The following is a 57,671-nucleotide window of genomic DNA, read 5'->3' on the forward strand; positions in this document are numbered from 1 at the left end:
GTACGACACCACCGCGCCCCAGGCGCCACACCCCCGGCGCTACACCGCCACGAACACCGCCGTCAACAACACCACCCCCGACCCCCCCCCCCCCCCCCCCCCGCCCCCCCCCCCCCCCCCCCCCCCCCCCCCCCCCCCCCCCCCCCGCCCCCCCCCCCCCCCCCCCCCCCCCGCCCCCCCCCCCCCCCCCCCCGCCCCCCCCCCGGGCGGGCCCCCGCCCCCCCCCCCCCCCCCCCTCTGTCGCGTGTACGTCGGTCAGCTCTTGCGCCGGCCTATCAGGTGCGGCTTGGCCTCCAGGCCGTCCAGCCCGTGCCACGCCAGGTTCACCAGGTGCGCCGCCACCTCCGCCTTCTTCGGCCGCCGCACGTCCAGCCACCACTGGCCGGTCAGCGCGACCATCCCCACCAGCGCCTGCGCGTACAGCGGCGCCAGCTTCGGATCGAAGCCACGGCTCTTGAACTCCCGGCCCAGGATGTCCTCCACCTGGGTGGCGATGTCCGAGATGAGAGAGGCGAACGAGCCGGTGGACTGCGGGATCGGGGAGTCCCGCACGAGAATGCGGAACCCGTCCGTGTACTCCTCGATGTAGTCCAGCAGGGCGAACGCCGCCTGCTCGCACAGCTCCCGCGGATGACCGGCCGTGAGCGAACCCGTCACCATGTCCAGCAGCCGCCGCATCTCACGGTCGACCACCACCGCGTACAGCCCCTCCTTGCCGCCGAAGTGCTCGTACACCACCGGCTTGGACACCCCGGCCTTCGCCGCGATCTCCTCCACCGACGTGCCCTCGAAGCCCTTCGCCGCGAAGAGGGTGCGACCGATCTCCAGCAACTGCTGACGGCGCTCCGCACCGGTCATCCGGGTGCGACGCACTCGCCGCGGCTTCTCATTGCTCGGGGTGCTGCTGGAGTCGGTCGCCACGGCGTCCATCATGCCGCTTCGGCGGCCGCCTTCCGGCGCCGGGAGCCGTCCCCGCCCGTGTTCCGGCGTGAATCGATACGCGAGCGTGACGGCCAGCGCACGTCGTACGCCCAGCCGAGCATCTCGAACCAGCGGATGAACCGCGCCGAGGAGTCCAGCTGGCCCCGCATCACACCGTGCCGCGCCGACGTGGGATCGGCGTGGTGCAGGTTGTGCCACGACTCCCCGCAGGACAGCACCGCCAGCCACCACACGTTGCCGGACCGGTCACGCGACCTGAACGGCCGCTTGCCCACCGCGTGACAGATCGAGTTGATCGACCAGGTGACGTGGTGCAGCAGCGCCACCCGCACGAGCGAACCCCAGAAGAACCCGGTGAACGCGCCCCACCAGGACATCGTCACCAGCCCGCCGATCACCGCCGGCAGCGCCAGCGAGAGCACCGTCCACAGCACGAACTGCCGCGAGATCGCCCGCAGCGCGGGGTCCTTGACCAGATCCGGCGCGTACTTGTCCTGCGGCGTCTGCTCCTCGTCGAACATCCAGGCGATGTGCGCCCACCACAGGCCCTTCATCAGCGCCGGCAGCGTCTCTCCGAAACGCCACGGCGAATGCGGGTCGCCCTCCGCGTCCGAGAACTTGTGGTGCCTGCGGTGGTCCGCCACCCAGCGCACCAGCGGCCCCTCGACCGCCATCGACCCCATGACCGCCAGCGCGATCCTCAGGGGCCGCTTCGCCTTGAAGGAACCATGCGTGAAGTACCGGTGGAAACCGATGGTGATGCCGTGGCACCCGAGGTAGTAGAAGAAGACCAGCAGCCCCAGGTCCAGCCAGCTCACCCCCCAGCCCCAGGCCAGCGGCACCGCCGCCAGCAGGGCCAGGAACGGCACGACGATGAAGACCAGCAGCGCGACCTGCTCGACCGAACGCTTCTGCTCACCGCCCAGAGTGGCGGACGTCGTGGGGGAGACGTGGGGGGAGGGGGTGCCGGAGCCGTCGGGCGCCGGTGAAGGGTCTTCGATCACATCGGAGCTTGAGGTCATGCGCGTCCCCTGTGGGGTCGTGGGTCGAGATGAGGTGCCGGGCCCGAAGGACCGCACCACACTTCCTACGGTTCCGTAACCTACGGTGACGTAAGTATGGCAGTGCGGCACCCGGCGACAAGAGCCCGCCAGCCCGCGCGTCCCCACGGACACCTATCCTTGGATCGGTCGGACAGCGCGGTCCGCTCTGTTTTCTTCCCGGACGACAGACCCGTAAGCGGCCCCGCCGCCGGGTCCGACGGCCGAGTTCCCTCCCGGACGAGCTTCAACACTGCAAGGAGCCGCACCTGTGAGCAGTGCCGACGACCAGACGACAACCAGCCCCGAGCTGCGCGCCGACATCCGCCGACTGGGTGACCTCCTCGGTGAGACCCTCGTCCGGCAGGAGGGCCCCGAGCTCCTCGACCTGGTCGAAAAGGTCCGCCGCCTCACCCGCGAGGACGGCGAGACAGCCGCCGAACTGCTGCGCGGCACAGAACTGGAGACCGCGGCCAAGCTGGTCCGCGCCTTCTCCACCTACTTCCACCTCGCCAACGTCACCGAGCAGGTCCACCGCGGCCGCGAACTGCGCGCCAAGCGCGCCGCCGAGGGCGGCCTCCTCGCCCGCACCGCCGACCGCCTCAAGGACGCCGACCCCGAGCACGTCCGCGAGACGGTCCGCAACCTCAACGTCCGCCCCGTCTTCACGGCGCACCCCACCGAAGCCGCGCGCCGGTCGGTCCTCAACAAGCTCCGGCGCATCGCCGCGCTCCTGGAGACCCCCGTCATCGAGGCCGACCGCCGCCGCCACGACACCCGCCTCGCCGAGAACATCGACCTCGTCTGGCAGACCGACGAACTCCGCGTCGTCCGCCCCGAACCCGCCGACGAGGCCCGCAACGCCATCTACTACCTCGACGAACTCCACGCCGGAGCCGTCGGCGACGTCCTCGAGGACCTCACCGCCGAACTCGAACGCGTCGGCGTCACCGTCCCCGCCGCAACCCGCCCCCTCACCTTCGGCACCTGGATCGGCGGCGACCGCGACGGCAACCCCAACGTCACCCCCCAGGTCACCTGGGACGTCCTCATCCTCCAGCACGAACACGGCATCAACGATGCCCTGGAGATGATCGACGAACTCCGCGGCTTCCTCTCCAACTCCATCCGCTACACCGGAGCCACCGAGGAACTCCTCACCTCCCTCAAGGCCGACCTCGAGCGCCTGCCCGAGATCAGCCCCCGCTACAAGCGCCTCAACGCCGAGGAGCCCTACCGGCTCAAGGCCACCTGCATCCGGCAGAAGCTGGAGAACACCAAGCAGCGCCTCGCCAAGGGCACCCCGCACGAGCCCGGCCGCGACTACCTCGGCACCAGCGAGCTGATCGGCGACCTCACCCTCATCCAGACCTCCCTGCGCGAGTACCGCGGCGGCCTCATCGCCGACGGCCGCATGAACCGCACCATCCGCACCCTGGCCGCCTTCGGCCTCCAGCTCGCCACCATGGACGTCCGCGAACACGCCGACGCCCACCACCACGCCCTCGGCCAGCTCTTCGACCGGCTCGGCGAGGAGTCCTGGCGCTACTCCGACATGCCCCGCGACTACCGCGCCAAGCTCCTCGCCAAGGAACTCCGCTCCCGACGGCCCCTCGCCCCCACCCCGGCACCCGTCGACGCCGCCGGCGAGAAGACCCTCGGCGTCTTCCTCACCGTCAAGCGCGCCCTGGAGGTCTTCGGACCCGAGGTCATCGAGTCGTACATCATCTCCATGTGCCAGGGCGCCGACGACGTCTTCGCCGCCGCCGTCCTCGCCCGCGAGGCCGGCCTCATCGACCTGCACGCCGGCTGGGCCAAGATCGGCATCGTGCCCCTCCTGGAGACCACCGACGAACTCAAGGCCGCCGACACCATCCTCGAGGACATGCTCTCCGACCCGTCGTACCGCCGCCTGGTGGCACTGCGCGGAGACGTCCAGGAGGTCATGCTCGGCTACTCCGACTCCTCCAAGTTCGGCGGCATCACCACCAGCCAGTGGGAGATCCACCGCGCCCAGCGACGCCTGCGCGACGTCGCCCACCGCTACGGCGTCCGCCTGCGCCTCTTCCACGGCCGCGGCGGCACCGTCGGCCGCGGCGGCGGCCCCTCCCACGACGCCATCCTCGCCCAGCCCTGGGGCACCCTCGAAGGCGAGATCAAGGTCACCGAACAGGGCGAGGTCATCTCCGACAAGTACCTCATCCCCTCACTGGCCCGCGAGAACCTGGAACTGACGGTCGCCGCCACCCTCCAGGCCTCCGCCCTGCACACCGCGCCCCGCCAGTCCGACGAGGCACTCGCCCGCTGGGACGCCGCCATGGACGTCGTCAGCGACGCCGCCCACGCCGCCTACCGCGCCCTCGTCGAGGACCCCGACCTGCCGACGTACTTCCTCGCGTCGACGCCGGTGGACCAGCTCGCCGACCTGCACCTGGGCTCCCGGCCCTCCCGCCGCCCCGGCTCCGGCGTCTCGCTCGACGGCCTGCGCGCCATCCCCTGGGTCTTCGGCTGGACCCAGTCCCGCCAGATCGTCCCCGGCTGGTACGGCGTCGGCTCCGGCCTCAAGGCCCTGCGCGAGGCCGGCCTCGACACCGTCCTCGACGAGATGCACAGCCAGTGGCACTTCTTCCGCAACTTCATCTCCAACGTCGAGATGACCCTCGCCAAGACCGACCTGCGCATCGCCCAGCACTACGTCGACACCCTCGTCCCCGACGACCTGCGCCACGTCTTCGACACGATCAAGGCCGAACACGCCCTCACCGTCGCCGAAGTCCTCAAGATCACCGGCGAGAAGGAACTGCTCGACGCCACCCCCGTCCTCAAGCAGACCTTCGCCATCCGCGACGCCTACCTGGACCCCATCTCCTACCTCCAGGTCACCCTGCTCAAGCGCCAGCGTGACGCCGCGGCCGCCGGCCAGGAACCCGACCCCCTCCTCTCCCGCGCCCTCCTCCTCACCGTCAACGGCGTCGCCGCCGGCCTGCGCAACACCGGCTGACCCGCACCACCCCGCACACACGCGAAGGGCGCCCCCGGAAAGATCCGGAGGCGCCCTTCGCCCGTCGTACGACACCACCGCGCCCCAGGCGCCACACCCCCGGCGCTACACCGCCACGAACACCGCCGTCAACAACACCACCCCCGACCCCGCCAGCACCCACCCGAGCCGCCCCCGCCCCAGACCACCCGCCACCACCACCGACGCCAACAGCAACGCACCACCCATCGGCACCCACGCGTACAGCACCCCCGCAGGACCGGACCGCACCACCTCGTCACCACCGCCCGGCCTGATCACCACCGTGTACGTCCGCCCCACGCGCACCGCCACCGTCCGCTCGATCACCACCCGCGCCCGCGCCAACGACCCCGGCGACAACGGCGCGTACGGCCCCCAGCAACTGTCCCCCCCACAGCGCACCACCACGATCGTGCCCTGCTCCCGGCCCTTCGTCAGCATCACGTGCTGCGCCGTCCCCCAGGACCCCCACACCCCCGCCACCAGGATCAGCGCCGCCACCACCCACATCGCCGCCAGCCGCCCGAACCGCAACACGACGGCCGACGCCCGACGAGAGGAACCCCGGCTGACGGGACCCCGGCGCGCGGAACGCCGACGAGCAGGACGCCGGTGCGACGTGGCGACAGTGGCAGGCATGGCCGGGATCATTGGCCATGCCTCAACGGCCCGTCAACCTCGACGAGCGACACGTCGCGACTTGTCCACACCTGTCCACGCCCCCGCCCCCCGGCTCAGGAGTTGTACGTCCCCTGCGCCCGCTCCAGCCCCTCGATCACCAGACACTCCACCGCGTCCGCCGCCCGGTCCACGAACCAGTCCAGCTCCTTGCGCTCCGCCCCCGAGAAGTCCTTCAGCACGAAGTCCGCCACCTGCATCCGCCCCGGCGGCCGCCCGATCCCGAACCGCACCCGGTGATAGTCCGCCCCGAACGCCTTCGTCATCGACTTCAGACCGTTGTGCCCGTTGTCCCCGCCCCCCAGCTTCAGCCGCAACATCCCGTAATCGACGTCCAGCTCGTCATGAACCGCCACCACCTGCGCCACCGGCACCTTGTAGAACTCCCGCAAGGCGTTCACCGGACCGCCCGACAGATTCATGTACGACATCGGCTTCGCCAGCACCACCCGCCGGTTGGCCGGCCCCGGCGGACCGATCCGCCCCTCCACGACCTGCGCCTGCGCCCGCCCCGCCCGCTTGAACCTGCCCCCGATCCGCCCGGCCAGCAGATCGGCCACCATGAACCCCACGTTGTGCCGGTTCATCGCGTACTCCGGACCCGGATTGCCCAGCCCCACGATCAGCCAGGGCGCATTGGCGTCGGTCGTCACGTCCATGTCTCCTCGATACGCGCCAGCCGCTGCCCCCGAAGGGAACAGCGGCTGACGAACAAACGACGACGGTGAGGATCAGGCCTCCGCGGAAGCCTCTTCGCCCTCACCCTCACCCTCGGCCGGCTCCTCCGCCTGCGCGGCCAGCACCTGCAGCACGACGGTCTCACCGTCGACGCCCAGCTTCGTGCCCGACGGCAGCGGGATGTCCTTCGCCAGGATCGAGTCACCGGCCGCCAGACCCTCGACGGAGACCGTCACCGACTCCGGGATGTGCGTGGCCTCGGCCTCGACCGGCAGCGCGTTCAGAACGTGCTCCAGCAGGTTGCCACCCGGAGCCAGCTCACCCTCGGTGTGCACCGGGATCTCGACCGACACGGTCTCGCCACGCTGGACCAGCTGAAGGTCCACGTGCTCCAGGAAACCCTTGATCGGGTCACGCTGCACCGACTTCGGGATCGCCAGCTCGTTCGTCTTGCCGTCGATGTCCAGAGCGATCAGGACGTTCGGCGTACGCAGCGCGAGCAGCAGCTCGTGACCCGGCAGCGTCAGGTGGATCGGGTCCGAACCGTGGCCGTACAGCACACCGGGAACCTTGCTGTCACGACGGATACGGCGAGCCGCACCCTTGCCGAACTCGGTACGGGACTCAGCGGTGATCTTTACCTCGGACATGACACTCACTCCTCGTAGAAACAGCGACGGCGAAAAGGTCACCCGGCCACGAACGGCCTGCTACGAAGAGCGCGTCGATAACGGACCGCCGTACACACGCATCACACGCGTACGGCCTCCCTCGCCGAGCAACTCGCGCAGTCTACTCGGCGGGGGAGGCCGCAGAAAAATCGATCAACCCGGCAGAAGCGGGCCCACCGCCTACTGCTCGTCGAACAGGCTCGTCACCGAACCGTCCTCGAACACCTCACGCACCGCGTTCGCGATCGTCGGCGCGATCGACAGCACCGTGATCTTGTCCACTTCCAGCTCACCCGGCGTCGGCAACGTGTTCGTGAACACGAACTCACTCACCTTCGAGTTCTTCAACCGGTCCGCCGCCGGACCCGACAGCACACCGTGCGTCGCCGTCACGATGACGTCCTCCGCACCATGCGCGAACAACGCGTCCGCCGCCGCACAGATCGTGCCACCGGTGTCGATCATGTCGTCGACCAGGACACACACCCGGCCCTTGACCTCACCGACCACCTCGTGCACCGTCACCTGGTTCGCCACGTCCTTGTCACGCCGCTTGTGCACGATCGCCAACGGCGCACCCAGACGGTCGCACCAACGGTCCGCCACCCGGACCCGACCCGCGTCCGGCGACACCACCGTCAGCTTCGAACGGTCCACCTTGCTGCCCACGTAGTCCGCCAACAGCGGCAACGCGAACAGGTGATCCACCGGACCGTCGAAGAAACCCTGGATCTGATCCGTGTGCAGATCCACCGTGAGGATCCGGTCCGCACCCGCCGTCTTCATCAGATCCGCGATCAGCCGCGCCGAGATCGGCTCACGGCCACGGTGCTTCTTGTCCTGCCGCGCATAACCGTAGAACGGCACGATCACCGTGATCGAACGCGCCGACGCACGCTTCAACGCGTCGATCATGATCAACTGCTCCATGATCCACTTGTTGATCGGAGCCGTGTGGCTCTGGATCAGGAAGCAGTCCGCACCACGCGCCGACTCCTCGTAACGGACATAGATCTCACCATTGGCGAAGTCGAAGGCCTTCGTCGGGACGACCCCGACACCCAGCTGGTGGGCGACCTCCTCGGCAAGCTCGGGGTGGGCGCGGCCGGAGAAGAACATCATCTTCTTCTCGCCGGTCGTCTTGATCCCGGTCACAGCACTGTCTCCTCAGAGGTGTCTCAGCCGACTGTCCCAAAACCTCGCCGCTGGGCGCGACAGGGCCGTCTCAGCTGGTGGGGGTGCGGATGTGCACTTATCACGGTACGCCGTCCACGACGCACTCGTTTCCGGTCAGTTCTCGCCGTCGCCCTCCCGGGAAGCCGCCTCGGCAGCCTTCGCCGCCGCGCTCCCCGGACGCTTACGAGCCACCCAACCCTCGATATTCCGCTGCTGACCACGGGCCACGGCCAGCGAACCGGGCGGCACATCCTTCGTGATCACGGACCCGGCAGCGGTGTACGCGCCGTCCCCGACCGTGACAGGAGCCACAAACATGTTGTCCGAACCCGTCCTGCAATGCGACCCGACGACGGTGTGATGCTTGTCCCGCCCGTCGTAGTTCACGAACACACTGGCCGCACCGATGTTCGTGAACTCCCCGATCGTCGCATCCCCCACGTACGACAGATGCGGCACCTTCGTACCCTCGCCGATCACGGCGTTCTTCGTCTCCACGTACGTACCGATCTTCGACCTCACACCCAGCCGCGTACCCGGCCGCAGATACGCGTACGGCCCCACCGTCGCCTCCGGACCCACCTCCGCCCCGTCCGCCACCGTGTTGTCCACCCGCGCCCCCGCACCGACCACCGTGTCCTTCAGCCGGCAGTTCGGACCCACCTCCGCACCCTCACCCACACGCGTCGCACCCAACAACTGCGTCCCCGGCAACACCACCGCGTCCTGCCCGAACGTCACCGTCACATCCACCCACGTCGACGCCGGATCCACCACCGTCACCCCCGCCAGCATCGCCGCCGTCAGCAACCGGTCATTCAGAATCCGACGCGCCTCCGCCAACTGCACCCGGTTGTTGATCCCCGCGATCTCCCGATGATCACCGGCCACGGACGCACCCACACGGTGACCGGCCTCCCGCAGGATCCCCAGCACATCCGTCAAGTACTCCTCACCCTGACTGTTGTCCGTACGAACCTGCTTCAACGCCCCCGCCAACAACTGCCCGTCGAACGCGAACACACCCGAATTGATCTCCCGGACCGCCCGCTGCGCCTCCGACGCGTCCTTGTGCTCCACGATCCCCGTGACCGCACCCGACACCTCGTCCCGCACGATCCGCCCGTACCCGGTCGCGTCCGGCACCTCCGCCGTCAGCACCGTCACCGCGTTCCCGTCCGCGTGATGCGTGGCCGCCAGCTGCGCGAGCGTCGCACCGGTCAACAGCGGAGTGTCACCACAGACCACCACCACGGTCCCGTCCACCGCCCCACCGAGCTGCTCCAGACCCATCCGCACGGCGTGCCCGGTGCCGTTCTGCTCCTCCTGCACCGCGGTCCGTACGGCCGGGTCGATCGCGGCGAGATGAGCGGTGACCTTCTCGCGCGCGTGACCGACGACGACGACCAGGTTCTCGGGGTCCAGCTCACGGGAGGCGGCCAGTACGTGCCCCACGAGACTGCGGCCGCAGATCTCGTGCAGGACCTTCGGTACGGCCGACTTCATACGGGTGCCCTCACCCGCTGCGAGAACGACGACGGCTGCCGGGCGGATGGCGCTCACGGAGTTGCCCTTCGGCTGTGGAGAGGTGGGACATCCGAAGGATACCGGGGCGTTTCTTGGCGGACATGAGAGTGGGCCCTGACAGTGCTGTCAGGGCCCACAGGGGCTCCCGGGGAAGGAATCGAACCCTCATTCAAGAGACCAAAACTCTTTGTCCTACCATTAGACGACCCGGGATGGTTTGCTCGCTATGTCCGATTTTTTGGATCGGTAGCGAGTGCAGCCCCTACTATGCCGTACCACCAGCCTTCCACGCGACGATGCAGGTCGGCACTTTTGAGGACGGCGACTCGGAGGCAACCGTGGTAGGTGTCGCCGGTGTTGGTTCGGTTCGTCTTGGGGTTGTGCTTCTTGAGGCTCGTCTTCAGTAGGTCGCCGACATCGATGCCGAGCCGCTGCGCCCAGTAGGCCTCGGCTTCCGGAACGTCCGCCGACTCGTGAATGGCGACGGAGAACCGTCGGCGCTCCGGTTCCACGCCGAGCAGGTCGAGCCAGGACAGGAAAACCTGGACCATGTCGGGGTCGCTGTTCACGAAGATGACCCGACGGTTCGAGCCGGGCTTGGCCTTCGCCCCCTCGGACCAGTAGAGCCCGACACCCACGAGGAAGAGTTCGCGGGATGTCATCGGGCCGATCTCGGCGCACGCCTGGGCCGTCAACGCTTCCTGCGCCACAGTGCGGTTCTCGACCGCACGCTGTGCTCCGCGTCGTGCTGCGGAGGTGTCGGTGGAGCGTGGGCGTTCCGGCGAGGGCAGATCCCGCACCCACAGCGAGACCGAACTCTTGGAGCAGCCCAGCTCCGCCTGGATCTGGTTGTACGTCCAGCCCTGCTGCCGCAGCTCCCGCGCCTTCTCGCGCAGGTCGTCCTTCGCCCGGGGGCGTTTCGTCCACTCCGGAGGAGGTTCCCCTTCGACCAGTCGCTGGAGGGTCTCCTTGTTGTGAACCTGAAGCTCGTCCCGGATCTGCCGAAGACTGTAGCCCGCCCGTCGCAGCGCGACGGCTCGTTCCCGTAGGCCCTCGAAGTCCGCGTACTTGCCGAGTGAAGGTGTCATAGGCATACCGTCCGGCCGGAACGTGAGGTTCCGGGCTCGAACAGGGCTCATTCAGCAGTTCGAGGTATACCGGGGGGTTTCGATGCTGTTCGGTTGTGGGGTGTGGTGGGGAGGAGTCGGTGAAAGTCGCCGGAAAAGGCGGGGCGGGCGCCCGTAGGGTGGAGGTATGACCACGACGGGGGAAGAGCACGCCTCGGCTCGGGGAGGGCCTTGGTGGTGGAGCAGGCGCCGCAGTGCGGTGTTCGACTGGAGTCTTGCGGTGGTGTCCGCCGCGGAGTGCGCGGTGGAGGGGTATCCGTTCGCGCGGGACGCGGGTGTGCCGCCGGCGGCGGGGGTGGTGTTCGGGCTGCTCGCGGGGTCGGTGCTGCTGGTGCGGCGGAAGTGGCCGATCGCGGTGGTGCTGGTGGCGATCGCCATCACGCCGGCGCAGATGGGCTTCCTGATGGGGATCGTCGGGCTGTACACGCTGGCCGCGTCCGAGCTGCCGCGGCGGATCATCGCCTCGTTGGCGGGGATGCAGCTGGTGGGGACGTTGATCGTGACGTTCGTGCGGGTGGGGCAGAGCATGGACCAGGGGCGTCTGACGATCGGTGACTGGTTCATTCCGTTCGCCGCGATCACGACGTCGCTGGGGCTGACCGCTCCGCCGTTGCTGCTGGGGCTGTACGTGGGGGCGCGGCGGCGGTTGATGGAGAGTCTGCGGGAGCGGGCGGACAGTCTGGAGCGGGAGTTGCAGTTGCTGGCCGAGCGGGCCGAGGAGCGGGCGGAGTGGGCGCGGGGTGAGGAGCGGACGCGGATCGCGCGGGAGATGCACGACGTGGTGGCGCATCGGGTGAGTCTGATGGTGGTGCATGCGGCGGCGTTGCAGGCGGTGGCGCGGAAGGATCCGGAGAAGGCGGTGCGGAACGCGGCGCTGGTGGGGGACATGGGGCGGCAGGCGTTGACCGAGTTGCGGGAGATGCTCGGGGTGTTGCGCAGTGGTGAGGGTGCGGGGGCGCGGGGTGCGGTGGTGCCGTCGGCGGCGGTGGGGGTGGCCGCGGTGGCTGTCGCCCCGGGGGTGGTGGAGGAGGGGGAGGGGCCGTGTCTGTCGGAGTTGGACGAGTTGGTGGGGCAGTCGGCGGCTGCGGGGATGGTGGTGGATCTGTCGGTGGAGGGTGAGGTGCGGGGGTATGCGCGGGCGGTCGAGCAGACGGCGTACCGGGTGGTGCAGGAGGCGTTGACGAACGTGCACAAGCATGCGGCGGGTGCGAAGACGTATGTGCGGTTGGCGCATCGGGTGGCGGAGATCGCGATGCAGGTGGAGAACGAGCCGCCGCCGGAGGTGGGGTCGGCGTCGTCGGCGCGGTTGCCGTCGGGTGGCAACGGGTTGGTGGGGATGCGGGAGCGGGTGGTGGCGTTGGGTGGGGTGTTCGTGTCGGGGCCGACGGAGGCGGGGGGTTTTCGGGTGTCGGCGGTGATTCCGGCGGTGTAGGGGGTGTGGGGGTGAGGTGGGGGGTGGGGTCTGTGGGGGTCAGCCGGCGGTGAGGCGGACGGGTTCGATGCCGGAGACGAGGGTGCCGAGGGCCTGGTCGATGTCGGGGCCGAGGTACCAGTCGCCGGTGTGGTCGAGGGCGTAGACGCGGCCTTCGGCGTCGATGGCGAGGAGGGAGTGGCTGTCGGTCTCGGCGCCGAGGGGGCTGACGTCGGTGTCGAGGGCGCGGCCGAGGTCGGCGAGGGTGCGGGCGAGGTGGAGGCCGTGGAGGGGGTCGAGGTGGAGGGTGGCGGGGGCGATCTGGCGGCCGGGTCCGGTGGGGGTGATGTGGAGGCCGCCGAATTCGGCCCAGGCTTCGACGGCGGCGGGGAAGACGGCGTGGCGGTGGCCGGCGGGTGAGGTGTGTTCGCGCAGGGTGTCGGCCCAGATCTCGGCTTGTTTGATGTCCCAGCGTCCGGGTTGCCAGCCGGCGGCGCGCAGGGCGGCGTCGACGGGTACGGGGAAGCGCGATGGGGGTCCCCCCGGTCGAGCGGAGTCGAGGCTGGGGGAGGTGCGGTCGGGGTGCATCTGCCCTTCGTTCGTCGGGGTCATGGGGCGGCGTGGGGCCGTCGTGCGGTGGTTCGTGGGGGGTGGGGGTGTGGGGGTCAGCTGTTGTCGGTCGTGGGGTCGACGATGCGGACGCCGAAGTGGGCGCTGAGGGCGGTGCAGGCGCGGCAGGGGGTGGCGAAGCTGCCGTGGAGGGGGTCGCCGTCCTCGCGGATGCGTCGGGCGGTGAGTTTGGCCTGTTTGAGGGCTTTGCGGGCTTCGCCGTTGGTCATGGGTCTGCGGGCGGCGCGTTTGCTGCGGGTGGCGTCGGTGGTGGTGATGTGGCGGGAGATGAGGAGTGCTTCGGCGCAGCGGCCGGTGTAGCGGTCGCGGCGGTCGCTGGGGAGGGTGTCGAGGAACTCCTGGACGAGGGGGTGCAGGGTGGGGGGCTGGTCGCCGCGGGCGGCGGTGCTGGTGAGGGTGGCGCCGCGGACGGAGAGGGCGGCGGCGATGGTGGGGAGTATGCCGTCGCGGCGGTGGCGGAGGGCGGGTGTGTGGGGGGTTTCGTCGCTGCTCCAGCCGATGCGGGGGTCGCCGGAGCGGCTGGTGTGCGGTCCCGTTTGCGTGGCGTTCATGATCGTCTTTCCCCTCCGTGCATCCCCCCGGAAGTCATCAGAGTGCCAAACGGCGTGGCCGGTGTGGAAGCTGGGGCGGTGCGACACGCCCGGTTCGGGCTGGCTGTCACGGCGGGGTGACGGCTGGTCACGGAAGTGGAGGGCCGGTGACCGGTGCCGTCGTACCGCATAGGCTGTCGGCACCGCCTGGCGCGCGGTTGACGCGCGTGGGAGACCGTTGGAGACAGTCGGATACGGGGCGTGGTGGTCGGTCCGGGTGCGGATCCGGCCGCCGGGGTCCGTCCAGAGCGCCGCAGGGGGCAACCGCCATGACGACAGGTCGGCTCGGGCAGCGAGCCGCGCCGCCGAACGCGGCCTACGCCGGGCAGGTCGTGCATTTCCCGGATCCGGTCCGGGCCGCACGTCACCCGAGAGGGGTACGGGTGGACGAGCGTGGTTACCCCGATTTCTCGTCCTACGCGCGGGCGGCTGCGGAGATCGCGGATCCTCCGGAGGGTTTCGGTGTCGACGAGCTGCGGCTGACGGACTACGTGTCGGCGAACGCGGCGTTGTCGGCGTCGGGGCACGAGTTGTGGGACACGGTGGACAGTGTGGCGACGCCGCACGGCTGGACGTGGCACCACGTGGTGGGTTCGCGGCGGCTGGAGCTGGTTCCGGTGGAGGTGAAGGCGTTGCTGCGCCATCACGGTGGGATCGCGACGGCGGTGGTGGATCAGGCGAAGCGTGGGACGCGGCCGTTGCAGGAGACGCGTCCGGCGCATTTCGGGCTGTCGAAGTCGGGTGTGGCGGTGACGGAGCAGCAGGTGCAGGGGGTCGAGGAGGACCTGGGGTACCGGTTGCCGGGTGCGTACCGGACGTTCTTGAAGGCTGCGGGTGGTTGTGCTCCGGTGGGTGTGGCGCTGGACGCGGAGTTGGGGCTGTTGGTGGACCAGCCGTTCTTCACGGTGCGGGACGAGGCGGCCGTCAATGATCTGGTGTATGTGAACAAGTGTCTGCGTGATCATCTGACCAAGGACTATCTGGGTGTCGGGTTCGTGCAGGGTGGTCTGCTGGCCGTGAAGGTGAAGGGTGACCGGATCGGTTCGGTGTGGTTCTGCGCGTACGACGACGTGCGGGACGTGGATCCGGCGTGGTCGCCGGCGGAGCGGGTGGAGCGGTTGCTGCTGCCGTGCGGTGAGGACTTCGACGTCTTCCTGTCGCGGCTGGCGGGGCGGCCGCCGGAGTTGGAGACGGTGGCGAATCTGATGGTGGACGGTGGTTTCGCGCGGGTTGTTCCTGTTACCTCCGGTTCTTCCGTTCCGTCCGTCGGTGTGGGGGAGTGATCGGGCGATGGTGACGTTCGCGCAGGCGCAGGAGCGCGGTGAAGAGTGGGTCAACGGGGACGTTCCGGCGTATCAGCACCGTGAGGTGCGGGTGCGGGAGTTCGGGCTCGGGTTCGTGGTGTGGGCCGAGGACCGTGCGGAGGGGCCGCGTTCGGACGGGGGCGGGCAGCGGTTGGTGCTGGCCCGTGACAGCGGTGAGGTCACGTTGTGGCCGGCGCTGCCGGTGGGTGAGGTGATCCGCCGGTACGAGGAGGAGTACGGCCGTCCGGAGGGCGGGCCGGCGCCGGTGCCGCCGGCCGCGGCGCGGGTGGATCTGAACCAGACGTCGTTCCTGCTGTCGCCGCCGGAGTGGCTGCAGGAGGCGGCGGACCGGCTGGGGGCCGGGGAGGCGGCGGATGCCCCGCCTTCCGCGTCGTCCGCGTCGCCCCCGTCGTCCGCGTCTTCTCCGTCCGTGTCCGCTTCTGCTTCCTCTTCCTCTTCCTCCGTCTCCCCGGCTGCTTCCTCCTCGCCGGCATCCGCCGCTTCGGTGGGTCCGGCCGGTGACTTCGGTGATCCGTCGCTGCCCCGGACGCAGGCGGGGATCCCGACGCCGGCTCCCACACCTGCCGGGGCCACGCCCTGGACGGGCACGGACACCAACGGCGATGCCGGTGACGATCGTTCCGTGCCGCTGCCGGCGACGGTGTTCGCGCCGCCGCTGAGCGGTGCCGACGACGAGGCGCCGCCGCCGTCCGCCGCGTCGGACGCCAAGACGGCGCTGATCTCGGGTGGCAGCCGGATTCCGCCCACGGCGATTGCGCCGGCGCTTTCGGACGTGGACGGGCGGGGTGCGCCGGGCGGTGCTCCCACGCCGCCGCCCACCTCCACCCCCACGCCGCCGCCGGTGCCGGGTGGGCCGGGGACACCGCCTCCGCCTCCGCCGTCGGCCGGGCCGCAGGGGACGCCTGTGCCGGGTCCGTCGTCCTACGGCGGTCCGCAGGGGCCCGGTGTGCCGCAGCCGCCGGCGGGTCCGGGTGCCACGGGTGCTCCGGCCCGGCCGCTCGCGCCGAACGCCCGGGACATCGCCGATGCGGCGACCAGCAAGGCGGCTCCGCCGCCGCGCCGGCGTACCGGTGGAGCGCCGCCGCCTCCGCCGAGCGCGCCGGGCATGCCCGGCGCGCGGCCGGGTGCCACACCTCCGCCGTCCGCCGGTCCGGCCGGACCGGGCGCGTCGGCGGGCGGTTACGTGCCTACGCAGCTGGTGTCGGCGCTTGGTCCCGAGGGTCCGGCCGGGCAGGGGGCGCCGGGCGGCCCCGGTGCTCCGGGTGCCCCCGGTGCCCCTGGTGGGTCGAACCCGCCCGCCCCGCCGAACCCGCCCGGCGGTACGCCCCCGGATGGGGTGCACCAGGCCGCGACGATGCTTGCCGACCCGAGCCGGATGGGGCCGGGCGCGCCGCAGCCTCCGGGTGCTCCCCAGCCTCCGGGCGCCCACGGGTCCGCCGGTGGGGCTCAGGGTGCCGCGCACCGGGCCGCCACGATGCTGTCCGGGCCTCCGACGGGCGGTCCCGGTGCGCCTCCGCCGCCGCCCGCTCCCGGCGTGCCCGGTGTGCCGGGCGCCCCTGGGGCGGCTCCGGGTGCTCCGGGAACTGCTCCGGGCGTCCCGCGGCCGCCGATGCCGCCGCCCGGTGCGATGCCCCCCGGTGCGATGCCGCCCCCCGGTGCCGTGCCGCCGCCGGGTGTGCCCGGCGGCGGGCAGCCGCAGGCGTACGGCTATCCCCAGCAGGGGCAGCCGACCGTCGGGCCGGGTTACCAGGCCGTGCTGCGCTACCGGGCGCACGACGGGTCGGAGCGGCAGGTGATCCGGCGTTCGGCGCCGGGCACGCCGCATCCGGAGTGGCAGATCTTCCACGAGTTGCGGGCGATGAACGTGCCGCCGGACCAGGTGCTGGAGCTGCACACCGAGCTGGAGTCGTGTGAGCTGCCGGGGGCGTACTGCGCGCGGATGATCCGTGAGCAGTGGCCGCAGGCGCGGATCACGAGCATCGCGCCGTACGGCACGGACCATGCGAGCCGGCAGCAGGGGATGCGGCAGCTCCTGGCTCATCAGGGTGAGTTGCATCAGGTCGCCGACGGTCCGGCGCGTCCCGCCCCGGTGCGTGCGCCGTTGCCGCCGGTGCAGCCGGCGCCGCCGGTCCCGCCGGAGGCGATCGCGCAGGAGATGGGCGCGGTGTTCGGGCCGGGGGTGTTCCGGTTCGAGCAGGCCGCGGTGTCCCGGCAGGGTGTGCCGCCGATCGTGGCGCACACGCTGGTGGTGGCGGGGCTGCCGGTGGACCTGGGTCCGTTCTTCTGGGCGCAGGCCCAGCCGGGGCGGCCGGTGCCGACGCTGGCGGAGCTGGCGGCGGAGCGGGGGGTGCAGCCGGCGGCGGACGCGGGCTCGTACCTCGTCATGGGCAGCGACTTCGGCAAGGCGATCTGCGTGCAGTACGGCACGGCGCACATCGTCGCCGTGCCGGTGGAGGCGGGGCCGGGCGGGGCGCCCGTGCCGCCGCAGTTCGTGAACAGCGGGCTGCCGGAGTTCGCGCGCTGCCTCGCGCTGCTGGGGCGGATGTGGCGGCTGCGGTTCGGTCTGAACCAGGAGCAGGCGGGCCGCTGGACCGTCGATTTCCAGGCGCAGTTGGCCGCGCTGGACCCGGCGGCGCTGGGTTCGCCGGAGAGCTGGTGGTCGGTGCTGCTGGAGGAGATGTGGGACGGGCTGCTGTGAGGCGTACGCCCCGCTGACGCGACGCTGACGCGCGTGTGTGTGCGGGAGGGCCGGGCCCGGTCGTGTGACCGGGGCCGGCCCTTTCGCATGGGCGGTCGGCCGTGACCCGTGTGCGGAGTGTCGCGTTACGGGCCCTTACAGCCGATACCTCAGGATATGCGGTAAATCATCTATTCTGCGGCCGTCTGGTGGAGAGGGGTTCCAGGTGATCAGCGCTTCGATGGCACCACCCGGGTTCATGACCGTTCGCGGGCGCGGTTACCGGCCCGAACAGGTCGACGCGTACGCCGCCGCGCTCTCGGCCGACCGGGACGCCGCCTGGGAGCGGGCCGCCCGGCTGACCGTGCTGGCCAAGGACATGGAGGCCGAGGCCGTACGGCTGCGGGACGCCGTGAACGGGCTGGCGCCGCAGACGTACGACGCCCTCGGGGAGCGTGCGCGGCGCATCTTCCAGCTCGGACGGGAGGAGGCGGCGGCCGTGCGGGAACGTGCCCGGAGCGCGGCGCGGGAGCAGGTCGCGCGGGCCGAGGCGGACGCCCGGGCGGTGCGCGCGGCGGCGTGGGAGCGGGCCGGCGAGGTGCGTGCGGCGGCGGAGGAGCGCGCCCGGCAGGACCTGCTCGCGGCGCGCGCCGAGGCCCACGGGATCCGCGTCGGCGCCCGGCGCGAGGTGAGGGAGCACCGGGGCGAGGCCCTCGCGGTCCTGCGCGAGATGCGCCGGCGCACCGCCGCCCTGCTCGCCGACCGGGACAGGGACGAGGCCGAGCGGTGGGCCGCGGTCGAACGTGAGGAGGCCGACCGGGCCGCCGCGCTCGACGCGCACCACGCGCGGCTGGTGGCGCGCGCCGAGTCGGCGCTGTCCGCGGCGGAGCAGGACTTCGCCGACGCCGGGGAAGCCGCCCGCCGGAGCCAGGAGGAGGCACGCGCGCGTGCCGCCGAAGTCCTCGTCGAGGCACGCGCGTGTGCGGAGCGCATCGCCCGCGAGACGGAGCGGGTGCTGCGCGAGCACGGCGAGCGGTGGGACGACGTACAGGCGCAGATCGACTCCGTGCGCAGCAGCCTGAGCACCCTGACGGGGCACGCCGCGCAGTGAGCGCCCGCCGGGCCCCGGCCGTCCGTCGGCCGTCGCGCCCGGGTGCCGGCCCCCGGGGGTACGTCGGTTCCCCGCAGCCGGTGCGGGATCAGTCGCCCGGCTCGGCCAGCACCGGGAAACGGCGCGGGGCCAGGCACAGCAGCACCAGGAAGGCGAGCGCGGCGGCGCCCGCCGCGCCCAGGTACACCGCGTGCACGGCCTCCGCGACCGCGTGCCGGGTCGCCTCGGCGGCGGCGCCCGCGTCCAGGTCGCGCACGACGGAGTCCAGGTCGCCCGTGCCGCCCAGCCGGGCCGCCAGCACGCCGTTGGCGACCGCGCCGAGGACGGCCGCGCCGATCGTCTGCCCGCTCTGGCGGCAGAAGAGGACGGACGCGGTGGTGGTGCCGCGCTCCGACCAGCCGACCGTCGACTGCACGCCGACGATCAGCGGCAGCTGGAACAGGCCCAGGGCCGCGCCGAGCAGCAGCATCAGCAGCGCCGGCTGCCAGGCCGCACCCGGATACGGCAGCAGGGGGAACGCGAGCAGGATCAGCGTCGCCGCGCCGATGCCGAGGAGGGCGGTGTCGCGGAAGCCGATGCGCCGGTAGACGTGCTGGCTGAGGGCGGCCGACAGCGGCCAGCTCAGCGTCCACACCGACAGCACGAACCCGGCCGTCACCGGATCCAGGCCCAGCACCGCCTGGGCGTACGTCGGCAGGAACACCGTGGGCGCCACCATCAGCAGGCCCAGCGCGCCCAGCGCGAGGTTGACCGCGGCGATCGTACGGCGGCGCCACACCCAGCCGGGGATGATCGGCTCGGCGGCCCGGCGCTCGACGGCCACGACGAGGCCGGCCAGGGCGAGTCCCGCGGCGAACAGGGCGAACGACGGCGCCGACAGCCACGGCCAGGCCACCCCGCCCTGCACCAGCGCGGTCAGCAGCACCCCGCCGGTCGCGAAGACCGCCAGCGCGCCCGCCCAGTCGACCCGCGCGCGTGTTCCCGACGTCCGCTCCGGTTCGTGCAGGTGACGCACGATCAGCCACAACGCCACCGCCCCGACGGGCAGGTTGACGAGGAAGATCCACCGCCAGTCGGCGTACTCCGCCAGCAGTCCGCCCAGACCCGGTCCCGCGATCGCGGACACCGCCCACACCGTGGACAGCCTGGACTGGATCTTCGGGCGTTCCTTCAGCGGGTAGAGGTCGGCGGCGAGGGTCTGCACGGTGCCCTGCAGCGCGCCGCCACCCAGGCCCTGCACGACGCGGAACGCGATCAGCGCGCCCATGTTCCAGGCGAGCGCGCACAGCAGCGAGCCGAGCAGGAAGAGGGCCGCGCCGGCGACCAGTACGGGTTTGCGGCCGAAGGTGTCGGAGAGCTTGCCGTAGACGGGCAGGGTGACGGTGACGGCGAGGAGATAGCCGGAGAACAGCCAGGAGAAGACGGAGAACCCGCCGAGGTCGCCGACGATCTGCGGCACGGCGGTGGAGACGACGGTGGCGTCGAGCGCGGCCAGCGCCATGGAGAGCATCAGCGCGGCGACCACCGCTCCCCGCTTCCCGGTGGCCGTGCCCCGCCTCGCGGCTTCCCGTGTCGCGGGTCTGACGTCGCCCATCCCGTACCCCTCCCCTGCCCGTGCCGTGCCCCTTGCACCCATCAGGCCCGGACAGCCTCCCACTTGCCCCTGACCCGACGGGAGGGTGGAGCCTGACCGGGCCTGAGGGTGGACATGACCCCGAGGAGCACTCCGCCTCTCGGTGGACAGCCCCTAGGGGTATCTCCGTACTACGGCTCGGGGAGGGTTCGTACCGCCGGAGGACGAGAGAGGCCGGGGTGGCTCCTTAACCTGGCTTTACGCCGCTGGGGCGGACAACCCCACCGGCCGGAGGTGGGGTTAACCCCCCACGAAGACGGGTCCGAGCCCCAGCGCGCCGCACCCGGTCGCGCCGACAGACTCTTCGACGTAGGACCCAGGACGCAACACCGCACCACGCACCGACGCGGCACCACTCGCGCGTCCCGCTCGCTTCCTCACTTTCGACCTTTGGAGATTCACGTGACTTCGGCTGTGACCATTCCCAGGCACGGGGGCACTGGAGGGCGTACGGCCGTTGCCGCTCGGGCGCGGCAGGTCGTCAAGGCATACGGGTCCGGTGAGACCCGCGTCGTCGCCCTCGACCACGTCGACGTGGACATCGCCCGTGGCCGCTTCACCGCGATCATGGGCCCCTCGGGGTCCGGCAAATCCACCCTGATGCACTGCCTCGCCGGCCTGGACACCGTCACGTCCGGGCAGATCCACCTGGACGAGACCGAGATCACCGGGCTCAAGGACAAGAAGCTGACGCAACTGCGGCGGGACCGGATCGGGTTCATCTTCCAGGCGTTCAACCTGCTGCCCACGCTCAACGCGATCGAGAACATCACGCTGCCCATGGACATCGCCGGCCGCAAGCCCGACAAGGCCTGGCTGCAGCAGGTCGTCGAGACGGTCGGGCTGTCCGACCGGCTCAAACACCGGCCCACCCAGCTCTCCGGCGGCCAGCAGCAGCGCGTCGCCGTGGCCCGCGCCCTCGCCGCCCGCCCCGAGATCATCTTCGGCGACGAGCCGACCGGAAACCTCGACTCGCGGGCCGGCGCCGAGGTCCTGGGCTTCCTGCGCCGCTCCGTGGACGAACTCGGCCAGACCATCGTGATGGTCACCCACGACCCGGTCGCCGCCTCCTACGCCGACCGCGTCCTGTACCTCGCCGACGGCCGCATCGTCGACGAGATGCACCAGCCGACCGCCGAGCAGGTCCTGGACCGCATGAAGGACTTCGACGCCCGGGGGCGTACGTCATGACCGTGCTGAGAACCTCGATGCGCAACTTCTTCGCGCACAAGGGACGCATGGCCCTGTCGGCCGTGGCCGTCCTGCTGTCGGTGGCCTTCGTCTGCGGGACGCTGGTGTTCACCGACACCATGAACACCACCTTCGACAAGCTGTTCGCGGCCACCTCCTCCGACGTGACGGTCAGCGCGAAGGGCGCCTCCGACACCGGTGAGACCACCGCCAAGAACGGCAAGCCGCCGGTCATGCCCGCCGACGTGGTCGGCAAGGTCCGCGGGGCGGCCGGCGTGAAGTCGGCCGAGGGAACCGTCTTCTCCAGCGCCGTGACCGTCGTCGACGCCGACAAGGACAGCCTGTCGCCCACCAGCGGCGGCCCCACCATCGTCGGCAGCTGGAACGCCAACGAAGCCCGCACCATGAAGATCACCAAGGGTGCCGCGCCCGAGAACTCCGGCCAGATCATGGTCGACGCCGACACCGCCGACAAGCACCACCTGGAGCTCGGCGACGAGATCGGCGTCATCACCGCGGTCGGCACCCACACCGCGAAGGTCTCGGCCATCGCGTCCTTCACCGTCACCAACCCCGGCGCGGCGATCTTCTACCTGGACACCAGGACCGCGCAGGAGACCCTCGTCGGCGAGCCCGACGTCTTCACCGACGTCAACGTCACGGCCGCGGCCGGAGTGAGCGACGCGCAGCTGAAGAAGAACGTGGTGGCCGCGCTCGGCGGCGACTACAAGGTGCAGACCGCCAAGGAGACCGCGGACGCCAACCAGAAGGACGTCGGCGAGTTCCTGAACGTGATGAAGTACGCGATGCTCGGCTTCGCCGGGATCGCCTTCCTCGTCGGCATCTTCCTGATCATCAACACCTTCTCCATGCTGGTCGCCCAGCGCACCCGTGAGATCGGCCTGATGCGGGCCATCGGCTCCAGCCGCAGGCAGGTCAACCGCTCGGTCCTGGCCGAGGCGCTGCTGCTCGGCGTCGTCGGCTCCGTCCTCGGCGTCGGCGCGGGCGTCGGCATCGCCGTCGGCCTGATGAAGCTCATGGGCATGACCGGCATGAACCTGTCCACCGACGACCTCACGGTGGCCTGGACGACCCCGGTCGTCGGCCTGGTCCTCGGCGTCGTCGTCACCGTCCTCGCCGCCTACCTGCCCGCCCGCCGCGCCGGCAAGGTCTCCCCCATGGCCGCGCTGCGCGACGCCGGCGCCCCCACCGACGCCAAGGCCGGCGTCGTACGGGCCGTGCTCGGACTGCTGCTCACCGGCGGCGGCGTGGCCGGCCTGTACCTCGCCTCCGCCGCCGACAAGGCGAGCGAGGGCTCCCTGTGGCTCGGTCTGGGCGTCGTGCTGAGCCTGATCGGGTTCGTGGTGATCGGCCCGCTCCTCGCGGGCGGCCTGGTCCGGGTGCTCGGCGCGATCGTGCTGCGGGCCTTCGGCCCCGTCGGCCGCATGGCGGAGCGCAACGCCCTGCGCAACCCGCGCCGCACCGGCGCCACCGGCGCCGCCCTCATGATCGGGCTCGCCCTGGTCGCCTGCCTGTCGGTGGTCGGCTCCTCGATGGTCGCCTCGGCCACCGAACAGCTCGACAGCAGCGTCGGCACCGACTTCATCATCCAGAACGACAACGGCCAGCTGATCACCCCGCAGGCCGTGCAGGCCGTGAAGTCGGCGCCGGGCCTGGAGCGGGTCACCGAGTACAAACTCCTCGACGCCGACCTGACGACCCCCGACGGCAAGACGTCCAAGGGCGAGACCCTCAACGCCGCCGACCCCTCGTACGCGACGGACGTCTCCACCGAGACCGTGGCCGGCAAGCTCGCCGACGCCTACCGGCCCGACTCCATGTCCGTCTTCGAGGGCTTCGCCGAGGAGCACCACCTGACGATCGGCTCGAAGGTCGAGGTCGCCTTCCAGGACGGCACCACCGCCGCGCTCACCGTCCGCGCGATCACCAGCGACGAGGTCGTCATCGACAAGGGCGCCATGTACGCCTCCATCTCGACCGTCGCCAAGTACGTGCCGGCCGAGAAGATGCCGCTCGACCAGCTCGTCTTCGCCACGGCGAAGGAGGGGCAGCAGGACGCCGCCTACACCTCGCTCAAGACCGCGCTGCACGACTACCCGCAGTACACCGTCCGCGACCAGACCGACTACAAGGAAGCCCTCAAGGACCAGATCGGCCAGATGCTGAACCTGATCTACGGCCTCCTGGCACTCGCGATCATCGTGGCGGTCCTCGGTGTGGTGAACACGCTCGCCCTGTCCGTGGTGGAGCGCACCCGGGAGATCGGGCTCATGCGGGCGATCGGCCTCTCCCGCCGGCAGCTGCGCCGCATGATCCGCCTGGAGTCGGTCGTCATCGCCCTCTTCGGCGCGCTGCTCGGCCTCGGCCTGGGCATGGGCTGGGGAGCCACCGCCCAGCAGCTCCTCGCCCTGGAGGGCCTGACCGTCCTCGACATCCCCTGGCCGACGATCCTCGGCGTCTTCGTCGCCTCGGCCTTCGTGGGCCTGTTCGCCGCACTGATCCCGGCGTTCCGGGCGGGCCGGATGAACGTCCTGAACGCGATCGCCACGGACTGACCTCCGGTCGGGCAGGCCGGCGCCGAGGAGCCACGGGGGGCTCTTCGGCGCCGGCTTCGTCGTGCGCGACGTGCCGACTCGGCGAGCTGAAAACCGGCGGTGGGGCAACGCGGCCCGTCCGGCGCTCGAGGACGAGGCCGTCCAGGCCGGAGCTGGGGCCGGTGGCGCGGCGGGGCGGCGGGGCGGCAGCCTCCGGGGCCGGGACGGGAAGGGGCGGCGGGGGCGCAACGACCCGGTCCCGCCGCCACCGCCCCGCCGCCACCGCGCTTTGTCCACAGCCCCGGGCGGACCGCCCCGCCCCGTCGTACCCTGGACACCCCCGGCCCGTGACACGCGTCGGGCCCTTCGCGTTGCCCGCCCAGCCAGGACCACACGCCCCTGCCGACCCACCCGCACCGGACCACCCACCCCGACCCACCCGCACCGGACCACCCACCCCGCCCCACCCGCACCGGACCACCCACCCCGGACCACCCACTCAAGACCACCCACCTCGGACCCCCGGACGGAAAACCCCCTCCATGAGCCTGCACGGTCTGCTCGACGCCGTAGTGAAGGACCCCGCCCTCGCGGAAGCGGTCTCCGCCGCCGCCGACGGCAACCGCATGCACATCGACCTCGTCGGTCCCCCGGCAGCCCGCCCCTTCACGATCGCCGCCCTCGCCAGGGAGACCTCCCGCACGGTCCTCGCGGTCACGGCGACCGGCCGGGAGGCGGAGGACCTCGCCGCCGCCCTGCGCTCGCTCCTGCCCGCGGACGGTGTCGTGGAGTACCCCTCCTGGGAGACCCTCCCGCACGAGCGGCTCAGCCCGCGCAGCGACACCGTCGGCCGCCGCCTCGCCGTTCTGCGCCGCCTGGCCCACCCCCGCCCCGACGACCCCGAGACCGGTCCGGTCTCCGTCGTCGTGGCGCCCGTGCGCTCGGTGCTCCAGCCGCAGGTCAAGGGGCTCGGAGACCTGGAGCCGGTGGCCCTGAGGGGCGGTCAGAGCGCCGACCTGAACGAGATCGTGGAAGCCCTCGCCGCCGCCGCGTACGCGCGCGTGGAGCTGGTCGAGAAGCGCGGCGAGTTCGCCGTGCGCGGCGGCATCCTGGACGTCTTCCCGCCCACCGAGGAACACCCCCTGCGCGTCGAGTTCTGGGGCGACGACGTCGAGGAGATCCGCTACTTCAAGGTCGCCGACCAGCGCTCCCTCGAAGTCGCCGAACACGGCCTGTGGGCACCCCCCTGCCGCGAACTCCTCCTCACCGACGACGTCCGCGCGCGCGCGCGTGCCCTCGCCGAACAGCACCCCGAACTGGGCGAGCTGCTCGGCAGGATCGCGGAGGGCATCGCCGTCGAGGGCATGGAGTCCCTCGCGCCCGTCCTCGTCGACGACATGGAGCTGCTGCTCGACGTGCTGCCCAAGGGGTCTATGGCCGTCGTCTGCGACCCCGAGCGGGTCCGCACGCGCGCGGCGGACCTGGTGGCGACGAGCCAGGAGTTCCTCCAGGCGTCCTGGGCGGCCACCGCGGGCGGGGGCGAGGCCCCCATCGACGTCGGCGCGGCCTCCCTGTGGTCCATCGCCGACGTGCGGGACCGCGCGCGCGAGCTGGACATGATGTGGTGGTCCGTGTCCCCCTTCGCCGCCGGCCTGGAGCCGGAGGCGGACACCCTCAAACTCGGCATGCACGCCCCCGAGGCCTACCGCGGCGACACCGCGAGGGCCCTCGCCGACACCAAGGGCTGGCTCGCCGACGGCTGGCGCACGGTCTTCGTGACCGAGGCGCACGGCCCGGCGGCCCGCACCGTCGAGGTGCTGGGCGGTGAGGGCGTCGCGGCCCGCCTCGACGCGGACCTCGGCGAGATCTCCCCCTCGGTCGTGCACGTGGCGTGCGGCTGCATCGACCACGGCTTCGTGGACCCCGCGCTCGGACTCGCCGTACTGACCGAGACCGACCTGACCGGACAGAAGGCGGCCGGCAAGGACGGCGCCCGGATGCCCGCGCGCCGCCGCAAGACCATCGACCCGCTCACCCTGGAGGCGGGCGACCACATCGTCCACGAACAGCACGGCGTGGGCCGCTACATCGAGATGGTGCAGCGCACGGTCCAGGGCGCCACCCGCGAGTACCTGGTCGTGGAGTACGCCCCCGCCAAGCGCGGCCAGCCCGGCGACCGCCTCTACATCCCCACCGACCAGCTGGAGCAGATCACCAAGTACGTCGGCGGCGAGGCGCCCACCCTGCACCGCCTCGGCGGCGCCGACTGGACGAAGACGAAGGCGCGCGCGAAGAAGGCCGTCAAGGAGATCGCCGCCGACCTGATCAAGCTGTACAGCGCCCGCATGGCCGCACCCGGACACGCCTTCGGCGCGGACACCCCCTGGCAGCGCGAACTGGAGGACGCCTTCCCCTACGCGGAGACGCCCGACCAGCTCACCACCATCGCCGAGGTCAAGGACGACATGGAGAAGTCGGTCCCCATGGACCGCCTGATCTGCGGCGACGTCGGCTACGGCAAGACGGAGATCGCCGTCCGCGCCGCCTTCAAGGCCGTCCAGGACGGCAAGCAGGTCGCCGTCCTCGTGCCCACCACGCTGCTGGTGCAGCAGCACTTCGGCACCTTCAGCGAGCGGTACGCGCAGTTCCCGGTGAAGGTGCGGGCACTGTCCCGCTTCCAGTCCGACACGGAGGCCAAGGCGGTCCTGGAGGGCCTGCGCGAAGGCTCCGTCGACGTCGTCATCGGCACCCACCGCCTGTTCTCCTCGGAGACGAAGTTCAAGGACCTGGGCCTGGTCATCGTCGACGAGGAGCAGCGCTTCGGCGTCGAGCACAAGGAACAGCTGAAGAAGCTGCGGGCCAACGTCGACGTCCTGACGATGTCGGCCACGCCCATCCCGCGCACCCTGGAGATGGCGGTGACCGGCATCCGCGAGATGTCGACGATCACCACGCCCCCGGAGGAGCGCCACCCGGTCCTCACCTTCGTCGGCCCCTACGAGGAGAAGCAGATCGGCGCCGCCGTCCGCCGCGAACTGCTGCGCGAGGGCCAGGTCTTCTACATCCACAACCGGGTCGAGTCCATCGACCGGGCCGCGGCGAGGCTGCGCGAGATCGTGCCCGAGGCGCGGATCGCCACCGCCCACGGCCAGATGTCGGAGGCCGCGCTGGAGAAGGTCGTCGTCGACTTCTGGGAGAAGCGCTTCGACGTGCTCGTCTCCACCACCATCGTCGAGTCCGGCATCGACATCTCCAACGCCAACACCCTCATCGTCGAACGCGGCGACAACTTCGGCCTGTCCCAGCTGCACCAGCTGCGCGGCCGGGTGGGCCGCGGCCGCGAACGCGGTTACGCCTACTTCCTGTACCCGCCGGAGAAGCCGCTCACGGAGACGGCCCACGAGCGCCTCGCCACCATCGCCCAGCACACCGAGATGGGCGCGGGCATGTACGTGGCGATGAAGGACCTGGAGATCCGCGGCGCGGGCAACCTCCTCGGCGGCGAGCAGTCCGGGCACATCGCGGGCGTCGGCTTCGACCTGTACGTGCGGATGGTCGGCGAGGCGGTCGCGGACTACCGGCGGCAGCTGGAGACCGGCGAGATCGAGGAGGAGGCCCCTCTCGAGGTCAAGATCGAGCTGCCCGTCGACGCGCACGTCCCGCACGACTACGCCCCCGGCGAGCGGCTGCGCCTCCAGGCCTACCGGGCCATCGCCTCGGCCAACTCCGAGGACGACGTCAAGGCCGTGCGCGAGGAACTCGTCGACCGCTACGGCAAGCTGCCCGAGCCGGTGGAGAACCTGCTGCTGGTGGCCGGGCTGCGGATGCTCGCGCGGTCGTGCGGCGTCGGGGAGATCATGCTCCAGGGTACCAACATCCGGTTCGCGCCGGTGGAGCTGCGCGAGTCGCAGGAGCTGCGGCTGAAGCGGGTCTATCCGGGGACGGTCGTCAAGCCGGCCGCGCACCAGCTCCTCGTACCCCGCCCCAAGACCGCGAAGGTCGGCGGCAAGCCGCTGGTCGGGCGCGACCTGCTGGGCTGGGTGGGCGAGTTCCTGGTCACGGTGCTGGGGTAGTCACGGCGCCCGGGCGGCGGGCAGGCACCGCTGCGCGAGGTCCGGTCCCCGAGGTGCGGTGCCCGAGGTGCGGTGCCCGGTGTGCGGGCGCCGGGGCCCGCACACCGGCGCCCGAAGAACGAAGGGCGGCACAGGACCGTCCGCGGGAGGCTCGCTTCGCGGACGGCCCGCCCGGTCCGCCCCCGTGCGCCCCTGGCCTACGGTGTACACGGGTCCGGCGGGGGAAGACGCCCTGTGCGGGTGTCAGTGGTCCGGCAGGGGAGGGGCGCGTGCGGCGTCTGAGCGGCGGAGCGGCGACGGCCGCGGTACTGGTGTGCGTCATGAGCGGCTGCACCGACCAGGTTCCCGGCACCGGCACCACCGGGTCCGGACGCACGGAGGGCGGGGGAGCCGCCCTGGCGGCCGCCGAGTCGCTCACCGTGAAGGGGCGGGCGCCGCGCACCGGTTACGACCGGGACAGGTTCGGCCGCGCCTGGGCCGACACCGACTCCAACGACTGCGGAACCCGCGTTATCTCCATGCTTCGCGCCGTGGCGGGTCTGTTCTCGCAGCGTATGGAGGGTGTGGTCGGCTGTGCATGGTGAGAGGCACATGAGTCACAGGCTTCTGTGTACTTGCGGGAAGAGGGCCGTGCTCACGGTCGCCGTTGCCGCCGCGTTCGTTGTGGGCTGTGACGGCCTGGAGCCGGGCGGAAGCTCCACAGGGTCTGGAACGGACGCCGCTGCCGGGCGCGCGGTGAGCCCACTGAAGAATCCCGACGGGACGAAGCCAGGGCTCGCGGCGCTCACGTCGGAGGCGGACAAGGCCACCGCGCGCAAGCTCATCGAAGAACTCGCCACGAAGGGCCGCGGGCCGAAGACGGGCTACGACCGAGATGAGTACGGCTATGCGTGGATGGACACGGCGGACGGAGTACCGCTGGCGAGGAACGGTTGTGACACGCGGAACGACTTGCTGAAGCTCCACGGTCGGAACGTCCGGTTCCGAGTTGGTTCCGACTGCGTGGTCGTTTCGATGGACCTGTACGACCCGTACACCAATAAGGACATCGCCTGGAAGAAGGCGAAGGCGGCCGAAGTGCAGATCGACCATGTGGTCCCGCTGTCCTACAGCTGGCAGATGGGCGCCGCCCGATGGCCGGAGAGCAAGCGCAAGCAGCTGGCGAACGACGTGCTCAATCTGCTTCCTGTCGAAGGGCGCGCCAACTCGGCGAAGCGGGACTCGGGGCCCGCGGCCTGGCTGCCGCCGAACAAGAAGATCCGGTGCTCGTACGCGGTGCGGTTCGCGCAGGTCGCCGACAAGTACGAGCTCCCTGTGACGACGGCGGACAAGGCGATGATGCTGAAGCAGTGCGAAGGCTGATCGAGCTGCAGTGAACTGGGAAAATGCCATCGCTTCCGGATTGTGGGACACATACGCTGCCCACCGTGGCTGACCGCATACAGAAGATCGTGACGAAGTTGCCGGGCTTGAAGAGTGTCACCGACGTGTGGAAGACGGCTGACCGCAGGCTGGCGCTGGGGGACTCTGCCTTCCTCACGGACCTCGGTATCGCTCTCGCTGGGGCTTACGGCTCTGACGCCGGGCGGATATGGCAGTACCGGAGCGTCTTCGACCATCTGCTCCGGCTGCTGGCCACCACGCCCGGCCCCGGAAATGTCGCCGAGGCGCTGCGGCTGGTTTCCTCGACGGAGTCCGCCGGCAGGAAGCTGGACCGTTATGCGGCCTCTCTGCTGGCCTCCAGCCACCCGGTGGAGGAATTGGCCGTGGCGTTCACCGGGCACGCCTCGGAGGAACTGCGCGCCTGCCTCGTCCACGAACTGGTACTCAGGGGTGCCGACGTCACGAAAACTCCGGGGATCACAGGGTGGGCGACGTCGCCGCACTGGAGACACCACCCGCTGGGATGGCTGCCGCTGGCGCTGTCCGATGTGGAAGGGCGGCCGGATCTGCCGAGCTACAGCGCTCGCGGCAGCAGCCACGCTATGCCGTACGGCCCGTCGGCGAATCGCGAGATGCGGGCTGATGCCGGGGCGCATGTGCCGTCGGTCGAGGAAACGACGACCGAAGCGGCCACCAAGGGCATCGGCACCGCTGTGGCGAACTGGGTTGAGGAGTCGAACGGCCGGATCGAGGCACGAGTCTTCGACCTGGCAGCTCCTCTGGAGGTCGAGTCGGTACCGAGCACGCTGCTGGGACTGGGGTTGGAATGCCTGAAGGATGCGGGGAAGAAGACCAGCTTCTCGGTCGCGGCATGCCCGCCGGACCAGGCATGGCGGGTTCTTTTCGCGGCCGCGTCCACGGGAGGTGCCTATAACTCCGGCGCTCGCGGTGCTTACGGACGGCTGGCCGCGTGGCAGTCCCTGGCCGGCCTCTGCGGTACTGCCGAGGGCGCCCCCGTGGAGGAGGTCGAGGCAGGTGCACGGGAGTGCGCCTGGTACGGCTTCGGCGCCGACACCGAGTGGTTCGAGCGCGTGGCCTGGGACATCGGCCTGACCTCTGTCTCTCCAGGACGCCGACGACTGGCGGTGTTGGCCGCGACGGACACCGATTGAGCATGCCGGGGACCCGCTTCGGTGAAGTCCTGACCGTTGGGACGATGTGCCTTGTGGCTGTCCGGTTGACGGGTTGACGGGTTGAGAACCGGACAACCACAAGTGTGGCCATGCAGCGCGGGTTACGGGGCTGGAACGGACCGCATGGCGCGGCGGAGACTGGCTCGTGCGGCGGTGAGGTCGTCCTCCGCCTCACGCAGTTGGCTCTCCAGGGCAGCGATCTGGCCCCTGGCCTCTGACAACGCTTGCTCCAGCGCGGTATTTTGCTGCTCGATCTGCTGTACCCGCTCGAGCAGCTCGTGCTGGTTCACGCCCTCCAATTCGGCGCCCAGGGACAGCCTGACCCGGTTACGAAGCTGATCACGCTCCTTCTTGAGGTCCTTGATCTCTTCGCGGGCCAGTGCAAGGTCCGTCCGTAGTCCGGCCGGTGACACCTGAGGCGCCTCCGGAGCGTGGGAGTTCTGGCGCCCCTGCGTTCGCTGGGTGGTGATGCCGTCCTGAACGGCCTGATGGACCGGGGACTGGTTGTAGACGAACCACGTGGACACCGAGGCTTCCCGGGCTACTTGGGCGACGGTGATCCGTCGTCCCGAGCGGAGAAGGCCGTCCACTGCATCGAGCGCCCGCCTGGTCTTCTCCTCGCTGTCCTTGGCGCGGCTGGCGCGCAGGCGCTCGACCCGTGAGTTCCGGTCATTGCCGCCTGAAGCGGCGTGACTCTTCATTCGGGGCTCCGTGTCGTCAGTGCCTGCAAGGGGACGAAGGCCGCTGCGGAGCGGGCCTTGCGCAGCTCGCGCGAGGCGGATTCGACGACCGCGCGCTCCTCGGCGGGCAGCGCGTCGAGCTTCCGCCGCATCTCGTCGGCCGACTTCGAGTAGGCGCGGATCTGGTCGTCGAGATTGCGCACGACCCAGTCGGCGGCCTCCATCGCGAGGGCGGCCTCCTTGTCGGTTCGCAGGTCCGCGATCTGCTGTTCCAGTGCAGGCAGGTAGGAGGGATCGGGTCGGTAGAAGTCGCATCCGGCGCACTGAAAACGGATGCGGCAGTGCCCGCCGCCGGCCTTGACGTTGCTCGGCTCCGTGCAGCCGCCGTAGGGAACCCCGACGCTTTCCACCTCGTAGGCGAGGGGATCGCCGAATCCGCGGGCTGCTCCGTGCCGGTCGACGGCCAGTGCCGCGACCGTGCGCACGGCCTCCTGCTTTCGGCTGAGGGAGACCTTGTAATAGCCCATGGTCACGTCCAGTGAACGGTGGTCCATGAGTTCCCGCAGGACGTCGGGGCGGGTGCCCGCGTCCGCATGGCGCTGGGCGTACGCGTGGCGGAAGCCGTACGGGACGACCTGAGTGCGGTCGTAGGCGAGCGGGGCGCCGTCCTCGTCGAGCCGGTCGTCCACAAGGTCCGGGATCAGTTCGTCGACCCAGTTCCGGAAGATCCGGTTGCAGAAATGCGAAGTGTTCAGATGCCCGCGGCGCGGACGGTTGCGCTGTCCCGGCGAGGGAAACAGCCACTGGGCGCAGGCCGGTACGGCTGGCAGTGCATCGAGCTCTTTCTGCCAGGTTTCGATCAGCTGGGCGGTGCTCTCCGAGATGGGCAGCCGACGGCCGTGGCGTCGCCGCTTGTGGTTGTCGTAGATCAGCGTCGGTTTGCCGTCGACCCGCTCCAGGCAGTCGCGGTGCAGGCTGGTGACCTCGCCCGGACGTCGGCCGGTGTCCCGGAGGACCGCGTAGACCACCTGGTACATTCGCGCGAAGTCGACGGCCGTCCAGCCGCCGCTCGCGTACCCCGTGGAGGTGCCCAGCAGACCGAGGTGTATGTCGAGCTGGGCGATGACGTGCTCGGGGATCGCACGGCCGAGATCGTCCTCGGTCACTTCCACGGTGGCGATGCTGTGGAAGCGGGGGTTGAGCGCGAACCTGCCGGGCACGTGGTCCATCATCCCGGCCTGACGGGCGTATTCCAGGAACGTGCGCCAGTGGCGGAGCAGGGCTCTGCGGTGGCTGGTGGAGTAGTCGTGACCGTCCTCGGGACGCTTGGTGATCCGGAACAGGTCCACTACGGCATTCATGTCGGCCATGGCGAGGAGCCCCGGCTCATCCCCGTGGGGGCGGCTTGCCAGCGCGGAGGACGCGATGGTCGCCGCGTAGACGGTCTGCCGTAGGTCCATGACGTTGGGGCGTGCCGTGCGGCCGTACTCCTTGACCAGTTCCCGCAGCCAACGTTGCCGTACCGGACGGAAGTCGATGCCGCCGTGGACAGCGGCATACCTGCGGCCGCGCCCTGCCGTCAGCCCGATGAGGGCGCACTCCCATACGTCGCCCGAGGTCGGATCGATGCCCTCGAACTCGACGCGTACGCGCCGGACGTGCAGGAGCACACCGTTCAGGACGCCGGACGCCGCAGCAGGAAGCCCGGAGGAAAAGGAGGCGTCCAGGTCGAGGAGTGAGCCGAGTCCGGCGGGGAGGCCGGCCACAATGCGGCGTACCCGCTGAGGGACCAGGCTGATCCCGGCCTCGTCGCGCTGCTGGAGCCCGTACAGGAGCTCCTGGCGGACCGCGGGGCTCACGCTCGCGAGCGAAAACTGGGAGATGCCCGGCATTGCCCCGTTCGCGGAGGTGTTGGGGCGCCGGCGGGACGGGTCCGGGATGTGCGTGGCGTCGAAGTCCGCGGGATTGCCCAGAAGGTAGCGGGCTTTACGGCAGGCGTCGCAGCGGGATCCGTTGCTCGCCACATGGGTGCCACAGGCACCGACGGAGCATACGAACACGCTGGTCGTAGGGTTGCCGGGATCGGCGGTGAAGAGTGCCTGAGCGGGGTCCCACTCACCCGTGCGCCAGCTCGACGGCAGGCGTGCCGCGAGCCACGACGGCCACTCCGGGGTACCGGGGACGGAGGGAACGGCAGTGGGGCTAAGCAGCGCAATGGTCATCGCAGCAGCTCCGGCGCGAGACTTTCGACGGCTGCGCGGAGGTCCTCGTCCTGCGCGTGCAGGTACACGGCCGTGCTCGCCGAGGAGGCGTGCCCCAGGAGGGTCTGTACGACGTCCGGGGCGACCCCGTTGCGGATCCAGCGGGTGGCGGCCGTGTGCCGCATCATGTGCGGCCGGGCGGTCAGACCACAGCGCCTCCCGATCCGTTCCATCACTTGCTTGGCATTGGAGTACGAGAGCGGACGCCCCGCGTGGACGCCGACGAGGTTGAGGAAGACGTAGTCACAGTCGGCGGAGCCGACTACCTGTTCACGCTCGGCGAGATGATCGCGGTATCGGTGAACCACTTCCGGTGTGAGCGGAACCATGCGAGGCCGCCCGCCCTTGGCCCGCGCCCCGTTGACGTTGTCCTGCCGGGGCCTGACGTGCAGGTGCGCGCCGGCGGTTCGGCAGCCCAGGTGCGTGGAGTCGGGGAGCAGATGCATGTCCTCACGCCTCAGTCCAAGGGCTTCGCCGATGCGGAGGCCCGCTTCCACCAGGACGGTCAACAGCAACCGGTCACGCGCGGTGCGAGCGGCTTCGATGGCCTGCTCCGTCTGGACGCCAGTGAGCGTCTGTGGTGCCCGCTCGATCTCAGGCGCCTTCAGGACGCGGGCTTTGACCATCAGGTGCTGGCCGCCCTCACCGGGATCGAAGCCGGCCGGGGCGTGGGCGAGGAAACGCGGCTCGCTGAGACGCGCGGCGACTTCGTGATCCACGTGCCCCTGGACGGCGCAGAAGCGGAGGAACTCGCAGACCGCGGTGAGCGTGGCGTTGACCGTCTTGCCGGTCGGAGGCTGCCCGTACCGGGTCGGTGTCCGTTCGACGTGGAACTTGAACAGGCTCATGTCCCCGAGCCGGACGGTCTTCCAGTCGGTGCCCCGCTCCGCGCACCAGCTGAGGAAGCGACCGACTCTGGGGATGTACGCGCGCTGTGTCTGTGGCGATCGACCTGCTCCGCGCAGGTACAGGGAGAACTCACGGGCTTCGGGGTGGGGCGCGTACGTCTCCTCGTCGACCAGGAGCCAGGTGGTCTCGCCGGTGGTGGGCGAGACGGCCTTCTCCGTGCGTAACGTCATGGATCTGCTTCCTGTCTCCGTCGTCACTCATGTGTCTCATGGCATGACTGATAACGGTGAGGGACAGGAGTGGGTTACGGCTGTGCCTCATGTGCATCGCGATCGGGAGAGAGATGGAGATAACCCGCGACGACATCCTCAAACGGGACCTGGAGGACGTCCGGTTCACCGACGGCACCTGCAAGGTGTCCTACGGCGTGCTGGAGTCGGACCCGTACTCCGGCAAGCACGTCACCTACCGGCGCGGCAGCAGCAAGGTCGACATCGACCACGTCGTCGCCCTGTCCGACGCCTGGCAGAAGGGCGCCAAGTACTGGGACGCGAGCAAGCGCATCGCCCTCGCCAACGATCCCCTCAACCTGCTGGCCGTGGACGCGAGCACCAACCGTTCCAAGGGGGACGGCGACACGGCGACCTGGCTGCCGCCCAACAAGGCCTACCGGTGCCCGTACGTGGCGGCGCAGGTCGCGGTGAAGAAGAAGTACCAGCTGTGGGTCACCGCCGCCGAGAAGGCCGCGATGGAGAAGGTCCTTTCCGGCTGCCCCGGCCAGAAACTCCCCACGGGCGGCAACCCCACCAGGGCGCCGGAACGTTTCCACGCCGACTGAGCACGCCGCCCGGCGACCGGCTCACGGCCGCGAAAACCCGTACCGCGGCCGCCTCGCCGCCGCCTACCGTGCCCTCATGGAACCGAAGGTCTTCTCCCTCGCCGAGCGGCCCGAGATGCTGGGGCCGGTGTTCGGCATGCCCGACAGCTGGCCGGAGTTCGCCACCCAGGACCCGGTGGGCAACGCGCACTACGGGCGGATCCCCGTCGAACTGCCGGAGTACGTGCTGTTCGCCGAGGACGAGCGGGGCCAGGTCCTCGCACACGCCTTCAGCGTGCCGTTCGCCCTGCGTGCCGAGGGGCGCGGCGAGCTGCCCGCCCGCGGCTGGGACCAGGTGCTGGTGTGGGCCTTCTCCGACCTGCGCCGCGGGGTGCGTCCGGACACGGTCTGCGCGATCTCGGTCGTGGTCGCCCCGCACGCCCAGGGACGGGGCCTGTCCGGCCGCATGCTCCGCGCGATGCGCGACAACGCCCGCGCGCGGGGCTTCGCCGAGGTCGTCGCCCCGGTCCGCCCGAGCGCCAAACACCTCGAACCGCACACCCCCGTCGAGGAGTACGCCCGTCGGGTGCGCGACGACGGGCTGCCGTACGACCCGTGGCTGCGGGTGCACGTCCGGGCCGGGGCGAGCATCGAGCGGGTCGCGCCGGCGTCGATGACGGTGGCCGCCTCCCTCGCGGAGTGGCGCCGCTGGACGGGACTGCCCTTCGACACCCGGGGCGACGTCGAGGTGCCCGGCGCGCTGGTGCCGGTGCGCTGCGAGCCGGAGCGCGACCACGCGGTGTACGTCGAGCCCAACGTGTGGCTGCGGCACCCGCTCTGACCGGCGCCGCCGGGCCCGGCCGGGGACTACCGCCCGTACGGGTACCCCTGCTGGTAGGGGTGCCCCTGCGGCCCCGGCGTGCCGTACGCCGTCGCCGGCATCGTCGGGACCCGCCTGTCGAACATGGCGAACAGCAGCATGCAGGCCGCCGTCACCAGCGTCACCATGATGGCGAGGCCCATGAACCCGTCCCCGTCGGGGCTGTCGTCCGTCGCCATCCACGGCACGGTCACGCACTCGTACAGCGCGTACGCGCCGAAGGCCACCCAGTCCGAGGACCGCCCGCGGCGGATCGCCACGTACAGGAACGGCACCCACGCCAGCAGGCCGAAGGACAGCCACGCCAGCGCCACCCAGGCGATCCGCTGGAGCCAGCCCGCCTCGAGCCGCTTGTCCGTATCCGTCATCACTGTCGTCATGTCGCCCCCCTAGTGGCCAGGGAGCAAGATTAGGCCACGGCGGGCCCCGCCCGGACCTCCCCGTCTTTACCGTGACATGAGCGAATCTTGCCGCTGCGGGGGTCCTGTGTTTCCCGAGTGCGGGGGAGCCGCGGGGTACGGTGCGTTCGATTCAGGGGGCACACACCTGCGCACACGCGTACGCCGCGACCGGGCCGTACCCGCGCGGACGAAACGATGGGGTGGGGATGGCCGAGCACCGGCAGTCCAGAAGACGCAGGTACATCACGTGGGGGGCGGCCGGCGCCGCCGTCCTCGCCGGGGCCGGGATCGCCGCGCAGACGTCGATGGCGGCCACCGCCTGGCCGGCCCAGAAGACCTACACCGGCCGCGCCTTCGACACCTGCACCGCGCCCTCGCTGTCCGCGATGAAGGCCTGGAAGAGCGACGGCTTCTACGGCGCCGCCGCCGTGTACATCGGCGGCAAGAACCGCGGCTGCACCCAGGCCAACCTCACCGCGTCCTGGGTGAAGTCGGTCGACGCGGCCGGCTGGAAGCTCATCCCGCTCTACGTCGGCGCCCAGCCGCCCTGCCAGACCGGCACCAGCCCCGAGAAGATCAGCGCCGCCACCGCCGCCTCCCTCGGCGCCACCGACGCCGCGGACGCCGTGGCCAAGGCCGCCGCGCTCGGCATGAAGGCCGGCAGCCCCGTCTACCTGGACATGGAGTCGTACGACATCACGAACAAGGCGTGCAACGACGCCGTGCTCACGTACGTGCGCTCCTTCACCAAGACCCTGCGCGCCAAGACCTACCGGGCCGGCTACTACGGCTTCAGCAGCTCCAGCGCCAAGGCGATCGCCACCGCCACGGACAAGACGGACCTGCCGGGCAACCTCTGGTACGCGCTGTGGGACAAGCAGAACACCACCACCGCGGACTGGCCCTGGGGTGCGACGCAGTACACCGACCACAGCCGCGGCCACCAGTACATGGTCAACAGCAAGGAGACCCGCGGCGGTTACACGATCACCGTGGACCGCGACGCGTGGGACGCCCCGGTCGCCCTCGTGGGCTGACCCCCGTACGGGTGCGGGCGCGGCGGTGCCCGAAGTCCCGGTGAATCGTTGGTCCAATGGGTTGGCCCCAGCCGCCCCACTGCCTACCATCGATCACTGCAAGACTTTGTGCACCGCCGCACAATCTCCTCGGGAGGCTTCCTTGCACCGCCGTCGTCGCACCGCGTTCCTGCTGTCCGCCGTGATCGTCGTGGCGGGTCCCCTCCTCACGGCCTGCGGGAACGAGGCCCACCCCGGAGCGGCGGCCGTCGTCGGCGGCCAGCGGATCACCGTCTCGCAGCTGGAGAGCCGGGTGAACGAGGTGCGCGAGGCGCAGCGCGCCGCCGTCCCCGACGAGACCCAGTACGCCCAGGCCATCGCCCGCACCGGCAACCTCACCCGCGACACCCTGCACGGCATGGTCCTCGACCGGGTGCTGCACCGCGCCGCCGAGGACGCTGGCATCACCGTCAGCCGCAAGGAGGTCCAGGCGATGCGGGCCGGCCTGGAACAGCAGGCGGGCGGCTCCAAGGGCCTGCAGGCCACCTGGCTCCAGCAGTACGGCATCCCGCCACAGCGCCTCGACGAGAACCTCCGCCTCCAGCTGGAGGCCCAGAAACTCGCCACGGGCCTCGGCACCGACACCAGCCGGCCCGAGTTCTGGAACGCCCTGTCGAAGGCGTCGAAGGAACTCGACGTCGACCTCAACCCGCGCTACGGCGACTGGGACGTGCAGAAGGTCAGCCGCGTCGACGCGAGGACACCGTGGGTCCGCGACGTGACGACGGCGTCCCAGCCGCCGCAGACGGCCTGACCCTCCGGTGCGGCCGGGGGCCGTCGGCGGGTTGGGTTACGTTCGGGGAGTGAACGCAACGAGTCCCGAAGGCGCCCCGGCCCCCGGCCGCGTCGTCCTGCTCACCACCAGCCACCGGGTCGCCCCCGGCCTGCTGTCCTGGCCCGCCTGGCAGGCGCTGCGCGAGGCCGACCAGGTGATGTGCGCGGACGGCACCCATCCCCAGCTGCCGTACCTGCGCGAGGCCGGCATAGCGGTGGCGGAGACCGCCCCCACCGCCGAGGACCTCCTCGCGGCCTGCGCCGGCGGCCGCACGGTCGTCGTGGTGGCGACCGGCGAGGGGGAGCCCGCCCTGACGGACGGCCTGGCCCGCCTGGCCGGCTCCGGCCGCGTGACCATGCCCGACCTGGAGCTGCTCCCCGCCTCCTACGACCTCCCCGGCGCCCGCCTCCTCGACCTCGTGCAGGTCATGGACCGCATCCGCGCCGAGTGCCCCTGGTCCTCCCGGCAGACCCACCGGGGCCTCGCGAAGTACGGCATCGAGGAGGCGTACGAACTCGTCGAGGCCATCGAGGACGGCGACCGCGACGAGCTGCGCGAGGAACTGGGCGACGTCCTCCTCCAGGTCGTCTTCCACGCCCGCATCGCCGAGGAGGACGAGGAGGCCCCGTTCTCCGTCGACGACGTCGCGGGCACGATCGTCACCAAGCTCGTCCACCGCCACCCGCACGTCTTCGGCGACGCCACCGCGACCACCCCCGAGGAGGTCAAGGAGCACTGGCTGCGCACGAAGGCGGTCGAGAAGCGCCGCGCATCGGTCACCGACGGCATCCCCCTCCACCAGCCGGGCCTGGCCCTGGCGGCGAAGCTCGCGTCGAGGGTCCGCTCGGCGCACCTGGAGGTGCCGCTCCCGTCGGCGGAGGGCATCGGCTACGAACTGCTCGCCCTGGCGGCCCGCGCGGAGGCGGAGGGCGTGGACCCGGAGGCGGCCCTGCGAGCGGCGGCCCGCACCTACCGGGACGCGATCCGCTCGGCCGAAGGCGTGGGGGAGTAGGACGGGGCTCGTGCGGGCGGCGCCGGGGGCCGCGTCCGGTCCCGCCGCGAGACCGGACGACCACGACGTGGCCCCGCGCCGGCGTCGTGAGGCCGGACCGGCGTCCCGCCCCGGTGCTCGGGGAATTCGTCGTGGTCCGGTGGTTCGGTGGTCCGGTGGTCCCGTGTTCCCTTGGTCCGAGGTCCCGAGGTCCCGAGGTCCCGAGGTCCGGGGTTCCGCCGGGACCCCGTGATCCGGCAGCCGCGGGCCGTGGCCGCGTCAGGCCGCGCGCGGCCGTCGACCCGGCCCCGGTTACCGTCGGGGCGTGACCCAGCAGCCCGCACCCGAGCCGTCCGCGCCAGCCCTGTTCACCTGGGAGTTCGCCACCGACCCCTACCCCGCCTACGCCTGGCTCCGCGAGCACGCGCCCGTGCACCGCACGCGGCTGCCCAGCGGTGTGGAGGCCTGGCTGGTCACCCGGTACGCCGACGCCAGGCAGGCCCTCGCCGACCAGCGGCTCAGCAAGAACCCGGCGCACCACGACGAGCCCGCGCACGCCAGGGGCAGGACCGGGATCCCCGGTGAGCGCAAGGCCGAGCTGATGACGCATCTGCTGAACATCGACCCGCCGGACCACACCAGGCTGCGACGACTCGTCAGCAAGGCCTTCACGCCCCGCCGGGTCGCCGAGTTCGCGCCCCGCGTGCAGGAGCTGACGGACGGGCTCATCGACCGGTTCGCGGAGCGGGGCACCGCCGACCTCATCCACGACTTCGCCTTCCCGCTCCCCATTTACGCCATCTGCGACCTGCTCGGCGTTCCCCGCGAGGACCAGGACGACTTCCGGGACTGGGCGGGCATGATGATCCGGCACGGCGGGGGCCCGCGCGGCGGTGTCGCCCGGTCGGTGAAGAAGATGCGCGGCTACCTCCTGGACCTCATCCACCGCAAGCGCCTGGAGCTTCCCGCCGATCCGGCCCCCGGCGAGGACCTCATCTCGGGTCTGATCCGTGCCTCCGACCACGGCGAGCACCTCACCGAGAACGAGGCCGCCGCCATGGCCTTCATCCTGTTGTTCGCCGGGTTCGAGACGACGGTCAACCTGATCGGCAACGGCACCTACGCCCTGCTGACCCACCCCGGGCAGCGCGCCCGCCTCCAGGACTCCCTGGCCGCGGGCGAGAGCGGCCTCCTGGCGACCGGCGTGGAGGAACTCCTGCGCTACGACGGCCCCGTGGAACTCGCCACCTGGCGGTTCGCCACCGAGCCCCTGACCGTCGGCGGGCAGGACATCGCCCCCGGCGACGCCGTCCTCGTCGTGCTGGCGGCCGCCGACCGGGACCCGGAGCGGTTCGCCGACCCGGACGTCCTGGACCTGTCCCGCCGCGACAACCAGCACCTGGGTTACGGCCACGGCATCCACTACTGCCTGGGCGCACCCCTCGCCCGCCTGGAGGGACAGACCGCGCTGGCCACCCTGCTGACCCGGCTGCCCGATCTGCGACTGGACGCCGATCCGGCCGACCTGAGGTGGCGCGGCGGCCTCATCATGCGCGGACTGCGCACCCTGCCCGTGCGGTTCGGCCCGGCCGTTCCCGGTGAACCCCCCGCAGCCGTCCGCTGACCATCCGTTATGTGCACGGACGGCGAAGCAGAAGTGACCGTTCCTCAACTCTGTGATCTTCACGTGATCTGCGCGGCATTAACTTGTGACAAGTGATCGTCTGCCGATACGTTCACCTGTCAGCGCGGCGCCCCCGTTTCGCGGCCCGTGCAAGCACTGCTGTCTCGAGAAAGGCCCCCGCATGCTCTCCGGGAACGGTCGACACCGGCGCCCCCGTCAGGCTCCGGCCCTCCTCGTCGCGGCCGGCGTGACCGGCTCCGCGATCGCCATCCCACTGCTCGGCGCCACCGGTGCGAGCGCTGCCGACGGCACGGTGTGGGACACGGTGGCGGAGTGCGAGTCCGGCGGCTCCTGGAGTGCCGACCAGGGCAACGGCGAGTACGGCGGCCTGGCGCTGAGTCAGGAGGACTGGGAGGCGTACGGCGGACTCGACTTCGCCGAGCGCCCCGACCTGGCCAGCCGCAACCAGCAGATATCCGTCGCGCAGAAGGTCCTCGCCGACCAGGGCGTCAGCGCCTGGGGCACCTGCGGGCTGACGTCCGGGCTCAGCAAGGAGAACGGGGCGGGCAACCTGGACACCGGGGTGGCGGACGACTTGTCCGGTTCCTCCGTGTCGTCCGGCTTGTCCGACCTGTCCAAGGGGTCGTCCGGCTCCTCGAACTCCTCGAACTCCTCGGGTTCCTCAGGCTCCTCCGGCTCCTCGGGCGGCAAGGCGGCGTCGGCCTCCCCGTCGACCGAATCCTCCACGGATGCCACGGACGAGACCTCCCCGTCCGCTTCGTCCTCTTCCTCCGGAAAGCCGGACAGTTCCTCGGAGTCCGATGCGTCGGCGGACGTGGACGCGGGCACCTCGCGGACGGGTGACAGCTCACCCACGGCCACCCCTGAAGTGGACGACTCGGACAAGTCGGTCCAGGAGGCGGGCTCTTGGAGCCTCGTCGACACCGGCTCCCTCGCCTCCGGCCGCCACCGCGGCACCTCCGCCGACGAGGCCGTGCCGGACGGCACCGCCACCGCCTCCTCCGGCCGGCACGCCGCGGGCGCCTCCGGCGGCGCGGTGGGCACCTATGTCGTGCGCGACGGCGACTCCCTCGTCTCCATCGCCGACTCCCTTGGCCTCGAAGGCGGATGGCGCGCGCTCTACGCGGAGAACAAGGACGCCATCGGCGCCGACCCGAACAACATCGCTCCCGGTCAGACGCTCGACACAGCGGTGGAATAAGGCGGAAAAACGGGAAAAACAGCGGGAGTTCACGTCACGCTTCGCGCCGAATGTCCGGTTTGGTGAAAGTGTGGGATGAGTCTCAGAAGCCGTGATCGTCTTTGAAATTCCGCCGAGGGCGTGTCTACGGTCGTGACCGCTCGGCAACCCGAGCCCCGGCTGTCGCAACGCCGAATCCTGCCAGTGGCAGCCCGGGAACAGTCGTCGCGTCAAGCGCCGTAGGCAGGAGCGGGGGACCCAAGGTAAGTGCCGTACCGGTCGGTCGACCGGAACGGCTCGGGGTGAAGCCACGCCTTCCGGGGAGCAGCGCTCCCGGGCGGGAGTGGCCGGGCAACTCACACGGCCCGAACCCGACAGCTCACCTCGCAGGCGTCGGTGAGGGGATCCACCATGCTGTTTTCCGCCAAGGGCAAGCACCGCCGTCCGTCCAGGGCCACCCGCGCCGCCGCGCTCGCCGGCGTCACCGGTGTCGCCATCGCCGCCCCGCTGATGGCGGCCGGCAACGCCTCCGCCGCCACCGCCTCCGAGTGGGACGCGGTCGCCCAGTGCGAGTCCGGCGGCAACTGGTCCATCAACACCGGCAACGGCTACTACGGCGGCCTGCAGTTCTCCGCCTCCACCTGGGCCGCGTACGGCGGCACGCAGTACGCCTCCACCGCCGACAAGGCCTCGAAGTCCCAGCAGATCCAGATCGCCGAGAAGGTCCTCGCGGGCCAGGGCAAGGGTGCCTGGCCGGTCTGCGGCGTGGGCCTGTCCGGCGCCGCGTACAACGGCGGCTCGGCCTCCACCGGCTCGGCCTCCACCGGCTCGTCCGCCGGCGGCTCCTCGGCCGGCGGCTCCTCGGAGACCACCACCCGCTCCACCGAGAAGCAGAGCGCCTCCCGCTCCGCCGAGCGCCCGGCCGCCAAGTCCCAGAAGACCGTCACCACCCCGACCGGCAAGAAGGTCAAGAAGGGCGACGGCGAGTACAAGGTCGTCACGGGCGACACCCTCAGCTCCATCGCCGAGGCGCGGGGCGTCAAGGGCGGCTGGGCCGAGCTGTTCGAGCTGAACAAGGACATCGTCCAGGACGCCGACCTCATCTACCCGGGTCAGCAGCTGCACCTGAAGTGACATCCGGCCCTCGGCCGGACCACAGCCCCCTCACGGCCGAGGCCGTCACGCTGAAGGCCTCGTGAGGGAGCCCCCGTCCCCACGGACCCCCCGCCCCGGTGCGTGTTCCCCCGTACGCACCCGGGCGGGGTTTTCTTCTCCCGCTCGCCACCTTCTGTTGGCCACCCCCTTTGTTCCGGGCTGAAACAATGGGTACCGTCTCCCTGTCCACGGGACGGTCGGTCGGCCGACCGGCGCCCCGGGGCGGTTAGGCTCTAGTCGCAAGGCTCAGCAAGGGCTCCACACGGCCCGCTCGTGCCCCGCACAACCAGCGTCACATCCCAAGAAGGAGATGCTCGTGCCGTCCATCGACGTCGTCGTAGCCCGGGAAATCCTGGACTCCCGAGGCAACCCCACGGTCGAGGTCGAGGTCGGCCTCGACGACGGCAGCACGGGTCGTGCCGCCGTCCCCTCCGGCGCCTCCACCGGCGCCTTCGAGGCCATCGAGCTTCGCGACGGTGACCCGAACCGCTACCAGGGCAAGGGTGTCGAGAAGGCCGTCCTGGCCGTCATCGAGCAGATCGGCCCCGAGCTGGTCGGCTACGACGCCACCGAGCAGCGCCTGATCGACCAGGCCATGTTCGACCTGGACGCCACCGACAACAAGGGCTCCCTCGGCGCCAACGCCATCCTCGGCGTCTCCCTCGCCGTCGCCCACGCCGCCTCCGAGGCCAGCGACCTCCCGCTCTTCCGCTACCTGGGCGGCCCGAACGCGCACCTGCTGCCCGTTCCGATGATGAACATCCTGAACGGCGGCTCGCACGCCGACTCCAACGTGGACATCCAGGAGTTCATGATCGCCCCGATCGGTGCGGAGTCCTTCTCCGAGGCCCTGCGCTGGGGCGCCGAGGTCTACCACACCCTCAAGAAGGTGCTGAAGACCAAGGGCCTGTCCACCGGCCTGGGCGACGAGGGCGGCTTCGCCCCGAACCTGGAGTCCAACCGCGCCGCGCTCGACCTCATCATCGAGGCCATCAAGCAGGCGGGTTACGTCCCCGGCGAGCAGATCGCGCTCGCGCTCGACGTCGCCGCGTCCGAGTTCTACAAGGACGGCGCCTACGAGTTCGAGGGCAAGTCCCGCTCGGCCGCCGAGATGACCGAGTACTACGAGGAGCTGGTCTCCGCGTACCCGCTGGTCTCCATCGAGGACCCGCTGTACGAGGACGACTGGGCCGGCTGGAAGGTCATCACCGACAAGCTGGGCGACAAGGTCCAGATCGTCGGCGACGACCTCTTCGTCACCAACCCGGAGCGCCTGGCCCGCGGCATCGAGGAGGGCTCCGCGAACGCCCTCCTGGTCAAGGTCAACCAGATCGGCTCGCTGACCGAGACGCTGGACGCCGTCGAGATGGCCCAGCGCAACGGCTTCAAGTGCATGATGTCCCACCGCTCCGGCGAGACCGAGGACGTCACCATCGCCGACCTCGCCGTCGCGGTGAACTGCGGCCAGATCAAGACCGGCGCGCCGGCCCGCTCGGACCGCGTCGCCAAGTACAACCAGCTGCTGCGCATCGAGGAGATCCTCGACGACGCCGCGGTGTACGCCGGCCGCAGTGCCTTCCCGCGGTTCCGCTCCGCGGACCGCTGAGCACGGCAAGGGCTGGAGCAAGCCGTACAGCACAGGGTTGAACCGGCCCGGCTGAGCCGTTGAGGGCTCATCCCGAGCCAGTCGTACGTACGTCCCCGTACCGGTCCCGTACCGTGTCCGGGGACGTACGCACGTGTGAGACGGGAGGCGGGGACGACATGGCCGTGAAGGACCGGGACCGTTTCTCCACCACGACCAGGATCAAGCTGCTCGGCGAGCAGACCGCGGCCCGGGTCTACCGGTCCCAGACCAAGCGCCAGGCCCGCCGCTCGCGCCTGACCGGCCGCGCGGCCCTCCTCGCCCTGGTCCTGTGCACACTGATCGTGGCCCTGGCCTACCCGATGCGGCAGTACGTCTCCCAGCGCGCCGAGATCGCCGACCTCCACCGCGAGAAGGAGCAGGCCCGCGAGCGGGTGGCACAGCTGCGCGACCTCAAGGCACGCTGGCAGGACGACGCCTACGCCGAACAGCAGATCCGGCTGCGGCTGCACTACGTGATGCCGGGGGAGACGGGTTACATCGTCGTCGACCCCGACGCCGCCGAGCAGTCCCGTGCCGATCAGGGGGCCGCCGACCGCCCCTGGTACTCGAACGTCTGGGACGCCGTCGACAAGTCCGACGCCGCCGCCGGCCGATGAACCGACTAGAGAGACTTCCGTACAGGCATGGAAACCCCACCGCCCACCACTCCCCGCACCGAGCCCACCGACGCCGACGTCGAGGCCTTCCAGCAGCAGCTCGGACGACCGCCGCGCGGACTGCGCGCCATCGCCCACCGCTGCCCGTGCGGCCGGCCGGACGTGGTGGAGACGGCCCCCCGCCTCCCCGACGGCACCCCCTTCCCCACGCTGTACTACCTGACGTGCCCGAAGGCGAACTCCGCCATCGGCACGCTCGAGGCGAACGGCGTGATGAAGGAGATGACGGAACGGCTCCGGACCGATCCGGAGCTGGCGGCGGCCTACCGGGCGGCGCACGAGGACTACGTGCGGCGGCGGGACGAGATCGAGGAGCTGAAGAACTTCCCCAGCGCGGGCGGCATGCCGGACCGGGTGAAGTGCCTGCACGTGCTGGTCGCGCACTCCCTGGCCGCCGGGCCGGGAGTCAATCCGCTCGGGGACGAGGCGCTCGGCATGCTGCCGCAGTGGTGGAGCAGGGGAACCTGCGTGACGCCGCCCCAGCCGCCGTCCGGTGAGGGCCGGCAGGTGGACACGCCGCAGGACGGGACGGCCCGCTCCGCCTTCGAGCCGGTCGAGGGGGACGCCCGATGACTCGCGTCGCCGCCGTCGACTGCGGTACGAACTCCATCCGTCTGCTCGTCGCCGACGCTCACCCCGAGACGGGTGAACTGGTCGAACTGGACCGCCGTATGACGATCGTGCGGCTCGGGCAGGGGGTCGACCGGACCGGGCGGCTCGCGCCCGAGGCGCTGGAGCGGACCTTCGCCGCGTGCCGGGAGTACGCGGCGGTCGTCAAGGAGCAGGGAGCCGAGCGGCTGCGTTTCGTGGCCACCTCCGCCTCGCGCGACGCGGAGAACCGGGACGAGTTCGTGCGCGGGGTGCTGGACATCCTGGGCGTCGAGCCCGAGGTGATCTCCGGCGAGCAGGAGGCGGAGTTCTCCTTCACCGGCGCCACCAGGGAACTGACGGGCCGTGACGACCTGACGAAGCCGTACCTCGTCGTGGACATCGGCGGCGGCTCGACCGAGTTCGTCGTCGGGGACGACCGGGTGCGCGCCGCACGCTCCGTGGACGTCGGCTGCGTGCGGATGACCGAACGGCACCTGGTCGTGGCCGGGGCGGTCACCGACCCGCCCACCGAGGAGCAGGTCACGGCGATGCGCGCCGACATCGAGGCGGCCCTGGACCTCGCCGAGCGCACGGTCCCGCTGCGCGAGGCGCACACCCTGGTGGGCCTGGCCGGCTCCGTCACGACGATCTCGGCGATCGCGCAGGAACTGCCGGAGTACGACTCGCGGGCCATCCACCACTCCCGGGTCTCCCGGGAACGGGTCCGTGAGATCACCGAGTGGCTGCTGCGCTCGACCCACGCCGAGCGGGCGGCGGTCCCCTCGATGCATCCGGGCCGGGTCGACGTCATCGCCGCGGGTGCCCTGGTGCTGCTGTCGATCATGGAGCGGACCGGCGCCGAGGAGGTCGTGGTGAGCGAGCACGACATCCTCGACGGCATCGCCTGGTCGGTGGCGTAATCCCTCTGCTGAGCAGGTGGGAGAACGTTTGAGCGCGTTCGAGGGGCGGGGAACGGCCGGGAGACGCCCCTCGGCGACACGCCCCCGGAAAACTTCGTGAAGTTCTTCACAAGGAAAACGGCCCTCCCGGAGGACCAAGGGGGGCCGCTTGGCCCTTCCGGGCGCTCGACAGTCGGGTGAACATGTTCAAAAGCGGAAGCCGCGGACGTTTCGCGAGGGTCGCGCGAGACGTGTTTCAAAGGCCTCACCCGGCACCCCGAAGCCCGGAGAGGCAGCTCACGCGGCATTGACAACGGCACCGGGTGCACACGGGTTCCCGTCGCGCACCATGACATGGATCACGTGGGCGGCGGAGGATAGCACACACCCCGAGGAAGCTTGTGAAGGGGCGCACGAGCCACCCCCCTGAGGCGGGTGGATACTCGATGGCATGAGCACCACGGAGCGTCCCAGGATCCTCGTAGTAGGCGGTGGGTACGTAGGCCTGTACGCAGCTCGGCGTATCCAGAAGAAGATGCGCTACGGCGAGGCGACCGTCACGGTCGTCGACCCCCGGTCGTACATGACCTACCAGCCCTTCCTCCCCGAAACCGCCGCCGGCAACATCTCCCCGCGCCACGTCGTCGTCCCGCTGCGACGCGTGCTGCCCAAGGCGGAGGTCCTCACCGGCCGGGTCACCACCATCGATCAGGACCGCAAGGTCGCCACGATCGCCCCGCTGGTCGGCGAGGCGTACGAGCTGCCCTTCGACTACCTGGTCATCGCCCTCGGCGCGGTCTCCCGCACCTTCCCGATCCCCGGCCTCGCCGAGCAGGGCATCGGCATGAAGGGCATCGAGGAGGCCATCGGCCTGCGCAACCACGTCCTCGAGCAGCTCGACAAGGCCGACTCCACCACCGACGAGGAGATCCGCCGCAAGGCGCTCACCTTCGTCTTCATCGGCGGCGGCTTCGCCGGCGCGGAGACCATCGGTGAGGTCGAGGACATGGCCCGCGACGCGGCCAAGTACTACAAGAACGTGTCCCGCGAGGACATGCGCTTCATCCTCGTCGACGCCGCCGACAAGATCCTTCCCGAGGTCGGCCCCAAGCTGGGCGCCTACGGCAAGGAGCACCTGGAGAGCCGCGGCGTGGAGATCTACCTCTCCACCTCGATGGACTCCTGCGTCGACGGCCACGTGGTGCTGAAGAACGGGCTCGAGGTCGACTCCAACACGATCGTCTGGACGGCCGGCGTCAAGCCGAACCCCGTCCTCGCCCGCTACGGCCTCCCGCTCGGCCCCCGTGGTCACGTCGACACGGCCGCCACGCTCCAGGTGCAGGGCACCGACTACATCTGGGCCGCCGGCGACAACGCCCAGGTCCCCGACGTCGCCGCCCGCAAGGCCGGCGTCGAGAACGCCTGGTGCCCGCCGAACGCGCAGCACGCGCTCCGTCAGGCCAAGGTCCTCGGCGACAACGTGATCTCCGGCATGCGGGGCTTCCCGCAGAAGGAGTACGCGCACTCCAACAAGGGTGCGGTGGCGGGCCTCGGCCTCCACAAGGGCGTCGCGATGATCGTCATGGGCAAGATGAAGATCAAGCTCAAGGGCCGGCTGGCGTGGTACATGCACCGCGGCTACCACGGCCTGGCGATGCCGACGTGGAACCGCAAGATCCGCGTCTTCGCCGACTGGACGCTCGGCATGTTCCTCAAGCGCGAGGTCGTCTCGCTCGGCGCGCTGGAGTCCCCGCGCGAGGAGTTCTACGAGGCCGCGAAGCCGGCCCCGGTGGCGGCCAAGCAGACCGAGAAGACCGGCGAGAAGGCCAAGGCCTCCTGACCCGGCTTCACCGAACCCCCTGAAGGGGCCGCCCGCCATCCGTGGTGCGGGCGGCCCCTTCGGCGTGAGCGGGGCGGGTGAGCCCGGGGTCCGGGGCGGAGCCCCGTGCCGGCACATGGTCGCCGACCGAGTCGGGCGGGCCGGGTGGGCGAGACCGGGGTCCGGGGCGGAGCCCCGCGGCGGGACCACAACCCGGGTCCGCATGGTTTGCCCAGCCATGACCCCCGGAGGGGACTGCGGGAAAGCCCCGCGAGTGTTTACGTGGTGCAAGGACATCCGGGATCACCGTCACGGAGGTGTGCACCATGCCAGACGCCGCGCCGCGGCTCCACGCCCTCGTAGAACAGTTGCTGGGAGCCCCCTTCCCGATGCGGATCCGCGCCTGGGACGGCTCCCAGGCCGGCCCGCCCGACGCGCCCACCCTGGTGGTACGCAACCGAAGAGCCGTCCGCCGGCTCCTCTTCAAACCGGGCGAGCTGGGGATGGCCCGCGCCTGGGTGGCCGGCGACCTGGACGTCGAGGGCGACCTGTACCCGGCCCTCGACCTTCTCTCCGGCCGGATCTGGGACCGCGGCGAGGACGCCCGCACCCTCGCCGAGGCCCTGCGCGACCCGTCCTTCCGCGCCGCGGTCCGCGGACTGGTGAGACTCGCCGGCCCCCCGCTGCCGCCCGCTCCGCCGCGCGAGGAGGTCCGCCGTACGACCCACCTGCACACCCGCCGTACCGACCGGCGCGCCGTCAGCCACCACTACGACGTCGGCAACGACTTCTACGAGATCGTCCTCGGCCCCTCCATGGTGTACTCCTGCGCCTACTGGGAGTCCGCCGACGGCACCCTCGAGGACGCCCAGCGCGACAAGCTCGAACTCGTCTGCCGCAAGCTCGCACTGACACCGGGCCGGCGCCTGCTGGACGTGGGCTGCGGCTGGGGCTCGATGGCGATCCACGCGGCCCGTGAGCACGGTGTGAGCGTCGTCGGCATCACCCTCTCCCGGGAGCAGGCGGCGTACGCCCGCAAGCGCGTCGCGGACGCCGGCCTCGCCGACCGGGTGGAGATCCGCGTCCAGGACTACCGGGACGTCGCCGACGGGCCGTACCACGCGATCTCCTCCATCGGCATGGCCGAGCACGTCGGCGCCGAGAGGTACCTGGAGTACGCCGGTGTCCTGCACGCCCTTCTCGAGCCGGGCGGCCGGCTGCTCAACCACCAGATCGCCCGTCGTCCGCAGCGCGACGAAACGGCCTACGAGGTCGACGAGTTCATCGACGCCTACGTCTTCCCGGACGGTGAACTCGCCCCGCTCGGCACCACCGTCACCCAGCTGGAACGCGCCGGCTTCGAGGTCCGTGACGTGGAGTCGATCCGCGAGCACTACGCCCTCACCCTGCGCCGCTGGGTGGCCCGGCTGGAGGCCGACTGGCGCCGCGCGGTGCGGTCGGCCGGCGCGGGCCGGGCCCGCGTCTGGCGCCTCTACATGGCGGCCTCCGCGCTCGCCTTCGAACGCAACCGCATCGGCGTCAACCAGGTCCTGGCCGTCCGCACCACGGACTCCGGCACCGCCGGCCTGCCGCTGCGCACCCGCACCTGGAACTGACCTGCGGCGGACAGCGCGAGGGGCCCCGTCGCCGTGGCCGACGGGGCCCCCGAACCCACCGTCGGTCACTCCGACTTGATGGCCGTCAGCACGTTCAGCCGGGCCGCCCGCCGCGCCGGCCAGAGCGCGGCGAGCACTCCGACCGCGCCGGCCAGCGCCAGGAACACGGCCATCCGGCCCCACGGCAGGACGAGTTCGTAGGTCGCCATCGACGTGCCGATCAACTCACCGGCCGCCCAGCCGAAGAACACGCCGAGCCCGATGCCGAGCACCCCGCCGAACAGCGAGATCACGAGGGACTCCAGTCGCACCATCCGCTTCACGGCCCGCCGGTCCAGCCCGATGGCCCGCAGCATGCCGATCTCCTGCGAACGCTCGAACACCGACATCGCCAGCGTGTTGATGACCCCGAGCACCGCGACGATCACGGCCATCGCGAGCAGGCCGTAGAGCATGTTCAGCATCAGCGTGAACATCTGCGCGATCTCGTCGGAGAGGTCCTGCCTGCTCTGCACCTTGATGGCCGGGTTGGCGCCGAGGGCCTTCTCCAGCCTGTCCTTCGTGGCGTCCGAGGCACCGCCGGCCGTCTTGACCATGACCTGCATGTCGGTCGGGTCGTCCTGGTGCGGGGCGAGGGCGGTGTTGTCCAGGACGATGCCCCGGATCATCTCGTTGCCCCGGTAGACGCCGGCCACCGTCAGCCGCTGCTTCGCGCCGTCCTCGTACGCCACCGTGAAGTCCGAACCGGCCTTCCAGCCGTGGGACCCGGCCGTGTCCTCGTCCACGACGACCCGGCTGCCGCCGACCTGGAAGACGCCGTCGTCGACCGGGAGGTCGGTGAGCTGCGCGATGGCGGAGCCGGTGACGCCGGTGACGTACTCGGTCTGCCCGTCGATGCGGGCGGGGGCGTTGCGCAGCGGGCTGGTGACGGCCACCCCGTCGGTCGCCCTCAGCTTCCTCTCGACGTCGGGGGAGAGCCCGTTGCCGTTCGCCATCGACACCACGTAGTCGGCCCGCACCGCGGCCGACGCCATCTTGTCGATCGACTTCTGGAGGCTGCCCGCCATCACCGTCATGCCGGTGATCAGGGTGAGGCCCACCATCAGCGCGGAGGCCGTGGCGGCCGTACGACGCGGGTTGCGCACCGAGTTCTGCCGGGCCAGCTTGCCGGACACGCCGAAGACGCGCAGGACCGGCGCGGCGGCCGCGATCAGCGGCCGGGACAGCAGGGGCGTCAGCACGAACACGCCGATCACGAGCAGGACCGCGCCGAGCCCCATGGGGGCCTGGCCGTCGGAGCCGTTCATCGTGGTGGCCGCGAGGACGACCGCGACACCCGCCGCCGAGAACAGGGCGCCGAGGGTGTTGCGCAGCACCAGCGACTTGGTGGACGCGGTGGCGTGGACGCTGCTCATCGCGGCGACCGGCGGGATCTTCGCGGCCCGCCGGCCGGGCAGCCAGGCCGCCAGCATGGTGATGACGACGCCGACGGCCAGAGCGGTCGCGACCGTGCCGGGCGACACGACCAGCGGGCCGTCGGGCACGGTCGCCCCCAGCGTGCCCATCAGCGAGCGCAGTCCGGCGCCGATGCCGACGCCCGCGACCAGTCCGGTCAGCCCGGCGACCGTGCCGACCACGAACGCCTCGACCAGCACCGACCGGGTCACCTGCCGGCGGGAGGCGCCGACCGCGCGCAGCAGCGCCAGTTCCCTGGTGCGCTGGGCGACCAGCATGGTGAAGGTGTTGGCGATGATGAAGGTGCCGACGAAGAGCGCGATGCCGGCGAAGACCAGCAGGCCCTGCTTCAGACCGCTCATCGAGGCGGAGATCATCTCCGCCTGCTCGTCGGCGAGTTGCTTGCCGGTGGTGGTCTCGACGAGGTCCTTCGGCAGTGCCCTGTCGAGGGCGGCCTTCAGCGCGGTCTGCGAGGTGCCGGCGGCGGCCTTGACGTCGATCTCGTGGTACGTGCCGGTCTTGCCGAACAGCCGCTGGGCGGTGGCCGTGTCGAAGAGGGTGAGGCTGCCGCCCGCGGCGACGTTGCCGTCGTCGGTGGTGAAGACGCCGGTGATCCTCGGGGTGAGGACGGGGCCGTCCACCGAGAGGCGCACGGTGTCACCGACCTCGTAGCCGGCCCGCCGGGCGGTCTCGGAGTCGAGGGCGATCTGGCCGGGGCCCCGCGGGGCGGTGCCCTCCTGAAGCGGGTACCGGGGGTCCTTGTCGCCCCAGTAGTTGCCGCCCTGCGACTGGAAGCCCTCGCCGACGAGCTTGCCGTCCTTGCCGGCGATCGCGGTGAAGCCGCGGACGACGCCGATGGCGGACGCGGCGCCGGGGGCCTTCGCACTCGCGCCGAGAAGGGACTCGGTCAGCTCGGGCGTTCTGCCGATGCGGTCGCCCTCGTCCCCCTGCGGCTCGGCCGTGACGGCGACGTCGACCTGGTCGAATCCCTTGGCGGAACTCTTCTGATAGGCATCGGAGACGGTGTTGGTGAAGACCAGCGTCCCCGACACGAAGGCCACGCCGAGCATCACGGCGAGCACGGTCATCAGAAGCCGGGCCTTGTGCGCGAGGACGTTGCGCAGGGCGGTACGGAACATGGGTTCTTTTCTTCTCGGTCTGTCGGTCCTTGCGGGTCCTGGCCGCCGGTCAGGTGGTGCGGCCCTTGGCGTCGAAGCGCTTCATGCGATCGAGCACGGACTCGGCGGTGGGCCCGTGCACCTCGTCGACGATCCGGCCGTCCGCGAGGAACACCACCCGGTCCGCGTACGCGGCGGCCACCGGGTCGTGGGTCACCATGACGACCGTCTGGCCCAGCTCGCGCACGGAGTTGCGGAGGAAGCCGAGCACCTCTGCGCCCGAACGGGAGTCGAGGTTTCCGGTCGGTTCGTCGCCGAAGACGATGTCCGGCCGGGAGGCGAGGGCGCGGGCGACGGCGACGCGCTGCTGCTGGCCGCCGGAGAGCTGCGAGGGGCGGTGGCCCAGCCGGTCGGCGAGCCCGACCATGCGGATGACCTTGTCCAGCCACTCCTTGTCCGGCCTGCGGCCGGCGATGTCCATCGGCAGGGTGATGTTCTCCAGGGCGTTCAGGGTGGGCAGCAGGTTGAACGCCTGGAAGATGAAACCGATCTTGTCCCGGCGCAACTTGGTGAGCTGCTTGTCCTTCAGGGATCCCAGCTCGGTGTCGCCGATGCGCACGGAGCCGGAGGAGAAGGTGTCCAGCCCGGCCACGCAGTGCATCAGCGTGGACTTGCCGGAGCCGGAGGGGCCCATGATCGCGGTGAACTCGGCCTGCCGGAAGTCGACGGAGACCCGGTCCAGGGCGACCACCCGGGTCTCGCCCTGTCCGTAGGTCTTGGACAGGTCCGTGGCGCGTGCGGCCACGGCGGTGGACCGGTCGGCGAGGGGCATGGTGGTCACGGCGGGGCTCCTGTGGGGACGACGGCGTGCTGCGTTTCGGGATCCGCACCATCGTCTCGGCCGCCCGGCGCCCTGTAGTCAACCGCTGTTCCGGTCTCTGGGGCAGACTTCCGAGGGACCGCGGGCCGCCGTGTCATACCAGGGGATGACACGCGCCCCTGAGGTGCCGTTCGTCAAGAACAGGTGGAGCACCCTCGTTCGGACGGTGAAATTCCGTCATTCCGTCCACACCCGCCGACGGTGCGCATGAGGCTACTGGCACGTGCGGATGGCGAGTTCGCGGTCTGATGCTCACTCAGAAGTCAATAAAATAAGACAACATCGGGTCGCCCGGCCCCTGTTGGCCAGACGCCTCCCGATAGGCTCCAGTCGCGACGCGGAGCCCATGGCCTGCCCGGATGGTGGAATGCAGACACGGCGAGCTTAAACCTCGCTGCCCCTCGCGGGCGTACCGGTTCAAGTCCGGTTCCGGGCACCACCCTGGTCACCCCGAGTGACCGGTTCACGCGCCGAGTTCTCGGGTGCCGTCGTTCACGAGGCAACCACCGTTCCCCGGTACGCCATGTCGGGCGGGCGCCTCCGGGGAGAAACGCCGGACGGGTCGTCTACTCCGTGGATACGTGCCGGTGGTCTTCCACGCGGTGGTCGAGGGCTGTCGACAGCAGTGGTCCTGGACGGGCGAAAACCGTCGGTCGCATCGGTGCCGAGTCGGCCGAGCACGCTGCGGAGCCGCCGAGCGCCCCAGGGCCGCGACGCCTGGGCACTCCTGTGTCCGGCGAGCGGCGAGAGCGCGGCCGCAGCACGATCAGTGCAGGTCACGCACCCGGAGCAGGCACGCGTACAGCGGTGCCTCGTCCCACGGGTGTGAGATGCCGACCTTGCGGTAGCCCCACGACTCGTATGCGGAACGGGCGGCCTCGGCCTCCGGTTCGGGTCGTACGGTCAGGGTGACGCGCTCGGCGTGGAGGCCGCGGGTGAGCTGTTCGTGCAGTGCGGCGGCGACACCGCGGCGCCGCCAGGCCTTCCGGACGGCCAGCTCGATGATGACGAAGGTGCGGCGCCCGTCCTCGCGGGTGAAGGCGTCCGGCAAGGTGACGTCCTGCAGATTCCGCCACCAGCGCGTATCCGGGGCGAGGTAGTACCCATAGGTGAAGCCGACTACCTCTGTGCCGTCGGAGGCGAGGACGAGTCGCATCCCGGGCCGGCGGGCGTGCACGGCGTAGTGCTCGATGAACTCGGCGACGTCGGAGGGATCCTCGTTGTACGGGGCCTCGGCGTAGACCTCCTCGTAGGCGCCGAGGAAGCGGTCCAACTGGGCGGCCGCGTTCTGGCCGTCGGCCCGTTCGTAAACGATGTCCGGCATCAGGCGGCCCTCGACTCCGTGTATTCGGTGAGCTGGTCGGCGGCGTCGCGGGCGCTGGCGGCGTCCACGTCTCGCAGGAGGGTGGCCACTTCGCCGAGACGCCGGGTGACGCGACCGGACTCGACCTCTTCCAGGTGTTCCAGGCTTTCCACGGCGTGCTTCGCAGCCTCGTCGACTTCGCCGGCGTGAACGAGGCTACGGGCGAGAGTGAGCCGGTACAGGGCCCGGTTGCGGCCGTAGGTGCGGTCCTGGTGGGCGAGTGCGGCGCCGAGGAACTGGACTGCGGCGCCGTGTTGCCCGGTTTCCGTGTAGAGCAGGCCCTGGGCGTAGTCGAGTTCGGCCTGCCCGTGGAAGGCGGCCCACTCGGGAGACGGGCGTCCACGCGTGGGGTCTTCTACCAGGCGCATGGAGAGCGCGAGTTGGCGGCGTGCGGCGGTGGCGTCCTGCATGAGCGACAGGGCGCGGGCCTCGCGGGAGGCGAGGAGGGACTGGAGGACGGGCGAGCCGTAGCGGGCGGCGCGGTACTGCGCGGCGCGGGCGAGGTTGAGGCCCTCGCGGGGACGGCCCTCGTACGAGGCCTGCATGCTCAGGGACGCCAGGACGAGAATGGCGAGGCTGGAGTCCTCCAGGACGGTGGCGACGGTCAGCGCCTCGCCCCAGTAGCGGCGGGCCTCGTCCTGCTGGTCGGCGTCGTAGTGGAGCCAGCCGCAGTGTTCGGCCGTTTCGCCAGCGAGCAGCTGCAACTGGCGGCCGATGGTTTCGGGGTACTGCGCGGTGTTGATGACGCGCTGGACCCGGCTGAGGTGGCGGCGGGCCAGCCGGCGGACGTCGCCGCCGCCGTAGGCGTCGTCGAGGTGGTAGAGGGAGCGCAGGCCTTCGCGGAGTTCGACGACGTGGGCGGTACCGACTGCACCGCCGGGGAGGAACGGTGCTGTTCTGGCTGGCGGCGTGGGAAGTCCGGCGGCTGCGGCCACCCCGATGGAGTCCTGCAAAAATGCCCGTCGATCCACGCTCGTGCCTTCCTGTGTGAGCAGTGCTGCATCACTCACGTAAGCACTTGGGGGCGGCCCGGGGAAACCCAACTCCCGCGGGTCTACGCCGAACATGGCGTGCAGGATGCGCCAGTTGCGGCCCTTCGGATTGGGCGGGACGGGGGTTCTCCACCGGCGGAAGTGGCGATCCGTGATGGTCACCGGTTCGCCGAGCATGCGCGCGGTCGATTCGAAGGCCTGTAAGAACTGGGCCGACCTTCTCCAGCCCATGGCGATGCATGCGCTTTCGAACTGCGTCAGCTCGCTCACGTGCAACCTCCGTGATGTGTCGTCACTGACGGTAGCGGCTTCGCGGCGTTGGGAAAGTCCGGTCGCGGAAATGTCCGGCGGAATGTCCGCCCGTAGGTCCGGCGCCCTCGGTTGTCCGGGAGTTGGCTGGTAGTGGACCGAGCATCACCGAGGGGAGCTGGACCAGTGCAAACCCGGACAGACCTATCAGTGACAACCCGCGCGGAGCGGGCTCTCGCGGCTGAGCAGTGGCTGCTGACGGCGGCGCCCGACCGGAGCCGGGCCCGCGCGGAATGGCTCTCCGACGGCGTGGCTCTCCTGCGCTGTGGTGGTGCTTTCGGCGCCGTCCGGATGAGTGCGCCCCTCGTCCACGTGGCGGCCCGCACCGACAACCTCGTCGAGGTCGACCGATACCTGGCGAAGGCATTGCTGGGCGGCCCGGTGTTCATGGACCAGGAGAGCGGACGGTACTACGCCCTCGTCGGCATCAGCACGGGGCGGCGCCCCGAGTGGAAGCGGACGAGGGACGACGCCGAATACCTCGGGCAGAACCACTACCTCGGAGTGCCCGCGCTCTCCGCCACCGATCCGGTCCGCCGCTCGTACTGGTGCGTGCCGATGGACAGCGCCGGGATCCTGACGGTTGCTGACGCGGTCTCGCAGCTCGTGCACACCGGCCGGGAGCGGCTCGCCAATGATCGGCGAGGCTGAGGTGTCGGCGGGCCGCCGCGCACTGGGCAGCATGCGAATCGCTGAGGACGGCAGGCCGGTGGCGACCGAGGTGTTCCAGCGGAAAGGAGCCTCGGTACGCGACGCGCGCCGGTTCGCGGCGGCGATCCTGGAGGAATGGGAGCTGTCCACCGCGCTGGCCGACACAGCCGAGCTGGTCGTCTCCGAACTCGCCACCAACGCCGTCCTGCACGCGCAGGCCAGCGTGTTCCGCGTGACCCTGCGCCGCCTCGCCCGCGACCAGGTGAGGGTCGCGGTGATCGACCGGAGCCGGACCATGCCCACACTGGTCCACGCCGAACCCGGCGATGAC

At 70.9% G+C, this 57,671-nt stretch carries 44 protein-coding genes, 2 tRNA genes, 2 pseudogenes and 1 riboswitch (1 of these 49 running past the window's edge); of the genes and pseudogenes, 28 read left to right on the plus strand and 20 right to left on the minus strand.

Features of this window, described 5'->3' with window-relative positions:
- Positions 1-255 precede the first annotated feature (255 nt).
- Together ACIP5W_RS28360 and ACIP5W_RS28365 are read right to left on the minus strand one after the other, a co-directional pair.
- Complete coding sequence (locus ACIP5W_RS28360; RefSeq protein ID WP_401479407.1) at positions 256-933, minus strand: TetR family transcriptional regulator; 678 nt, start codon at positions 931-933, stop codon at positions 256-258.
- Positions 930-1,964 (minus strand): acyl-CoA desaturase, encoded by a 1,035-nt coding sequence (locus tag ACIP5W_RS28365; protein ID WP_401479409.1) that lies wholly within the window; start codon positions 1,962-1,964, stop codon positions 930-932. Before ACIP5W_RS28365 ends, ACIP5W_RS28360 begins: the two co-directional genes overlap by 4 nt.
- A 289-nt stretch (positions 1,965-2,253) precedes the next feature.
- Between ACIP5W_RS28365 and ppc the strand changes: the two genes are divergently transcribed.
- Positions 2,254-4,983, plus strand: a complete 2,730-nt coding sequence (ppc, locus tag ACIP5W_RS28370) for a phosphoenolpyruvate carboxylase (RefSeq protein ID WP_401479412.1) — start codon at positions 2,254-2,256, stop codon at positions 4,981-4,983.
- A gap of 105 nt (positions 4,984-5,088) precedes the next feature.
- Here ppc and ACIP5W_RS28375 read toward each other — a convergent pair whose 3' ends face one another.
- From ACIP5W_RS28375 to ACIP5W_RS28405, 7 genes are all read right to left on the minus strand, one after another.
- Positions 5,089-5,655 (minus strand): hypothetical protein, encoded by a 567-nt coding sequence (locus ACIP5W_RS28375; protein ID WP_401479415.1) that lies wholly within the window; start codon positions 5,653-5,655, stop codon positions 5,089-5,091.
- Between the two features lie 83 nt (positions 5,656-5,738).
- Positions 5,739-6,341, minus strand: coding sequence for an aminoacyl-tRNA hydrolase (gene pth / locus ACIP5W_RS28380; RefSeq protein WP_401479418.1), 603 nt, complete (start codon positions 6,339-6,341; stop codon positions 5,739-5,741).
- Positions 6,342-6,413: 72 nt separating this feature from the next.
- Entirely contained in the window at positions 6,414-7,010 is a 597-nt protein-coding gene (locus tag ACIP5W_RS28385) for a 50S ribosomal protein L25/general stress protein Ctc (RefSeq protein ID WP_401479421.1), read from the minus strand.
- A gap of 201 nt (positions 7,011-7,211) precedes the next feature.
- The gene (locus ACIP5W_RS28390; protein ID WP_363086569.1) at positions 7,212-8,186 is read right to left on the minus strand and encodes a ribose-phosphate diphosphokinase; all 975 of its coding nucleotides are present in this window, start codon (positions 8,184-8,186) and stop codon (positions 7,212-7,214) included.
- A 135-nt stretch (positions 8,187-8,321) separates the two neighbouring features.
- On the minus strand, positions 8,322-9,770 hold the full coding sequence (gene glmU / locus ACIP5W_RS28395; RefSeq protein WP_401479424.1) for a bifunctional UDP-N-acetylglucosamine diphosphorylase/glucosamine-1-phosphate N-acetyltransferase GlmU: 1,449 nt from the start codon (positions 9,768-9,770) through the stop codon (positions 8,322-8,324).
- A 106-nt stretch (positions 9,771-9,876) separates the two neighbouring features.
- Positions 9,877-9,947: transfer RNA gene (locus tag ACIP5W_RS28400), tRNA-Gln, on the minus strand.
- An 11-nt stretch (positions 9,948-9,958) separates the two neighbouring features.
- Complete coding sequence (locus ACIP5W_RS28405) at positions 9,959-10,822, minus strand: hypothetical protein (RefSeq protein WP_401479426.1); 864 nt, start codon at positions 10,820-10,822, stop codon at positions 9,959-9,961.
- Between the two features lie 166 nt (positions 10,823-10,988).
- On the opposite strand from ACIP5W_RS28405, the gene ACIP5W_RS28410 reads away from it, so the two are divergent.
- Positions 10,989-12,293, plus strand: a complete 1,305-nt coding sequence (locus ACIP5W_RS28410) for a sensor histidine kinase (protein WP_401479429.1) — start codon at positions 10,989-10,991, stop codon at positions 12,291-12,293.
- Positions 12,294-12,332: 39 nt separating this feature from the next.
- On the opposite strand, the gene ACIP5W_RS28415 is transcribed toward ACIP5W_RS28410, so the two are convergent.
- Both ACIP5W_RS28415 and ACIP5W_RS28420 read right to left on the minus strand, forming a co-directional pair.
- Complete coding sequence (locus ACIP5W_RS28415) at positions 12,333-12,860, minus strand: SUKH-3 domain-containing protein (RefSeq protein ID WP_401479717.1); 528 nt, start codon at positions 12,858-12,860, stop codon at positions 12,333-12,335.
- A gap of 77 nt (positions 12,861-12,937) precedes the next feature.
- Complete coding sequence (locus ACIP5W_RS28420; RefSeq protein WP_401479432.1) at positions 12,938-13,453, minus strand: YwqJ-related putative deaminase; 516 nt, start codon at positions 13,451-13,453, stop codon at positions 12,938-12,940.
- Positions 13,454-13,761: 308 nt separating this feature from the next.
- On the opposite strand from ACIP5W_RS28420, the gene ACIP5W_RS28425 reads away from it, so the two are divergent.
- The 3 genes from ACIP5W_RS28425 (at position 13,762) to ACIP5W_RS28435 (ending at position 18,605) form a co-directional block, all read left to right on the plus strand.
- Positions 13,762-14,775 (plus strand): SMI1/KNR4 family protein, encoded by a 1,014-nt coding sequence (locus ACIP5W_RS28425; protein ID WP_401479435.1) that lies wholly within the window; start codon positions 13,762-13,764, stop codon positions 14,773-14,775.
- A gap of 7 nt (positions 14,776-14,782) precedes the next feature.
- Complete coding sequence (locus ACIP5W_RS28430) at positions 14,783-17,515, plus strand: SUKH-4 family immunity protein (RefSeq protein ID WP_401479438.1); 2,733 nt, start codon at positions 14,783-14,785, stop codon at positions 17,513-17,515.
- 238 nt (positions 17,516-17,753) lie between these two features.
- Positions 17,754-18,605: a cellulose-binding protein gene (locus ACIP5W_RS28435; protein WP_401479441.1), complete on the plus strand. Its 852-nt coding sequence runs from the start codon at positions 17,754-17,756 to the stop codon at positions 18,603-18,605.
- A gap of 88 nt (positions 18,606-18,693) precedes the next feature.
- Here ACIP5W_RS28435 and ACIP5W_RS28440 read toward each other — a convergent pair whose 3' ends face one another.
- Entirely contained in the window at positions 18,694-20,199 is a 1,506-nt protein-coding gene (locus ACIP5W_RS28440) for an MFS transporter (RefSeq protein WP_401479444.1), read from the minus strand.
- A 441-nt stretch (positions 20,200-20,640) separates the two neighbouring features.
- Between ACIP5W_RS28440 and ACIP5W_RS28445 the strand changes: the two genes are divergently transcribed.
- The 6 genes and pseudogenes from ACIP5W_RS28445 to ACIP5W_RS28470 all read left to right on the plus strand — a co-directional run bounded on the left by ACIP5W_RS28445 (position 20,641) and on the right by ACIP5W_RS28470 (position 30,612).
- Positions 20,641-21,429: an ABC transporter ATP-binding protein gene (locus ACIP5W_RS28445; RefSeq protein WP_401479447.1), complete on the plus strand. Its 789-nt coding sequence runs from the start codon at positions 20,641-20,643 to the stop codon at positions 21,427-21,429.
- Entirely contained in the window at positions 21,426-24,005 is a 2,580-nt protein-coding gene (locus tag ACIP5W_RS28450; RefSeq protein WP_401479450.1) for an ABC transporter permease, read from the plus strand. Before ACIP5W_RS28445 ends, ACIP5W_RS28450 begins: the two co-directional genes overlap by 4 nt.
- 521 nt (positions 24,006-24,526) lie before the next feature.
- Complete coding sequence (mfd, locus tag ACIP5W_RS28455; RefSeq protein WP_401479453.1) at positions 24,527-28,057, plus strand: transcription-repair coupling factor; 3,531 nt, start codon at positions 24,527-24,529, stop codon at positions 28,055-28,057.
- A 320-nt stretch (positions 28,058-28,377) separates the two neighbouring features.
- A pseudogene (locus tag ACIP5W_RS28460) lies at positions 28,378-28,566 on the plus strand (hypothetical protein); the annotation flags it as partial.
- An 82-nt stretch (positions 28,567-28,648) separates the two neighbouring features.
- Positions 28,649-29,419, plus strand: coding sequence for an HNH endonuclease family protein (locus tag ACIP5W_RS28465; protein WP_401479456.1), 771 nt, complete (start codon positions 28,649-28,651; stop codon positions 29,417-29,419).
- 65 nt (positions 29,420-29,484) lie between these two features.
- Positions 29,485-30,612: a DUF6183 family protein gene (locus ACIP5W_RS28470; protein ID WP_401479459.1), complete on the plus strand. Its 1,128-nt coding sequence runs from the start codon at positions 29,485-29,487 to the stop codon at positions 30,610-30,612.
- Positions 30,613-30,734: 122 nt separating this feature from the next.
- On the opposite strand, the gene ACIP5W_RS28475 is transcribed toward ACIP5W_RS28470, so the two are convergent.
- From ACIP5W_RS28475 to ACIP5W_RS28485, 3 genes are all read right to left on the minus strand, one after another.
- Positions 30,735-31,334, minus strand: coding sequence for a DUF6262 family protein (locus ACIP5W_RS28475; protein WP_401479462.1), 600 nt, complete (start codon positions 31,332-31,334; stop codon positions 30,735-30,737).
- Entirely contained in the window at positions 31,331-33,172 is a 1,842-nt protein-coding gene (locus ACIP5W_RS28480) for a tyrosine-type recombinase/integrase (RefSeq protein WP_401479465.1), read from the minus strand. Before ACIP5W_RS28480 ends, ACIP5W_RS28475 begins: the two co-directional genes overlap by 4 nt.
- Positions 33,173-33,531: 359 nt before the next feature.
- Positions 33,532-34,653 carry a tyrosine-type recombinase/integrase gene (locus tag ACIP5W_RS28485; protein WP_401479467.1) on the minus strand — a complete coding sequence of 374 codons (1,122 nt, stop codon included), beginning with the start codon at positions 34,651-34,653 and terminating at the stop codon, positions 33,532-33,534.
- Positions 34,654-34,775: 122 nt separating this feature from the next.
- Here ACIP5W_RS28485 and ACIP5W_RS28490 point away from each other — a divergent pair.
- Both ACIP5W_RS28490 and ACIP5W_RS28495 read left to right on the plus strand, forming a co-directional pair.
- A pseudogene (locus ACIP5W_RS28490) lies at positions 34,776-35,261 on the plus strand (HNH endonuclease family protein); the annotation flags it as partial.
- A gap of 76 nt (positions 35,262-35,337) precedes the next feature.
- A complete protein-coding gene (locus ACIP5W_RS28495) occupies positions 35,338-36,081 on the plus strand; it encodes an N-acetyltransferase (protein WP_401479470.1) in 744 nt (247 codons plus the stop codon).
- Positions 36,082-36,107: 26 nt separating this feature from the next.
- On the opposite strand, the gene ACIP5W_RS28500 is transcribed toward ACIP5W_RS28495, so the two are convergent.
- A complete protein-coding gene (locus tag ACIP5W_RS28500) occupies positions 36,108-36,500 on the minus strand; it encodes a hypothetical protein (protein ID WP_401479473.1) in 393 nt (130 codons plus the stop codon).
- 227 nt (positions 36,501-36,727) lie between these two features.
- Here ACIP5W_RS28500 and ACIP5W_RS28505 point away from each other — a divergent pair, with 227 nt between their 5' ends.
- The 12 genes from ACIP5W_RS28505 to ACIP5W_RS28560 all read left to right on the plus strand — a co-directional run bounded on the left by ACIP5W_RS28505 (position 36,728) and on the right by ACIP5W_RS28560 (position 50,572).
- Complete coding sequence (locus tag ACIP5W_RS28505) at positions 36,728-37,558, plus strand: glycoside hydrolase domain-containing protein (RefSeq protein ID WP_401479476.1); 831 nt, start codon at positions 36,728-36,730, stop codon at positions 37,556-37,558.
- Positions 37,559-37,700: 142 nt separating this feature from the next.
- Complete coding sequence (locus tag ACIP5W_RS28510) at positions 37,701-38,351, plus strand: SurA N-terminal domain-containing protein (protein ID WP_401479479.1); 651 nt, start codon at positions 37,701-37,703, stop codon at positions 38,349-38,351.
- Between the two features lie 49 nt (positions 38,352-38,400).
- Entirely contained in the window at positions 38,401-39,384 is a 984-nt protein-coding gene (locus ACIP5W_RS28515; protein WP_401479482.1) for a nucleoside triphosphate pyrophosphohydrolase, read from the plus strand.
- 304 nt (positions 39,385-39,688) lie between these two features.
- On the plus strand, positions 39,689-40,987 hold the full coding sequence (locus ACIP5W_RS28520; RefSeq protein WP_401479485.1) for a cytochrome P450: 1,299 nt from the start codon (positions 39,689-39,691) through the stop codon (positions 40,985-40,987).
- A 181-nt stretch (positions 40,988-41,168) separates the two neighbouring features.
- Positions 41,169-42,209: a transglycosylase family protein gene (locus ACIP5W_RS28525; RefSeq protein WP_401479488.1), complete on the plus strand. Its 1,041-nt coding sequence runs from the start codon at positions 41,169-41,171 to the stop codon at positions 42,207-42,209.
- A 204-nt stretch (positions 42,210-42,413) separates the two neighbouring features.
- A riboswitch (cyclic di-AMP (ydaO/yuaA leader) is annotated at positions 42,414-42,596 on the plus strand.
- Positions 42,597-42,599: 3 nt separating this feature from the next.
- Positions 42,600-43,322 (plus strand): transglycosylase family protein, encoded by a 723-nt coding sequence (locus ACIP5W_RS28530; protein WP_401479491.1) that lies wholly within the window; start codon positions 42,600-42,602, stop codon positions 43,320-43,322.
- A 331-nt stretch (positions 43,323-43,653) separates the two neighbouring features.
- Entirely contained in the window at positions 43,654-44,949 is a 1,296-nt protein-coding gene (gene eno, locus ACIP5W_RS28535; protein ID WP_401479494.1) for a phosphopyruvate hydratase, read from the plus strand.
- Between the two features lie 158 nt (positions 44,950-45,107).
- Complete coding sequence (locus ACIP5W_RS28540; RefSeq protein WP_401479497.1) at positions 45,108-45,587, plus strand: septum formation initiator family protein; 480 nt, start codon at positions 45,108-45,110, stop codon at positions 45,585-45,587.
- Positions 45,588-45,614: 27 nt separating this feature from the next.
- Positions 45,615-46,220, plus strand: coding sequence for a DUF501 domain-containing protein (locus tag ACIP5W_RS28545; RefSeq protein WP_401479500.1), 606 nt, complete (start codon positions 45,615-45,617; stop codon positions 46,218-46,220).
- Entirely contained in the window at positions 46,217-47,158 is a 942-nt protein-coding gene (locus ACIP5W_RS28550; protein ID WP_401479503.1) for an exopolyphosphatase, read from the plus strand. The genes ACIP5W_RS28545 and ACIP5W_RS28550 overlap by 4 nt, the downstream gene beginning before the upstream one ends.
- Positions 47,159-47,588: 430 nt before the next feature.
- Positions 47,589-48,977: an NAD(P)/FAD-dependent oxidoreductase gene (locus tag ACIP5W_RS28555; RefSeq protein WP_366057373.1), complete on the plus strand. Its 1,389-nt coding sequence runs from the start codon at positions 47,589-47,591 to the stop codon at positions 48,975-48,977.
- Positions 48,978-49,282: 305 nt separating this feature from the next.
- Entirely contained in the window at positions 49,283-50,572 is a 1,290-nt protein-coding gene (locus ACIP5W_RS28560) for a class I SAM-dependent methyltransferase (protein WP_401479507.1), read from the plus strand.
- A 65-nt stretch (positions 50,573-50,637) separates the two neighbouring features.
- On the opposite strand, the gene ACIP5W_RS28565 is transcribed toward ACIP5W_RS28560, so the two are convergent.
- Complete coding sequence (locus ACIP5W_RS28565; protein WP_401479510.1) at positions 50,638-53,166, minus strand: ABC transporter permease; 2,529 nt, start codon at positions 53,164-53,166, stop codon at positions 50,638-50,640.
- Positions 53,167-53,215: 49 nt separating this feature from the next.
- A complete protein-coding gene (locus ACIP5W_RS28570) occupies positions 53,216-53,986 on the minus strand; it encodes an ABC transporter ATP-binding protein (RefSeq protein WP_401479513.1) in 771 nt (256 codons plus the stop codon).
- A gap of 392 nt (positions 53,987-54,378) precedes the next feature.
- Here ACIP5W_RS28570 and ACIP5W_RS28575 point away from each other — a divergent pair.
- A tRNA-Leu gene (locus ACIP5W_RS28575) sits at positions 54,379-54,464 on the plus strand.
- A gap of 327 nt (positions 54,465-54,791) precedes the next feature.
- On the opposite strand, the gene ACIP5W_RS28580 is transcribed toward ACIP5W_RS28575, so the two are convergent.
- A complete protein-coding gene (locus ACIP5W_RS28580) occupies positions 54,792-55,349 on the minus strand; it encodes a GNAT family N-acetyltransferase (protein WP_401479516.1) in 558 nt (185 codons plus the stop codon).
- Positions 55,349-56,359 carry a hypothetical protein gene (locus ACIP5W_RS28585; RefSeq protein WP_401479519.1) on the minus strand — a complete coding sequence of 337 codons (1,011 nt, stop codon included), beginning with the start codon at positions 56,357-56,359 and terminating at the stop codon, positions 55,349-55,351. The genes ACIP5W_RS28580 and ACIP5W_RS28585 overlap by 1 nt, the downstream gene beginning before the upstream one ends.
- Positions 56,360-56,839: 480 nt before the next feature.
- Between ACIP5W_RS28585 and ACIP5W_RS28590 the strand changes: the two genes are divergently transcribed.
- Both ACIP5W_RS28590 and ACIP5W_RS28595 read left to right on the plus strand, forming a co-directional pair.
- The gene (locus ACIP5W_RS28590) at positions 56,840-57,340 is read left to right on the plus strand and encodes a hypothetical protein (RefSeq protein ID WP_401479522.1); all 501 of its coding nucleotides are present in this window, start codon (positions 56,840-56,842) and stop codon (positions 57,338-57,340) included.
- Between the two features lie 31 nt (positions 57,341-57,371).
- On the plus strand, positions 57,372-57,671 hold the 5' portion of the coding sequence (locus ACIP5W_RS28595; protein WP_401479525.1) for an ATP-binding protein. It continues 228 nt past the right edge of the window; 300 of the gene's 528 nt are visible here — the first part of the coding sequence; it begins with the start codon at positions 57,372-57,374; its stop codon lies beyond the right edge, outside the window.

Origin of the sequence: Streptomyces sp. NPDC088766 (genome assembly GCF_044750845.1) — a bacterium.
Classification (GTDB): domain Bacteria; phylum Actinomycetota; class Actinomycetes; order Streptomycetales; family Streptomycetaceae; genus Streptomyces.

Bases quoted from the DNA above. Each gene is read 5' to 3' on its own strand.
- ACIP5W_RS28440 (WP_401479444.1), bottom strand. From the start codon at position 20,199: ATGGGCGACGTCAGACCCGCGACACGGGAAGCCGCGAGGCGGGGCACG.
- ACIP5W_RS28475 (WP_401479462.1), bottom strand. From the start codon at position 31,334: ATGAAGAGTCACGCCGCTTCAGGCGGCAATGACCGGAACTCACGGGTC.
- ACIP5W_RS28565 (WP_401479510.1), bottom strand. From the start codon at position 53,166: ATGTTCCGTACCGCCCTGCGCAACGTCCTCGCGCACAAGGCCCGGCTT.
- ACIP5W_RS28560 (WP_401479507.1), top strand. From the start codon at position 49,283: ATGCCAGACGCCGCGCCGCGGCTCCACGCCCTCGTAGAACAGTTGCTG.
- ACIP5W_RS28545 (WP_401479500.1), top strand. From the start codon at position 45,615: ATGGAAACCCCACCGCCCACCACTCCCCGCACCGAGCCCACCGACGCC.
- ACIP5W_RS28580 (WP_401479516.1), bottom strand. From the start codon at position 55,349: ATGCCGGACATCGTTTACGAACGGGCCGACGGCCAGAACGCGGCCGCC.
- ACIP5W_RS28385 (WP_401479421.1), bottom strand. From the start codon at position 7,010: ATGTCCGAGGTAAAGATCACCGCTGAGTCCCGTACCGAGTTCGGCAAG.
- ACIP5W_RS28525 (WP_401479488.1), top strand. From the start codon at position 41,169: ATGCTCTCCGGGAACGGTCGACACCGGCGCCCCCGTCAGGCTCCGGCC.
- ACIP5W_RS28405 (WP_401479426.1), bottom strand. From the start codon at position 10,822: ATGACACCTTCACTCGGCAAGTACGCGGACTTCGAGGGCCTACGGGAA.
- ACIP5W_RS28430 (WP_401479438.1), top strand. From the start codon at position 14,783: ATGGTGACGTTCGCGCAGGCGCAGGAGCGCGGTGAAGAGTGGGTCAAC.
- ACIP5W_RS28505 (WP_401479476.1), top strand. From the start codon at position 36,728: ATGGCCGAGCACCGGCAGTCCAGAAGACGCAGGTACATCACGTGGGGG.
- ACIP5W_RS28555 (WP_366057373.1), top strand. From the start codon at position 47,589: ATGAGCACCACGGAGCGTCCCAGGATCCTCGTAGTAGGCGGTGGGTAC.
- mfd (WP_401479453.1), top strand. From the start codon at position 24,527: ATGAGCCTGCACGGTCTGCTCGACGCCGTAGTGAAGGACCCCGCCCTC.
- pth (WP_401479418.1), bottom strand. From the start codon at position 6,341: ATGGACGTGACGACCGACGCCAATGCGCCCTGGCTGATCGTGGGGCTG.
- ACIP5W_RS28360 (WP_401479407.1), bottom strand. From the start codon at position 933: ATGATGGACGCCGTGGCGACCGACTCCAGCAGCACCCCGAGCAATGAG.
- ACIP5W_RS28550 (WP_401479503.1), top strand. From the start codon at position 46,217: ATGACTCGCGTCGCCGCCGTCGACTGCGGTACGAACTCCATCCGTCTG.
- ACIP5W_RS28485 (WP_401479467.1), bottom strand. From the start codon at position 34,653: ATGACGTTACGCACGGAGAAGGCCGTCTCGCCCACCACCGGCGAGACC.
- ACIP5W_RS28420 (WP_401479432.1), bottom strand. From the start codon at position 13,453: ATGAACGCCACGCAAACGGGACCGCACACCAGCCGCTCCGGCGACCCC.
- ACIP5W_RS28435 (WP_401479441.1), top strand. From the start codon at position 17,754: ATGACCGTTCGCGGGCGCGGTTACCGGCCCGAACAGGTCGACGCGTAC.
- ACIP5W_RS28500 (WP_401479473.1), bottom strand. From the start codon at position 36,500: ATGACGACAGTGATGACGGATACGGACAAGCGGCTCGAGGCGGGCTGG.
- ACIP5W_RS28465 (WP_401479456.1), top strand. From the start codon at position 28,649: ATGAGTCACAGGCTTCTGTGTACTTGCGGGAAGAGGGCCGTGCTCACG.
- ACIP5W_RS28450 (WP_401479450.1), top strand. From the start codon at position 21,426: ATGACCGTGCTGAGAACCTCGATGCGCAACTTCTTCGCGCACAAGGGA.
- ACIP5W_RS28410 (WP_401479429.1), top strand. From the start codon at position 10,989: ATGACCACGACGGGGGAAGAGCACGCCTCGGCTCGGGGAGGGCCTTGG.
- ACIP5W_RS28415 (WP_401479717.1), bottom strand. From the start codon at position 12,860: ATGCACCCCGACCGCACCTCCCCCAGCCTCGACTCCGCTCGACCGGGG.
- ACIP5W_RS28530 (WP_401479491.1), top strand. From the start codon at position 42,600: ATGCTGTTTTCCGCCAAGGGCAAGCACCGCCGTCCGTCCAGGGCCACC.
- ACIP5W_RS28375 (WP_401479415.1), bottom strand. From the start codon at position 5,655: ATGATCCCGGCCATGCCTGCCACTGTCGCCACGTCGCACCGGCGTCCT.
- ACIP5W_RS28425 (WP_401479435.1), top strand. From the start codon at position 13,762: ATGACGACAGGTCGGCTCGGGCAGCGAGCCGCGCCGCCGAACGCGGCC.
- ACIP5W_RS28365 (WP_401479409.1), bottom strand. From the start codon at position 1,964: ATGACCTCAAGCTCCGATGTGATCGAAGACCCTTCACCGGCGCCCGAC.
- eno (WP_401479494.1), top strand. From the start codon at position 43,654: ATGCTCGTGCCGTCCATCGACGTCGTCGTAGCCCGGGAAATCCTGGAC.
- ACIP5W_RS28540 (WP_401479497.1), top strand. From the start codon at position 45,108: ATGGCCGTGAAGGACCGGGACCGTTTCTCCACCACGACCAGGATCAAG.
- ACIP5W_RS28495 (WP_401479470.1), top strand. From the start codon at position 35,338: ATGGAACCGAAGGTCTTCTCCCTCGCCGAGCGGCCCGAGATGCTGGGG.